This window comes from Streptococcus suis, from assembly GCF_046032115.1.
Taxonomy (GTDB): Bacteria; Bacillota; Bacilli; order Lactobacillales; family Streptococcaceae; genus Streptococcus; species Streptococcus suis_AJ.
Genome location: NZ_JARQOZ010000012.1, coordinates 1 through 57,671 on the forward strand (window position 1 = coordinate 1; position 57,671 = coordinate 57,671).

Consider the following 57,671-nt stretch of genomic DNA (forward strand, 5'->3'; position numbering starts at 1 on the left):
TTTTAGTCATGATTGGCTTTGCTTTAAGGAAAGCTAAGTCTGGGACAAGGACTCACCTTGCGAGCTGGGTAGTTTAACTGGTTCAAAAAAATCACCACACAAACAAGGGGTTATTGCGCCCTTTTTTGCGTTTAATTGGAAGAAAGGGCACCAGCGAATATTGTAGACCAATTGTGAGATAAGGAAAGTCGTCACTATCCTCTTTTGGACGGTAACAAATTGGATAAAATACGAACTACGGGAATGATTCAGGACTTTTTCTGATATGAAAAATATTCTCAATTATGATAAAATAAAGAGATTGAGAAAGTTGAGGATTTTATGGCAAAAACGAGTAAAAAAGGAAAGGCTACGAGGCGACCAACTAAGGCAGAATTAGCACAGCAAGAACGTGTTAAAAATATCACCCTTCGAGTATTGGGGCTTTTATTCATTGCCTTTGCAGCCAGTCGCCTAGGTGTGTTTGGAGTGACCAGCTACAATATTTTCCGGCTATTATTTGGTAGTCTGGCCTATCTATTATTGGCGGGTGCATTTATCTACCTTCTTATTCCCAAAGTCTTACGCGAAAGAGAAGGGACCATATCGGGCTTCTGGCTGATTGTTATCGGGTTATTGATTGAATTTCAGGCTTACTTAGACTGGACCTATCAAGGGAGTGACTTATTCGGTCATACTCTAAAATTGGCCTTGTCAGACCTAGCTAAGTTTCAGGTAACAGTATTTCTAGGCGGAGGGATGATTGGAAGTATCTTCTATCTGCCAGTCTCCTTCCTCTTTGCAAATGTCGGTTCCTTCTTCATCGGTCTTCTAGTGATAGCATTTGGTATCTTTTTTGTAAGCCCATGGTCTGTTTATGATGTTGCCGATGGCTTGGCGGTTGCCAAAGATAAGTTGGTGGAGACGCAGGTAAAAAGAGCAGAGCTTCGAACACAGAAGAAGGCTGAACGAGAAGAAAAACGTCAGCAAGAATTAGCTCGTCTAGAAGAGGAACGCCTTCGTCTAGAGGAAGAGTCAGCTCGGGCTTTGGCACTGGTAGATAGACAGGTCGATTTAGAAACGGGTGAAATCCTCGAAGAAGAGACTGTTCAAGTACCGATTATTTCAGAATATGACCACTTAGGCATAGAAGATGAATTTCCTATTATGTTGGCAGAAGATGACCAACCAGCACAATCAAACTCGGCAAGCCAGGCTTCTGAACCAAATGAGTTTGAAAAGGACGAGACAGATGTGGAGATTGATTTCAAGCCTAAGCAGAGACTAGCATACAAACTTCCGTCCATAGACTTATTTGCTCCTATAAAAGCTAAGAGTCAGTCCAATGAAAAACGGATTGTTCGTCAGAATATTAAAGTTTTAGAAGACACCTTTGCCAGTTTTGGAATCAAGGTAGTAGTTGAGCGTGCTGAGATTGGACCATCGGTAACCAAGTATGAAGTCAAACCAGCAGTCGGCGTTCGTGTCAATCGGATTTCTAACCTAGCTGATGATTTGGCTCTAGCCCTTGCGGCTAAAGATGTCCGTATTGAAGCTCCTATCCCGGGAAAATCACTGGTCGGTATTGAAGTTCCAAACTCCGAAGTGGCTACAGTACCTTTCCGTGAGCTCTGGGAACAATCTAAAACAGACCCAGACAAACTTCTGGAAATTCCTCTCGGTAAGGCTGTCAATGGTTCCGTCCGTTCCTTTAACCTAGCACGTATGCCCCATCTATTGGTGGCTGGTTCAACTGGTTCAGGGAAGTCTGTTGCTGTCAACGGTATCATCTCTTCAATTCTAATGAAAGCTGGTCCAGACCAAGTTAAGTTCATGATGATTGACCCCAAAATGGTCGAATTATCGGTCTATAATGATATTCCCCACCTATTGATTCCCGTTGTGACCAACCCACGCAAGGCTGCTCGAGCTCTTCAAAAAGTAGTGGATGAAATGGAGAAACGCTATGAGTTGTTTAGCCAGATTGGTGTCCGAAACTTGGAAGGTTATAATGCGAAGGTCGAAGAATTTAATAGCCGTTCAGAAGAAAAACAGATTCCACTTCCTCTCATTGTGGTAATCGTAGATGAGTTGGCAGACTTGATGATGGTAGCCAGCAAAGAAGTGGAAGATGCCATTATTCGCTTGGGACAGAAGGCTCGTGCAGCAGGTATCCACATGATTCTTGCTACCCAGCGACCATCTGTTGATGTTATTTCAGGTTTGATTAAAGCCAATGTACCATCTCGTATCGCCTTTGCCGTATCAAGCGGTACAGACAGTCGGACGATTCTAGATGAAAACGGTGCTGAAAAACTCTTGGGTCGCGGTGACATGCTCTTTAAACCGATTGATGAAAACCATCCAGTCCGCTTGCAAGGTTCCTTTATATCCGATGATGATGTAGAAGCAATAGTTGGCTTTATCAAGGATCAGGCAGATGCAGATTATGATGAATCCTTTGATCCAGGTGAAGTGGCAGAAGGTGATGGCGATGCAGGTTTTGGTGATGCTGGAGGAGATCCACTTTTCAACGAAGCACGTGCCTTGGTAGTTGAGACACAAAAAGCCAGCGCCTCTATGATTCAACGACGCTTGTCTGTTGGTTTTAACAGGGCAACACGCCTCATGGAAGAGCTAGAAGCAGCGGGTGTCATTGGTCCGGCTGAAGGAACAAAACCTAGAAAGGTATTGGAAACACAATAATGAAATTTGATGCAGTTCATCATATTGCAATTATCGGTAGTGACTATGACAAAACAAGAGAATTTTATGTTGAAAAACTAGGCTTTGAACAGGTGGATGAACATATTCGCCCAGAAAAAAATGATATTCTCTTCAATGTCAAAAAAGGCAATCTGACCTTGGAAATCTTCATCAAACCAGATGCACCAATGCGTCCGGCCATGCCCAATCCTGAACATACAGGTCTACGCCATCTAGCCTTCCAGGTTGCAGATGTGGAAGCCTGTCTGGAAGAGTTTGACCGATTGGGCATTCGCCATGAAGCCCTCCGTACAGACGATTTTGATGGGAAGAAGATGGCCTTCTTCTTTGCTCCAGATGGCCTCCCTCTAGAAATTCATGAATGAGTCCATCTTTTCATGCCCAGAGAGGCCTTTCAATATGACAACTAATTAATACTCTTAGAAAATCAAAATCATACGCTGTTGACTTGATTTGATGAACGTCAGTTCTATCTGCATCTACGTCTCCTTGTCTGATTTAGTATAAAAAGAATCCCCACTGCGCCTGCAATGGGGATTTATTATGCCATCTATTGAAAGGATGGATGATTTTAGGATTTTAAAGTGAAGACCGCAATAACCAAAGCTAGATACATCAAAAAGGTCAAGATAAAACTAGCTCGCCAGAAAACCTTGAAGAAACGGCGATATAAAAAATTCTTTTTCTTTAAAAGGAAGAAACCACAAAGACCAATCGCTAGTAGTGAGAGGGCTAGGACAAGCTGAGGCAGTAGACTGTTATAGTAGGCCTTGTCCGAAATCAGATAAAATTCAATTGCATAGAGAGGAAAGGCAATGTCTGCAAAGTTCCAGCCTCGGTTTTGCAACCTAAAAAACTTGACAGCAATTATCGAAATGGCCAAGGTTAGAAAGATAAATAGGAAGGCTACTATTTTTAAAAATATAATCGATTCAAACATACATTCATTCTATAAAAAATGTGAAAAAAAGTAAACCTAAAGCTTGCATTTCTTTGAAATTCGTGTATAATGAAAAGGTATGTGTAAAACACATATTTGTGGGAGGTAAAAATCTTTAATTACCGCCAAAACCACAATAGGAGGATTTTATATCATGGCTAAAAAAGTCGAAAAACTCGTAAAACTTCAAATTCCTGCAGGTAAAGCTACTCCAGCTCCACCAGTCGGACCAGCACTTGGTCAAGCAGGTATCAACATCATGGGATTCACAAAAGAGTTTAACGCTCGTACAGCTGACCAAGCTGGCATGATTATCCCAGTAGTTATCTCTGTGTATGAAGATAAATCATTCACTTTCATCACTAAAACACCACCAGCTGCTGTTCTTTTGAAAAAAGCCGCAGGTGTTGAAAAAGGTTCAGGTACACCAAACAAAACTAAAGTTGCAACAGTTACTCGTGCACAAGTACAAGAAATTGCTGAAACTAAAATGCCTGACTTGAACGCTGCATCTCTTGAAGCTGCAATGCGTATGATCGAAGGTACTGCTCGTTCTATGGGATTCACTGTTACTGACTAAGTAGCACCCAAGATTATCTGATTACAAGGAGACATATAAAATGGCTAAAAAAAGCAAAAACTTGCGTGCTGCTCTTGAAAAAATCGACAGCACAAAATTGTACAGCGTAGAAGAAGCTGTTGCTCTTGCAAAAGAAACTAACTTCGCTAAATTTGATGCGTCAGTTGAAGTTGCTTACAACTTGAACATCGACGTACGTAAAGCTGATCAACAAATCCGTGGTGCAATGGTATTGCCAAACGGTACTGGTAAAACTTCACGCGTTCTTGTTTTCGCACGTGGTGCTAAAGCAGAAGAAGCAAAAGCTGCTGGTGCAGACTTTGTTGGTGAAGATGACCTCGTTGCTAAAATCAACGGTGGTTGGTTGGACTTCGACGTTGTTATCGCAACTCCAGATATGATGGCAGTTGTTGGACGTCTTGGTCGTGTACTTGGTCCACGTAACTTGATGCCAAACCCTAAAACTGGTACAGTAACAATGGATGTTGCTAAAGCAGTTGAAGAGTCTAAAGGTGGTAAAATCACTTACCGTGCTGACAAAGCAGGTATCGTACAAGCTCTTATCGGTAAAGTATCATTTGACGCTGACAAACTCGTTGAAAACTTCAAAGCTTTCCACGATGTAATGGCTAAAGCTAAACCAGCTACAGCTAAAGGTACTTACATGACTTCAGTATCTATCACTACAACACAAGGTGTTGGTATCAAAGTTGATCCTAACTCACTTTAATCAATAGAAAGATTGTCTGCGGGCAATCTTTTTTAGTTGACATTCAATAGATTAAGCTATATAATATGTGTAAAAAGTGATTTAGGAGGCAACTATGAAGGCGACCCGTGAAGAATTTTATAGCCATCTTTCGGCGGTTTATCAGCTACCAGAAGATGCTATCACACCCGTATTGCGTGAAAAGGTTTTTGAAATAGCAAAAGAGCTTGATCAAGCTGACAATCTCTACATACTTGCTGAACATCTTAACCGCTATGTCAATGCAGAGCTGACAGCCTTGACCTGCCATGCACCAAAAGAGTTGGTTCAGCTTTCTCTTTACATTCAACAACTTCAAAATCATTACCGAATGGCAAGTTTTATCCCAGGAAAGGTAGAATAAAAACAGATGACAGAATATACAAAACCACTCGTTTGGAAGTGGGAAGATGAAAATGACAACCGATCTGGCAACCGTCCAACAGCGGGCAGTCGCTTTGAGCAAGACCTACCAAAGGGAGAGAAGCCTTTCCAAGTCTATTCATTGGGGACTCCGAATGGCATTAAGGTTGCTATTATGTTGGAGGAGTTGAAAGAGTTAGGTATTTCGGAAGCTGATTATGACCTCTTTCTCATCAATATCGGTCAAGGAGATCAATTTGGCTCCGATTTTGTTGCCATCAACCCCAACTCCAAAATACCAGCTATGGTAGATTATTCCGAGCAAGAACCGATTTCGGTCTTTGAATCAGCCAATATTCTCCTCTACTTGGCAGAAAAGTTTGAAGCCTTTTTGCCAAAATCATGGGCAGAGCGGACAGAGGTTCTTAATTGGCTCTTCTGGCAAACTGGCGCCGCTCCATTTGTTGGTGGAGGATTTGGACATTTCTTCCATTACGCTCCGACAACGCAAGAATATCCGATTAATCGCTATACAATGGAAACTAAGCGTCAGCTGGATCTCTTGGATCAGCTATTGGCGACTAGAGAATATGTAGCAGGTAACACTTATACTATTGCTGATATCGCTATTTGGTCTTGGTATGGTCGCTTGGTGCAAGGAGAACTATATCCAGGTTCGGCAGAATTTTTAGATGTTGATTCTTACAAGCATCTAAAGTCCTGGGTAGAGAAAATAGCCCAACGCCCAGCTGTACAACGAGGGTTGACAGTGAAATATCATTCAATTGATAATTAATTGACTTGCCCACCTTATGGGTGGGTTTTTCTTTTACTTTGGTATGATAAAAGTTTATAATGAAAGAGTTAGACTTTGTGAAAATCCAAAAACAGAAATTAATAATTGATACTCAATGAAAATCAGAATTAGACTAGGCGACGTAGATGCAGATAGAACTGAAGTTCATCAAATCAAGTCAACAACGTCTGATTTTGATTTTCGAAGAGTATGAGTTTTTCCTGTCTTATATTTACATAGAAAGTAATAGAAAAATGTCCGAAAAAGTTGAAATGCAGCAGTCCAAAGAACAGGCGACAATGGCCAGAGGCTTGGCTTGGTTAACTGCTGGAAATATTCTTAGTCGCCTGCTTGGTGTTGCCTATGTTATTCCCTGGTATATTTGGTTAGGGGAATATCGAGCTGAAGCCAATGCCCTCTTTAGTATGGGGTATCAAATCTATGCCAACTTCTTATTGATTTCAACAGCTGGTCTTCCGACAGCTATTGCCAAACAAGTAGCTAAATACAATGTCTTGGGTAAAGAAGAGGTGTCGCTTTACTTGGTCAGAGAATTCTTCAAGCTCATGTTGGTCTTTGGAGCTGTCTTTGCAGGGGTCATGTATCTAAGTGCTCCGTGGTTGGCAGACGCATCGGGGTCGAAGGAAAAGTTACTTCCAGTCATGTACAGTCTCGTTCCGCCTTTATTTATCTTTCCTGCTATGAGTATCTTACGTGGATTTTTCCAGGGCCGACACGATATGAAGCCTTATGCGATCAGCCAGCTTGCAGAGCAGCTGGTACGGGTTATCTGGATACTGGCAGCAACATTTATGATTATGAAGTTGGGTAGCGGAGACTATCTTGAAGCAGTTGTCCAATCTACCTTTGCAGCTTTTGTCGGGATGATTGCTAGTGTTGGGATTTTAGTTTATACTTTATGGAAGCAAGGTTACCTTGGTAAGTTGCTTCATGCTAAGAAACAAAAGATTTCTTTGGATACAGGTCAACTTATTAGGGAAACTGTTCGAGATGCGATTCCAATTATCATTTTAGGTCTAACGATTCAATTATTGCAGTTTATTGACCAAGTCACATTTATTCGTGTTATGGAAAGAATTACGAATTACAGTAATTCGGAACTTTTGGAACTTTATTCATATATGGCTGCCAATCCAAGTAAGATTACGATGATGATTATCGGGATTTCACTGAGTCTGGGAAGTGTTGCTATTCCATTGATTACAGAGAAATTTGTCAAGAAAGATTTGAAGGCGGCGTCTCATTTAGTGGCGGATAATCTACAATTACTCTTTATATTCACTATACCGGCAATTGTTGGAACAGTCCTGTTAGCTGGGCCACTCTATACGATTTTTTACGGACCGTCAGAGCCTATCGCCATTACTCTATTCATTTGGAACTTATTTTTAATTTTACCTCTGGGACTATATTCTGTCATTAGTGTAGTCATTCAAGCAATATTTGAAAGTAGAAGAGCAATTTATTATTTCTTGATTGGGATGCTAGTGAAAATCGTTTTACAAGTACCAATAATCTATGTCTTTAAGGTATATGGTAGCTTTATCTCAACGATATTTGGGTTGGGAATTATGCTGTATCTCTTCTATAGACGAATTGACAAGGTTCTGCATATTGATGAAAGACTAGTGATAAAAGATATTGCGACCATTAGTTGGATTTCTATCGTAATGGGACTCGTTGTATGGGGGATTGAATTTGTCCTGAATCTTATCCTTCCAGCAAATGGCTATGTATCTAGCTTTATCCACCTGGCTGTTGCAGGTGGAGCAGGTATGTTTGTTTTTGTCATCTTGACATTGAAGACTCGTCAGCTAGATCGTTTAATTGGAAGTCGGGCTCAGAGTTTACGGAGGAAATTGCGCCTAGGCTAGTTTGTTTTAAAAATCTCTATTTTCTACTATTGAAAAGCTGGGAAAAAGAGGCGTTTTAGAATGTGATAAGGAAAGTTCGTTGAGGATTTTCCTTTTTTCTTGGAGATTTCAGTATAAAAAAAACGTTTTTTGTGGTAGAATAGTAGGGATAAAAAAGAGGAGAGAGATGATGAAACCTAAATACGAACGTATTCTAATCAAACTATCTGGTGAGGCCTTGGCTGGTGAACGTGGTGTCGGTATTGATCTTAAAACTGTTCAGGAAATGGCAAAGGAAATTCAGGAAGTCGCAGAATCAGGTATTCAGATTGCCCTTGTTATTGGTGGTGGTAACCTTTGGCGTGGAGAACCTGCTGCTGAAGCGGGTATGGATCGAGTTCAAGCAGACTATACAGGCATGTTGGGGACTGTTATGAATGCTCTTGTAATGGCTGATTCCCTTAAACAGCTTGGTGTGGATACACGTGTGCAGACAGCGATTGCGATGCAGTCAGTTGCAGAGCCTTATATTCGCGGTCGTGCTCTTCGTCATCTTGAAAAAGGTCGCATTGTTATTTTTGGAGCTGGTATTGGTTCTCCGTACTTCTCAACGGATACGACAGCGGCTCTTCGTGCTGCAGAAATTGAAGCGGATGCGATTTTGATGGCTAAAAATGGTGTGGATGGCGTCTACAATGCTGATCCGAAGAAAGATGCTAATGCAGTTAAATTCAATGAATTGACCCACCGTGAAGTGATTAGTCGTGGTTTGAAAATCATGGATGCGACGGCATCAACTCTCTCAATGGACAATGATATTGATTTGGTCGTGTTCAATATGAATGAACCAGGAAATATTAAACGTGTTGTCTTCGGTGAGCCGATCGGTACTACCGTTTCAAATTCTTCAGAAGAAAAATAAATCATATCGTCATTTAGTTTTTCTTTTATGTACTTCGACGATCGAGGAAGTATTGTTTCCTTATTTCCAACTTCAAACGGGAGTGGGAAAGAACTCGACCAAGATAAAAAGAGTTCGTCAACAATTTTTCGTTTTAAGTTGTTGAGCTGAAACAGTCTATCCCCAGACTGTTTCACTCCCACCCCCGCATAGCTCCAAAGGTTCGGGGAACCTTTGGAGGTTGGAGATGAAGCGAACTTTGTTCGCAACAGTCGTAATGGCCAGATTTGGAGTGCAAAACACGAACAAATCTGCCAATCAACCACTGCGCTGAGATGTTGACACGAACTCTGAGTAGTGGTCCTGGGCTTTTTGCCCAGCCTCATTTGAACTCGCCTTGCCTAACTTCAGTTATGCCTGTGGCTCGTTGCCTAGTACTAAAAGTAAACTAAAAGACTGCAAAAAAATACAAAGAAGGAAGTCTTATGTCTAAAGAAATTATTGCTAAAGCGCAAGAGCGCATGAACCAATCTCATCAGAGTTTGGCACGTGAATTTAGCCACATTCGTGCTGGCCGTGCCAATGCTAGTTTGTTGGACCGTATTTCCGTTGAGTACTACGGTTCTCCAACACCATTGAACCAGTTGGCTGGTATTACAGTGCCAGAAGCGCGTGTTCTATTGATTACTCCATTTGATAAGTCAATCTTGAAGGATATTGAGCGTGCTTTGAACGCTTCAGATCTTGGTTTGACGCCACAATCTGACGGTACTGTTATCCGTTTGGTTATTCCTGCCCTTACAGAGGAAACTCGTAAGAACTTGGCGAAGGATGTGAAAAAAGTTGGCGAAAATTCAAAAGTTGCCATCCGTAATATCCGTCGTGATGCCATGGATGAAGCCAAAAAAGCTGAAAAAGCAAAAGAAATCACTGAAGATGAATTGAAGACACTTGAAAAAGATATTCAAAAAGTGACAGATGATGCCATTAAGACAATCGACAAGATGACTGCCGACAAGGAAAAAGAATTGTTGGAAGTCTAATCAACACGTTTTTAGGCTACAAAAACAGATCATCACCGGGCTGTCTAACTTCCAGTGGTGAACCAATAAGAAATCTAATGGAGGGGAGTTAGACAGGACTCCCCTCTTTTAGTCAGAAAGAAGAAAAATCATGAATGATTTATTAGCACACTATATGGTTGGTCTTGTGACCGATGAAAATGACCAGTTTTACTTTGTTCAAAAAGAGGGACTGACCTTTGCCCTTTCAAAAGAAGAGGGAGAGTTTAAACTGGGGCAATCTGTAAAGGGCTTTGCCTACTCAGATATGAAACAAAAACTCCGCTTGACGACCAAGGAAGTTGAGGCAACTCGGACCAGCTTTGGTTGGGGAACTGTAACAGAGGTGCGCAAGGACTTGGGTGTCTTTGTGGATACAGGTTTGCCTGATAAGCAGGTAGTGGTTTCCTTGGACATTCTGCCTGAAATCAAGGAACTCTGGCCTAAAAAAGGCGACCAGCTCTATGTCAAATTGGATGTGGATAAGAAAGACCGCATTTGGGCTCTGCTAGCCTTTCAGGAAGATTTTCAGAAAATGGCTGGACCTGCCTATGACAATATGCAGAACCAAAACTTACGAGCGATTGTCTATCGTTTGAAAATGAATGGGACTTTTGTTTACCTGCCAGACAACAATATGCTTGGATTTATTCACCCGAGCGAGCGTTTTACTGAGCCACGTTTGGGACAGGTTTTGGAAGCGCGTGTGATTGGCTATCGAGCTGTCGATCGGACCTTGAATTTGTCCCTTAAACCACGTTCGTTTGAGATGTTGGAAAATGATGCCCAGATGATTTTGACTTATCTGGAGAGCAATGGAGGCTTTATGACCTTGAACGACAAGTCTGCTCCGGAAGACATCAAGACCACCTTTGGTATTTCCAAGGGACAATTTAAGAAAGCTATGGGTGGCTTGATGAAGGCTGGTAAGGTCAAGCAAGATGAATTTGGAACGGAGTTGATCTAAAAATGAGAGTCTATATTGCTGGAAGTGGTGCCATGGGCTGCCGGTTTGGCTACCAGTTGTCTAAAACTAAGCACGAAGTGATTTTGTTGGATAACTGGGATGCTCACATTGAGGCCATTCGTGAAAATGGCTTAAAGGTGACGGGCGACTTTGATGAGAATGTTCATCTGCCTATTATGAAGCCAACTGAAGCAACTCAGGTTGCTGACTTGATCATCCTCTTGACCAAGGCGGATCAGTTGCCAAAGATGTTGCAGGACATTAAGGGGATAATTGGTCAAGAGACCAAGGTTCTCAGTCTGTTGAATGGTCTGGGACATGCGACCACCATGCGCCGTTATGTACCCGATGAGAGTATCATGGTTGGGGTGACCATTTGGTTGGCAGGTCTAAAGGGGCCAGGTCATGTGCATCTGGAAGGACCTGGTTCAATCTCCGTTCAGAATATGATTGGTGATGGTCAGTCTGTAGCTGCTATCATTGATATGTTTAATGAGGCTGGTTTGAATGCGGCCTACGATGATCATGTTATCAATGCCATTTGGCAAAAAGCCTGTGTCAATGGGACTATGAATCCGACTTGTACTATTTTGAATTGTACCATTGGAGAACTCTTCGGGACAGAGGGTGGTCTGAATTTGGTGCAAGGTATTTTCAAGGAATTTATCTCCGTAGCCAAGTCAGAGACAGATGGAATTGATGAGGCAGCAATTTGGAAATACATCATGGACACATCGAAAAAGGCTTCCAATCATTACCCATCCATGCATCAGGATTTGGTACAAAATGGTCGCAAGACAGAAATTGATTACTTGAATGGCGCTGTTGTTTTTAAAGGCAAGCGAGCAGGGATTCCAACACCATACTGTCAGATGATAACAGATATGATTCATGCCAAGGAAAGTATGCTGGGGTTGAGATAGGAGAAAGTCATGCTGATTGAAGTGGAAACGATTGAAGAATATATAGCTGTCTTGCCTGAAAATCGGAAGGAAGCGGTTGAACGGCTCCATCAAGTGATTGTGGAACAGTTACCAGCTGGTTTTGAAATAGGCATCTTGGGAGGTATGATTAACTATTATGTGCCGCTTACTGCCTACCCTGATGGTTATCATTGCACACCGGGAGAGCCCTTACCATTCCTTGCCTTGGCATCACAAAAGGCCCACATAGCCCTCTACCATATGGGGATTTATATGGACCAAGAGTTGAATGATTGGTTCGTTGCTACTTATCAAGCACAGGTGGCTACCAAACTGGATATGGGCAAGTCCTGTGTTCGTATGAAAAATCCCAAGAATATTCCTTATGAATTGATAGGGGAATTGGTTAGTAAGATATCTATGGAGCGCTATATAGAGCTCTACGAAAAAAATCATAGAAAGTAGATGTAGTGAGAAGAAGTTTTTATTCTTGGTTGATGACCCAGCGCAACCCGAAAAGTAATGAACCAGTAGCTATCTTGGCAGATTATGCCTTTGATGAGTCTGATTTTCCTAAGCAATCAGATAATTTCGATGAAGTCAGTCGTTTTTTGGAGGAATCGGCCAGTTTTGCCTTTTCCATGTCTGATTTTGATGCGATTTGGGAAGATTATTTGGGACATTGATGACAAAAGAAGATAAAGCAAATACATATTTGTATTTTGCTTTTTTTTATTTGTATGAATAGCGCCGATAAATGATGGAAGAATTGTTCGTTTTTTGATATAATGACAGGAGAAGGTAGCATTTGATGCAAGAGAAATGAAAGGAGATCATATGAACAAATTTTTTTATGAACAGAGGAAAGCGTTTTCTTTTAGAAAACTGACCATCGGTCTTGTTTCTCTGTGTGTAGGTACTAGCCTGCTTTTTGGCATCCAGGCTCAAGAAGTTTCAGCTGAGACTGTAAGTTCTAGTCAGATTCGTTTCGAATATGTTTTAGAGGTGGAGCTATCGGCAGAGGAGCGGCAGTTGATTCAGTCTAGCTTGCCAGCAGAATTGAGGGAAGAAGCGACCTATTTTGTGGTCTACCGTCCATCTAAGAAAGTTCTTCCTGCAACGGGTGAGCTAGTTGGTTCAGGTCTGGCTGTCCTAGGGCTAGGTTTCTTGGTTTTAGCCGTTTCTGCGACCAAGTCTAAGAAGGCGCGTGTCTTGACCATGCTTTATGTGACAACTAGTGGTCTGGCTCTGCCTGTTTTGGAAGTAGGAGCAGTTCAAAGTTTAGCACTAGCTGCTTACAATCAGACCTATGTTCTTAAACCTGGCGAGGCTTTGCCAGATGGTAGGTTGACGATTGCTGGCTATGACTTTGTAGGCTATTATGTTCAGGAGTCATCAGTCAAGACCAGTCTTCCTCCATCAGAAATGGAAAGAAATGATACCGCTAAGGGGACACAAGCTAGTTCAGCGCAATCAGAAGGTAAGAAATCTGAGTTAGAAGAACTTGCGAAACCAAGTGTTCTTCAGGAAAATTCTGAAAGCCAACTTTCCAACAGAGATGAGAGTCCACAATTACCTCTTACGGACTCATCGGTTGAAAAAACGGAGAATACAGACTCTTCAGAAGCAACAAATTCGCAAACAGGCGATAGTCTGGCTTCTCCATCAGATACATCAACTGTTGCTGATAAAATAGAGGATTCTCCAAATGCAGAAGAAAGTCAAAATAGCGGACTTGATTCTACTTTGCAGATTCCAGGTTTACTTATCTTAAATCGGAAGGATAGAACAGATGCAGTAACAGAAGTGGCACCTGTTGGTCAAGCATTACCTTTTGTGGCCTTTCGTAAGGAAAAAGAATCGTTTGCTTTGGAGATGGTTAAACAAGAGGAACCGTTGCTTGAAGTTGGCAAGTATCGCCTTGTTCCTGGTCAAGAGGGAGAGAAAGAGATTACCTATGCTGATTTTGTTCAAGGAGAGAAGATTCTTCGGAGTGAAAAGATTTCTGAACAGGTGACAAAGAGCGCAGTAGCACCTATAATGTATGTAGGTGCTAAGCAGGTAGAAGCACCAGTTCCGCCGCAGCTGGAATCAAACCCAGAAACAGACGTTCCAGTACCCCCGCAACCAGAAGTGGTTTCAGAAACAGATGTTCCAGTCCCACCTCAGCCTGAAACCAGTCCAGAAACTGAGGTCCCCGTATCTCCGCAGCCGGAATCAAACCCAGAAACAGACGTTCCAGTCCCCCCGCAGCCAGAAGTGGTTCCAGAAACCGAGTTCCCTGTATCTCCACAGCCGGAATCAAACCCAGAAACAGATGTTCCAGTCCCACCTCAGCCTGAAACCAGTCCAGAAACAGCAGTCCCAGTAGCCCCACAACCCGAATTAGTTCCAGAAACCGAGGTGTCCGTAGCGCCGCAGCCGGAATCAAACCCAGAAACAGATGTTCCAGTCCCACCTCAGCCTGAAACCAGTCCCGAAACAGCGGTTCCCGTAGCGCCGCAACCTGAAACCAGTCCAGAAACAGCAGTCCCCGTAGCGCCGCAACCTGAAACCAGTCCCGAAACAGCGGTTCCCGTAGCGCCGCAACCTGAAACCAGTCCAGAAACAGCGGTTCCCGTAGCGCCGCAACCTGAAACCAGTCCAGAAACAGACGTTCCAGTCCCCCCGCAGCCAGAAGTGGTTCCAGAAACCGAGTTCCCTGTATCTCCGCAGCCGGAATCAAACCCAGAAACAGACGTTCCAGTCCCCCCGCAACCAGAAGTGGTTCCCGAAACAGCGGTTCCCGTAGCGCCTCAGCCTGAAACCAGTCCCGAAACAGCGGTTCCCGTAGCGCCGCAACCAGAAGCGGTTCCAGAAACAGAGGTAGCAACAACTCCAAATACAGGTTCGACAGATGCCACTAGTGGTGCAAGTCAGCATGGTGAATCTACTGAGAATCCAACTTCGCAGGAGCTAACCGAGGCAGAAATTCATTGTATTCTGGACCCTTCGTCAACCTGCTGGCCTGAAACAGAGGAGAAAGTGGACCCTAAAGTCCAAGTTCAACAAATAGAGGAAGCAGTAACAAAACTCAGAGAAAAAATGGAAGAGCTTCAGACTTATAAGTCCCGCTTTAAAGGTAAAGAATGGACAGACTATATCAATACTGTCTATGAGGCTTCCAGAGCTATTTTGGAAGCAAGGGATTTAGCTGATATGCTCATTCAGACAAGTTTGATAGAGGATGATCTCCGTTTCCTTCTTGTTGAAACAGATGCCAATAGCGGAGCAAGCCATAAAAAAGAAGGGGAACTGATTTTCGAACTGCCAACATCAACCAGTGAGACAGTAACACCTCCGTCTCTATCGACTCCAACAGATTCAAAAAAAGAGGATTCAGTACAGTCAGACCCCGCAACTCCAAATAATGAAGCTGCAACTGAACCAGACGAAGAATTCTGTCCGCTAGATCCACAACCAGAGGATACATGTGGTCCAGAAACCTCTCCGACAGAAGAAGCACCATCAGGCGAAGGGGCGTCAACTAGCGGTTCTTCAGGAGAAACTAATTCTTCAGAAACTATCCCATCTACTCCAACTACCCCAGGTTCTTCTGGTGCAACGACTCCGAAACCATCGGATTCTACCACCGCCCCATCGCCAGAAATCGAAGAAGAGCTCTGTCCGCTAGATCCACAACCAGAGGATACATGTGGTCCAGAAACCTCTCCATCAGGCGAAGGGGCGTCGACTAGCGGTTCTTCAGGAGAAACTAATTCTTCAGAAACTAGCTCATCTACTCCGCCATCGCCAGACTCATCTGGTTCAACAACACCAACTACTCCAGCTGATTCAAAACCTGAAGAGAAAGAGTTGGAAGAAGATGCGGATACAGGTATTACTCCAATAGATGATATAAGTCTTTTACCGAAGCCTACTATGAATATTCGGGGAGTTGATCTTCAAAAGGATAGGCAAATTGCGGTAGTTCGGTATGTTCTAGATGATCCAGCTGAACGTTTTGAAGGAGCCATGGCCTACCTATATGCTAATGATAAGGTAGTTTCTAGTGTTGCTGTGAAAGAAAGTAATAATCAACTACAGGCTGTTTTTGAAAACTTAGATGTCAATGTTGATTATGTTGTACGAACAGAATTGACCTACAGTGGAACATCAGAAAGCTTGGTAGATAGTCTAGTGGATGAGGCTGCTATCGAAATAGAAGAACGCCAGCTACAGATTAAGAATATTGATCGCGTAGAACTCTGGAAATTAGAAAATAATAAGGCTAGCATCCAAAGAGAATTAGCTGAAAAACCAGAAAACCTTACAAACTATTTTGCCAAGGTGATTTCGAGCCAGCAAAAAGAGATTTTATTACCAATCAGTCAAGTTGATTTACAGTCAGAGGATGGAGAATCCTTCTACCTCATCAAAGCAAGTTTGGATAATTTAGTTGAAGACAACTTGAAGGATAATACTTATAGCTCAGGCTTGACCTTCCGAGTTGCTAAGCAGAAACCATCTGTGACTACAAATACCTATACTGATTTTACAAGCTTGGTTCAAGCTATTAAGGCCAGCCCTTGGGCTACTTTTACCCTTGGTGCAGATTTGACAGCCTCGACGATGGATGTAACTGGAAAAGATAGTTATATTACTGGGGAGTTTACGGGGACATTAAACGGTGCAGGCTATACCATCTATGACTTGCAAGCTCCTCTCTTCCACAAGACAGCTGGTCGAATTGAAAATCTAAATCTACAAGATGTGACGATCCATCAGGAGGATAAGAAAGAAGTCGGTGCTTTGGCTAAGGAAGCCAAAGGTGGTCGTATAGAAAATGTCAGAGTAGAAGGAAGTGTTACTGGAGGTAATCATGTCGGTGCTCTGGTAGGGATTGCTACGAACACTCAAATTGCTAATGTTGGTATCAAGGCTAGGGTATCTAGTCAATCAACAGAAACTACAGACAATTACGTTGGTGGTCTGGCTGGCTGGATTGGTCAAGGCGGACAAGCGCAACGTATACATACCGATGTGCTATTGACGAGCAATTCTGAACGAGCAAGAATTGGTGGTATCGTTGGTCAAATGGAAGGGGCAAATGCTTCTGTTCGCAAGGCTTATGCGAAAGGAATGATTTCAGCTCCGAAGACAATGAATAGTGAAATTGGTGGTATTGTTGGTACAATTGTTGGTTCAAATAATTCCATAATTGAGGATGTTATTTCAGCTGTCAATGTGCCAAATGGTCGTAAGGTGTATCATTATGTCACAGATGAAAAACTTCAAGTTGGTAAAAACTATGCTGTTATTGGAGAAGCATCTGGTCAGAATAATAGTAAACAGGAGCATTTAGAAGCAAGCCAAGTGGATGGGAAGTTAACAGAATATAGCATCCAGTCACGAGATACCTATGCTAGAAACCACTCATTTGTTTCAGCTAAAGTGTATACAGATTATAGCACTCATCCTCACTATCAAGAAAATAGGCAGTTGGCTTATGAAAACATGGAAAAACTGTTGCCATTCTTTACTAAAGATGTTATCATCCAACAGGCCAATCGTCTAAGTTTAAAAGATAAGCTTGTCACCAAGAAATTATTGGATGTTGTGGCGATTGATGGTCATAACAAGAATAGGCCAGTATTTGATACCCAAGGTCAAAAACAGTATATAAACAAGGTGATGTTCCATTTTGAAGATGGTTCTATTGACTATGATTGGTTAGTTAAGAAACAAGATTTAAATAGCGGAGCTATTACAGAGTACTACGTCGTTGATAGCGAAGTAACCTATACACCAGAAAGCATGGTTTCAGCTACTCATCTCGATCAGTTAGTTACTCGCCTATTGCCAGAATTTGAGTCGCTAACCTATGCTTCAAAAGAAGTCTTGGATGTCTTAGGATTGACAGATTCACCGAATGATTATGCTATAAAAGAATTGTTGTTCCTGAAAGAATCCTTTGGTAAGGTCAAAGCTAATATTCGTCAACATCTGCGAGACTTGTTGGTGTCAAATCATGCTATCAGTTTGACAAGTCAAGTGACGGAAGATTATACATTCAACTATATCAAGGACAATAAAGTACAGTTGTTGCTTGGTTTAGCCTACATGGATCGTTGGTACAATATCCAATTTGGAGAAACAAATGCCAAAGAGTGGATGACTAAGAAGGCTGACTTCTTTGGTAATTCTGCTAGCTCCTTGAAACAATTGATGACACTAGGTGATTTAGGTTCTGGAGCCTTGAAGCCAAATAATAACTTTGCTCTTGGTAGTCAGCTGATAGCAAAACCAGCTGTAAATGGAGATTTATTTGCATATTTAGAAGCTTACCGCAAACGGTTTGCTCCAGAGATGTCGGATAGTGACTGGTTCAAGTCTGCGACCAAGGCAAATATTATTGAAACCAATTCAACAGTTGACGAGGTAAGGGCTAAACAAGAAGATGCAAACAACAAGAAGTATTCTAATCGTTTCTATGATAAGTTGAAGAGCGATACCTGGTCCTTTAAAGAGATGGCTCTTATTCTTCTTACTATGCCAGAGCGGAATATCTTTGTCCTGACGGATATGGCCAATACTCTGATTGGTTCTTATGATAATCAATCAGGAAGCAGCGAGGAGATTGAGAAAGCCATTGCCAAAACTGCCAAGACATGGGCTGGACACGCAGATTATCTCTACAGGATTTTGCCGCAAGAACATAAGGAAAAGATGTTTAGACAGATTATCACTTGGGATAATAGAAGGTTGAAAGGTTCTTGGCGTCCAGTAGATTCTCTAAGTAGTAGGGATGTACCTTCTATGAAGGATTTCTACATGCCGTTAGGTTATAGTTTCCCATACGGAACAGGTGCTACAGCTCAGTCAGACTTGAAAGATATTTTCTATTCAAATGCGGATGCGATTGGTAATGAAGGTGCTCGGATTTATACCCATGAATTGACACACGTCGCCGACGATGACACCTTCTTGCTAGGCCATGGTCGTCGTAGCAGTATGGAATTCGAGGTGTATGCGCGTGGTTTGTTTGAAACCATCAATTGGTTTGATCAAGATATACTTGGTTTTAATACCATCTATGATTTTTCTGAATATGAGAAGAATTCCTATGGTCGTCGTTTGACCAACCTCAATCCTGAACGCTTCCAATCTACACAAGACCTTGAAAATTATATGAGAGGTTACTTGGATGTTGTCTATACTCTGGACTATTTGGAAGCTGAAGCTGTGTTTAATTTATCTGGAAATAATAGCTTGAACTCTGCTCGCAGAAATTGGTTCAATAAATTGGATACCAAAGAAGGTAATGCAGCTTGGATAGAAAAATTCCGCCGTGCAGCACAATTTAAGACTATTGATGAACTCATTGACAACGGTATGGTTTCTCGTCGCTCTTATGATCCAGATGGTCATAGCGACAATGAGCTCTTCCCAGGTAATTCTTATCTGACTGTCAATGCTCTCAACCCAATCTATGGAGCTATGAATAACAATGGCTCAAGTCGAAATGAGTATGAATTCCGTAAGATTGCCTTTGAGTTATTGGCAGAAAAAGGTTATGAGAACGGTTTTGTTCCTTATCTATCTAACCAATACAAGGCTGAACTTGGTCAGGCAGATCCTGCGGGCCGCATCTCAGATAATCAGTTGATTTCTAAGATTACTAACGGAATCTATGCAGACTCGAAAGCCTTCCGCAAGGAGATGTTTAAGCGTCGGAAAGATAGGTTGGAGCTCTTGAAACCGGTACAAGTTTTGGGTAAATCTGATGGAGAAGGTTACTTCTACGAAGGTAGTCAAACCTTGAACTCTGTTCAAGATATCCGGAAGTTAATGAAAGAAGCGGTGGAATACGATGCACATCGTACCTTATACGCTTCTCAAAAACCATATGCTTCTCAGGCAAATGGTTACAACAAAACGGATTCCCGTGTCTACAGCCTAAAAGCAGCACTTCTAAACGGATACCTCCGTGCAACTGATGACTTTAGACAGTCTATCTACAAGGATACTCCATAAAGAGTGGGTTATGCACAGATAGATGAGCAGTGGACAGATTGTTCACTGCTTTTCTTGCCTTTAAAATCCAGTTTGCCTGTAATTTTGGTATAATAATAGAAAAGCATCAAAGGAGAAGTTTCTTGCAAGAACATTCTATTGATATTCATTTAAAACACCCAGATGACCTATTTAGCCTCTTTGGGTCCAATGAACGCCATCTGCGCCTGATGGAACAAGAGCTTGGGGTGATTATCCATGCTCGAACGGAGAAAGTTCAAGTCATTGGACAGGAAGACCATGTTGAACAGGCACGTCTTGTTATCCAGTCTCTTCTTGTTTTGGTGAGTCGTGGTTTGGTCGTCAATACGCCAGATGTGGTCACAGCCATTTCCATGGTCAAAAATGATGAGATTGAAAAATTCGTTGCCCTCTACGAGGAAGAAATCATCAAGGACAACTACGGCAAACCCATTCGCGTAAAGACTCTTGGTCAAAAACTCTACGTGGACAGCGTAAAGCGTCATGACATCGTGTTTGGAATCGGTCCTGCTGGTACAGGCAAGACCTTCTTGGCGGTTACTTTAGCTGTAACTGCACTCAAGCGGGGACAGGTCAAGAGGATTGTCCTGACACGTCCTGCGGTAGAAGCAGGCGAAAGTTTAGGCTTTTTGCCGGGGGACTTAAAAGAAAAAGTAGACCCCTATTTGCGTCCTGTCTATGATGCCCTCTACCAGATTTTGGGCAAGGAGCAGACCACGCGCCTAATGGAGCGGGAAATCATCGAGATTGCACCGCTGGCCTATATGCGGGGTCGGACCTTGGAAGATGCCTTTGTCATCTTAGATGAGGCGCAGAATACCACCATTATGCAGATGAAGATGTTCCTGACCCGTCTGGGCTTTAATTCCAAGATGATTGTCAATGGGGACATTAGCCAGATTGACCTGCCGCGCAAGGTTAAGTCAGGTTTGATTGATGCGACGGAGAAACTAAGCAAAATACCGCAGATTGATTTCGTGCATTTTTCAGCTAAGGATGTGGTTCGTCACCCAGTCGTTGCCCAAATTATCAATGCCTACGAACAGGAGGCTCTGGCAGCTGATAGTCGAGCAAGTTTTGAAACGATTGGGGAGCTGAAGAAAGAGCAAGATGCGGAGGAGTAATTATTTTCTGCTTCTTTGCCTGTCGAAATAGTTTGTGGAAAACAAGTGAGGGAGTGACGCGTGATAAAACAAGGTCTACTTAGATTGGTTTTACTTGGTTTTGTCTGTCTCTTAGCTGCCTGTGGTGGTCAGAAAATAGGAGATGACCAAACACAAGTTGAAAAAGCAGAACCGACTATCCAAACTAATTTTTATCAAGCTATAAATAGGGATTGGTTAAATGGCAGCTGGTTATCAAGTGGCACACCATTCTACAATGAGTTTACAAGATTGCAAATGGAAGTCGATGAGCAATTAAAATCGGATTTTGACAAAATGGTAGCTGGTCAGCTGGAACCTCAGTCTGAGGATTTAGTAGAATTTATCAAGTTGTATCAGCAAGGTCTTGATTTTACCAAAAGGGAAGAAGATGGTGTCAGAGTAGCTAGAATGATACTGGATGAAATGATGGGAATTGATTCGTTTTCCGAGCTGAAATCGCTTAGCCAAGATTGGATTCGTAAGGACTACCCATTGCCCTATGGTCTTGATGTGATTGCCAATCCACGAAACACATCTGAAAGAATGCTAATTTTGCTACCACCTCAGACGATTCTACCTGATAAGCCCTACTATGAAGACAGGACTGTTCGTGAGAAACTCATGGATTCTTACCGTTTATCTGCGAGACATATTTTGGAAAAATGTGGCTACTCAGACGAGGAGGCTACTGCTTTGGTTGAAGGTGCCATTGCTTTTGACAATCGACTCGTTGACACTCTACCAGCTAGCGAGAATGTGCATAGTGATTGGGGGCCAGTGAACACAGAAGAACTTAAATCATTCTCAGAGGTCAAAAACTACTCTCCAGCTTTATCGATTGGAGAACAATTAGTAGGCCTGGTGGGCTTGGAATCGGAGGAAGTTTATGTTTCTAATCCAAGCTATTTTGAACAATTATCCCAATTTATCAAGGAAGAAAATTTCTCAGAATATCGATCATGGGCTTTGGTTAGCCAAGCAATGAAGTTAGCCCCCTATTTGACTGGGGAAATCATGCAGACAGCAGGGAGATTTCATGCAGAAGTCCAAGGACTTTCAGCCTCCTATCCAAATGATTACATGACTTATCTGGATGTGACTGGAATGTTCAAGGAAAGTTTGGGTGTTTATTATGGTCGTAACTATGCTGATGAAACGGACTTACTTGCCATTCAGGAGATGGCTAAGGCAATCTCTAGGACCTATCAGGAAAGGATTCTAGCCAATGATTGGCTTAGTCAAACCACCAAGCAAGCTGCAATAAAAAAATTAGAAAATATCACTTATCATATCGGCTATCCAAGGGAGTTGAGCGACTGGACCAAGTCATTAAAGGTTCGTGAAGACTTGTCTTATATTGAAAATGTTTTGGCTATTACGATTCAAGTTAGAACAGGTGTTTTCGAGCGTTATAGTCAGCCAATCGATAGACAAACTTGGGCTAGCAATGTATCGGCAAGTGAAGTAACAGCCGCCTACGCTCCTAGTCAGAATGCGATTTATATTCCGGCGGCTATTTTACAAGCTCCCTATTATGACAAAAATCAATCTGTAGCCGAGAATTATGGCGGGATTGGCAAAATTATTGCTCATGAGTTTGTTCATGCTTTTGATGCTACAGGAGCAAATTTTGATGAGACTGGTAGTCTTAAAGACTGGTGGACAGAGCAAGATAGACTAGCGTTTGAAGAAAAAAATAAAGCCCTAGTAGACTTGTTTGATGGTCTAGAAGTCTATGGTGGTAGAGTAGATGGTCACCTAACCTTGTCTGAAAATCTTGCGGATTTGGGAGGAATACAGATTGCTTTGGCTACGCTCAAAAAAGAAGAACCGTCAGCTAACCTAAAAGAATTTTTTGAGAATTATGCCCGTAGCCGTCGAGAAATGGTTGCAGTAGATTATGGCCGTTATCAACTTCAGGTAGATACACATTCTCCAGAGGAATTTCGGGTCAATATCCAGTTGCAGCAGATGGATGATTTTTATGAAGTCTACACTATTCAAAAGGGAGACCCCATGTATAGGGCACCCGAAGAGAGAATGGTTATGTGGTAAATTAAAAACTGCCTGGTTCAATCAGAACTGGGCAGTACTTATTTTTACAGTCTAAAAAATGGATTAAAATTTTTCTCGTGTCCAACGCTAGTATTTTGACCGTGACCTGGATGGACAGTATAGTGGTTTGGCAGGGTGAAAATGTGTTCTCTGATACCCGCAATCAAGTCGTCAAAATTGCTGGTTGGCAGGTCTGTACGTCCCACCGTTTCGCGGAAAAGTGCGTCTCCAGTGATGACACATTCATCCTCTGGGAAGATAAAGGAAACACCACCAATAGAGTGCCCTGGTGTTGGAACTACCTTGAAATGAAAACCGTCAAACTGGTAGTCTTCTTGGTATTGGAAGATTTTTTCAGCAGGTCGGCAGACTACATTTTCCATATCATCATGACGAGGTAGACCTGACAGATTCATCTCTGGTGTGTAGAGCCAGCTGGCCTCACTTTCAGCCACATAGACAGGTGGAAAATCGTAGCTTTCACGCAGGATGTCCAAGCTCATAATATGGTCATAGTGAGTGTGAGTCAGGAGAATAGCCGAAATTGGTTTTCCGATTTTTTCGATAGTTGCTTGAATTTTTGTCCAGTCACTTCCTGGGTCAATGATAATCAGATGGGTATCATTTTCAAGGTAGTAGGTATTTTGAAAAGCGACAGGATTGACAGATTTATGAATAAGCATTCTTTTTCCTTCTTCTAACAGTTACTGATGTTACTAGTCTAACAAAAAAATCCAGTGAATTCATGGATTTTGTTTGAGGCTTTTTCAGTGGGAGCGAATGTGCTATAATGAACAGTATGAAAGACACAAGAACAAGCAATCGGTATGCCGTTGTGGATTTGGAAGCAACTGGTACAGGTGCCGATGCAAAAATCATTCAAATCGGGATTGTTCTGGTTGAAAATGGAGAAATCATTGACAGTTATGCAACGGACATCAATCCCTATGAGCTACTGGATGACCATATCATAAATCTAACGGGTATCACAGACCAGCAATTGGAGCAGGCACCTGATTTTGGTCAGGTTGCAAGTAGGATTTACGACATGATTGGTGATGCTATTTTCGTAGCCCATAATGTCAAGTTTGATGCCAATCTCTTGGCGGAATCCCTCTTTTTTGAAGGTTATGAATTGTTAACGCCTCGTGTGGATACGGTGGAGTTATCTCAATTATTTTTTCCAACTTTTGAAAAATACAGTCTGGGTAATCTAGCAGAGCATTTGGACTTGGGCTTGGACCAGGCTCACACGGCTATTTCAGATGCAATGGCAACGGCTCGTCTCCTCATCAAAATTCAAGAGAAAATCAAGAGTTTGCCTCGAACTGTTGTTGATAAAATTCTTGATTTGGCAGATAATCTGCTCTTTGAATCCCGTCTGGTCATTGATGAAATGGTGCCTTATCTAGCTGAAACGATGTCGAGCAGTCTAGAAAGTATTCACGGCTTGGTTTTGAAAAAGCCAGTAAAAGACCAGCCAGCCTACCATTTATCAGAAGATTTTGTGACCAATCTTGCCCTGCTCGGTCTGCACGAACGCAAAAAACAAACAGCCTTCGCTCATGTGGTCGAAAAACGCTTGGCTGATGAAGAAAAAGTACATTTTATACAGGCACAGGCAGGCTTGGGCAAGACCTACGGTTATCTACTGCCCTTGCTTGCCAAGTCGGACCAGCCCCTCTTGGTGACGGTGCCGACCAAGCTCCTTCAAGAGCAAATTATGGACAAAGAGGGAAGCAAGCTACGAGAGATTTTCCATATTTCCATGGCTTCCCTCAAGTCGCCCAAGCATTTTATCAAATTGGATAGCTATTGGAAAACCCTGCAAAGACAGGATGATAATCGTTTGGTCAATCAATTTAAGATGCAGGTCCTGGTCTGGCTGACAGAAACTCAGACAGGCGATTTGGACGAACTCAAGCAGAAACAGCGTTATCAAGCCTACTTTGATGAGATTGCCCATGATGGCCATTTGGAGCCAGAAAGTCTTTTTTGGGGCTGGGATTTTTGGCAACGTTTGAACCAGCAAGTCTTATCCAGCAAGTTGCTCATCACCAACCACGCCTATTTCCTTAGTCATCTCAAGGACCAGGATCCACTGATGAACAATCGCTTGGTGGTCATCGACGAGGCCCAGAAATTTCTCTTGGCTGCTGAAAATCTTGCGTCTGATTTTCAAGATTTGACAGCTTTCTTACAGGTATTGCAGATTAAAAAAGATAGGGCGGATAAACTCCTAGACCAACGTCTCTACGAATCCTGCCAGTTTGAGCTTAACCACCTCTTGACCCGTTTTCGCCAGCATGGGCAGCGGGAAATTTCAAAAGAAGACCTTGACCAAGTCAAGCAGAATCTGGCTGAGTTACAGGATATTGACCTACAGGACCTGGACTATCTCCTTGATAGGTATGACCATTTTTGGCTGGAGGAGAAGTATCTGGAAGACAAGCGGATTGCTTATCTGCGTGGCTCCAAGGATAGCCTCCTGAATGTGACCAACTACCTGCCAGACACCAAGATTTTCTGCATCAGCGCTACTTTGACCATCAGTAAAAAGGTTAGCCTAGCAGATTTGCTGGGATTTGAGCGGGTCACCATGGACTTGCTTCCGACGCAGGCAGTGCCCAACCAGCAGCTACTCTTTCCGACCCAGCTCCCTGACATCCTCGCTTGTTCAAAAGAAGAGCATGCAGCCTATTTGGCTACTATTTTAGGAGAAATAGCAGAGCTTGGACGACCGATTTTGGTCTTGTTTACCTCTATTTCCCTGCTCTTGCAGGTTTCGGATTTCTTAGAAGACAGTAATATTCCTCACCTGGCCCAACACAAGCATGGACAAGAAATGACTCTCAAACGCAAATTTGAACGAGGGGAATGTCAGATTTTACTGGGCACAGGTGTCTTCTGGGAGGGAGTCGATTTTGCCAGTCAGCACCAATTGATTCAGGTCATTACAAGGCTGCCATTCGATAATCCCAAGGACCGTTTTGTCCAGAAAATCAATCACCATCTACGTGAGGAAGGGAAAAATCCATTTTACGATTACAGCCTGCCTATGATGATGATTAAGCTCAAACAAGCCATCGGTCGTACCAATCGACATGATAACCAAGATTCTCTAGTTTTGGTATTAGATCCTCGCATCCATACCAAACGCTATGGACAGCAAATTTTGTCCTTCTTTGGAAAAGAATATACTGTTTTGAAACCTAGAGAGGAAGAAATAGTAGAGGTAGTAGAAGAGTTTTTTGAATAAATAATGGGAAGCGGTAAGGCTTCCTTTTTTAAGAGTATTATTTCTAGGAATTTTCACTCATTCTCTGCTGAATAACATTGATTTTCTTTATACCTAAAATATGGTATAATTTTCCAAATATTAGTTTTTGTGAGAAGAGATTATGACAGAAAAAACAATCGTATTTAAGGTGGGTACCAGCTCCTTGACGCAAGAAAATGGAAGTTTGGATCGGATTAAGATTGCTCGGATTACCAATCAGCTAGCTCAGTTGCATCAGAAGGGCTACCAGATTGTGCTGGTGACTTCAGGTTCCATCGCTGCTGGTTTTCGGAGATTGGGATTTGACAAGCGACCGACCAAGATTGCGGAAAAGCAAGCTTCTGCGGCTGTTGGTCAGGGACTCTTGATTGAGGAATACACGCAGAATCTGATGAAGGATGGCATTGTGTCGGCTCAGATTTTGCTGACCCAGGATGATTTTGCGGATGCCAGACGTTATCAGAATGCTTCTCAGGCCTTGCAGGTCTTGCTCAAGCAACGGGCTATTCCTATTATCAATGAAAATGATACCATTGCTATTGAGGAGATTAAGGTGGGGGATAACGATACTTTATCTGCCCAGGTGGCTTCTCTCTTGAAAGCAGATCTCTTGGTGCTTTTGACGGATGTGGATGGACTTTACACGGCCAATCCTAACAGCGATCCCAACGCCAAACATTTGCCAGAGATTAAGGAAATTACGGAAGATTTATTCGCCATGGCAGCAGGAGCTGGCTCGTCCAACGGAACAGGTGGCATGACCACCAAATTGCAGGCGGCACAGATTGCGACCAAGTCAGGCGTGCCAGTCTTTATCTGCTCTTCAAAGGAGGATACCGCCCTCTTACAGGCAGTTACCCAAGCCAACCGTGGCACCCTCTTTTTAGCAGATGACCATGCCATGAACCAACGCAAGCAGTGGATGGCCTTCTACGCTCGGACAGATGCAGCGGTTGAAGTGGATGCTGGTGCGGTTGAGGCCATGTTGCACCAAGGCCGCAGTTTGTTAGCTGCCGGTGTCAAAGCCCTTGAAGGCGACTTTGAAGTGGGGCAGGTTGTAGAAGTTTACAGCCAGGCAGACCACCGTTTGATTGGTAAAGGGCGGGTCAAACTGTCCTCTAAAGACTTGCAGAACCAGTTGGCACATGGCAGAGCAGAAGGCGTGTTTATTCACCGCAACGATTGGGTGAGCTTATAGTTATTCAGTTTGTCTTGATTATGTTGACGAACGAGCAAACTGAAAGACTAAAAAGGAGAAATTTATGACAACAACTCAAGCATTATTAGATAGTTTATTGGCCCACAAGGCTTCTATCAACCTTGCAACAACCGAACAGAAAAACCAGGCCCTGTCAGCTATGGCAGATCAGTTGGTTGCTCAGACTGAGGAGATTTTAACAGGCAATGCCATCGATATGGAAAATGCCCAAGGCAAGATTAGCCAAGTCATGCAGGACAGATTGCTCCTGACAGCTGAACGGATTGAAGCCATGGCGGATGGCATTCGTGCCCTGATTGGCTTGCCAGATCCTGTTGGACTGGTCTTGGAAGAATCCACTCGGGCAGACGGCTTGAACATTTGCAAGAAATCCATTCCCTTTGGCTTGGTGGGAATGATTTACGAAAGTCGTCCAAATGTGACTTCAGACGCCGCTGCCCTTGCAATCAAGAGCGGAAACGCCGTCATCTTGCGTGGTGGCAAGGAAGCCTTTCATTCGGCTCAGGCCATTGTCACAGCCCTCAAGGCTGGTTTGGAACAGGCTGGTCTTTCGCCAAAGGTCATCGAGTTGGTTCAAGACACTAGCCGGACTTCTGCGACGGAGTTGATGACTGCCAAAGGTAAGATCGACTTGTTGGTACCACGTGGCGGTGCAGGTTTGATTCAAGCCGTTGTAGAACATGCGACTGTGCCAGTTATCGAAACAGGCACAGGCATCTGCCATGTCTATGTGGACAAGGATGCGGATTTGGATAAGGCCCTTCAAATTGTGGTCAACGCCAAAACCAGTCGTCCCTCAGTCTGCAATGCGGCGGAAGTCTTGCTAGTTCACGAAGCTATTGCCAGCCAATTCCTACCTCGCTTGGAAGAAGCTCTGGCTGGTCAGGTGGAATTACGTGCTGACAGTCAGGCGCAGGCTATTCTAAACCAAGCCAGACCAGCAGGCGACCAAGATTTTGACACGGAATTTTTAGACTATATCATGGCTGTCAAAGTCGTTTCAAACGTAGAAGAGGCTATCAGTCATATCGCTCAACACTCGACAGGGCATAGCGAGGCCATCGTGACGGAAAACAGCCAAAGTGCTGAACTTTTCACACTCCATGTGGACTCGGCAGCCGTCTATGTCAATGCATCGACCCGCTTCACAGACGGTGGCGAGTTCGGTCTGGGTTGCGAGTTGGGCATTTCCACCCAGAAGATGCATGCTCGTGGTCCTATGGGACTGCGTGAAATGACCACTTACAAGTACATCATTACAGGCGACGGCCACATTCGTTAGGAGGACAAGATGAAGATTGGATTTATCGGACTGGGCAATATGGGAGTGGCCCTGGCCCATGCAGTCAGCCAGCTGCCAGAAACCCAGCTCCTCCTCAGTAACCATAACCCAGCAAAAGCCCAGGCTCTACAAACTCAGCTGGGCGGTCAGCTTTTTTCTAATGGGGAAATAGCAGAGCAGGCCGAGGTCATTTTCCTGGGGGTCAAGCCTCACCTGATTGAGTCCGTTTTGTCAGGCTTGCAGGACCAGATTAGCCAGAATCCTTCAGCAATCTGGATTTCTATGGCAGCGGGAGTGACCATTGACAGCCTGGCAGCATTTGTATCGGCAGACAAACTCATCCGTATCATGCCCAATACACCTGTTGCTATCGGCCAAGGCATGACAACCTATAGCTTGGTCAATCAAGAGCTCGCTCCGCTATTGGAACAAATCCTTGAAAAATCAGGTAAGGTCCAGCAGGTGCCGGAGAAGCTGATTGATGCTGCGACGGCTATCGCTGGTTGTGGACCAGCCTTTGTCTATCAGATGATTGAGGCCCTGACCGATGCCGGTGTGCAAAACGGACTCACGGCTCAAGATGCCAAGGTCCTGGCGGCTCAGACCCTAGCTGGAACTGCTCAGATGGTATTAATCAGCGACAAGCACCCAGCCCAGCTGAGACAGGAAGTGACCTCGCCAGGTGGCTCAACCATCGCAGGCGTAGTAGCTCTTGAAAAAGAAGGTTTCCGTTACGCCATTATCAAGGCAGTCGCCGACGCTCTCAAAAAGACTAGAAAATTAGGCAAAAAATAAAAGACAGCAAAAAACGGGACTTTTAATCCCGTTTTGTTTTTTCTTTGATCCATTGACTGACGTTTGACAAGGTTTTGCTTTGTTCGGCTTTGCGTTTTTGTTCGTGGACAAATTCTGCAAAACTCTGCTTGACACCGTCTTTTTGGACCTTGTCCTGCAAATCATGCCATTTCTTTTTAAGGTTGCTCGAAGTCCGTTCATAGTATACCTCAAGGATTTCTTCCTTGGACTTGTAATTGCGGTAGAAGGCATTACGTGACACGCCAGCTTTTCGGACCAATTCAGAAACGGAAATCTGCTTGATGTCCTTTTTTTCTAGGAGAAATAGCAGAGCTGTTTCAATGGATTCCTTGGTCAGTTGATTGGCTTCCTTGTTTGATTGATAGAGGTTTTTCAAAGATTGGGGTGAAATTTTACGACCTGCCATAGTTTTCCTTTTCTGAGTGTCACATCTGAAAGAAAATGCTTTCAGATGGGGTAGTTTAATGATATAATTGTAAGTAAATAGAGATTTATTGTCAAATAAAACAGTAGAATAAACAAGTAGAAATGAGAATCCTATGCCAAAATGGAAAATTGTTGTTGACTCAGGTTGCGACTACCGTCAGTTGAAAAATCTTGCACCAGATACAGAGTTTATCAGTGTACCATTGACCATTCAAGTCGGTGACCAGGCCTTTGTGGATGATGCGAATTTGGACATTGACCACATGATGGAAGTCATGGAAGCGTCCAAATCAGCTACTGGTTCAGCCTGCCCAAGTCCGCAAGCCTATCAAGCAGCCTTTGAAGGTGCTGAAAATGTTATCGTGATGACCATTACCGGTGGTTTGTCTGGTAGTTTTAATGCAGCGCGAGTAGCCCGTGACATGTATGTCGAGGAACATCCAGAAGTCAATATCCATTTGATTGATAGCCTGTCAGCTGGTGGGGAGATGGACTTGATCGTGGATGAAATCAATCGCCTAATTACGACAGGCATGGAATTTGCGGAATTGGCACAAGCTATTACCACCTACCAAGAAAATAGCAAACTGCTCTTTGTTTTGGCAAAGGTTGATAATCTAGTCAAGAACGGTCGTCTTAGCAAGCTTGTTGGAACAGTTGTCGGTCTTCTCAACATTCGTATGGTTGGGGAAGCTAGCAGTGAGGGTAAGCTAGAATTGCTTCAGAAAGCGCGTGGCCATAAGAAATCCGTTGTGGCTGCTTTTGAAGAAATGAAAAAGGCAGGCTACAACGGAGGTCGTATCGTCATGGCCCACCGCAATAATGACAAATTTTTCCAACAGTTTTCAGAACTGGTTAAATCTACTTTCCCAAATGCAATTGTTGACCAGGTCGCACCATCAGGTCTATGCAGTTTTTATGCTGAAGAAGGCGGACTTTTGATGGGCTATGAAGTGAAAGCGTGATTCACAGAGTAATACTCAATGAAAATCAAAAGTAGCCTAGGAAACGAAGTCGAAGATAGAACTCTGTTACTATCTTATTTCAAGGTAACAGGCTGAAAACCTCCACTGGAGCTTTTCACTCATCAAGGCTCTTGACAACGGATAATTTTGATTTTCGAAGAGTATAACAATTTTGGGATGTAATTTCCACTATTAGAATAATCCTCCTCGTCTTTTAAGTTCGAGGGGGATTATTTGCATGAGGCTATTAGATTTCATTCATTCAAATATCTTACGAATTGCTCCAGCTTATCTGCAAAATCTTGTTCAAAGAAGATCTGTAAGAAATCAGCTTTCTGTCCGCTGAAATAATAACACTTTCCAAACATGTGTTGGATGCTAGGCGAAAGAATCCCCTTGCTTAGCTGAAAGGTCACGCTCCCTTTGGAAATTCGATACGGGATGTTCAAATTGTATTTCTCTAAACAATCTTTTATTTTATTCCACTGAGCGTGATAAATATGATGAAGATGCTGTGTGTTCCGTGCAAACATACCGTTGTCAATGTAGAGCGAGAGAGCTTTTTGCATGATAAGATTGGTATCGTAGTCGATTAGACTCTTATGTTTGATGAAGGAATCACGTAGCTGATTAGGAAGGCTGATTGCACCGATTCGGAGGGCTGGAAAGAGTGTCGGTGTAAAAGATTTTATGTAGATGACACGATTATCTGTATCAAAATAGTGTAAAGGTAGGCTATGACTAGAGTCGAAATCCGCCAAATAGTCGTCCTCAATGATGTAGACATCATATTGCTTTGCTAATTTTACGATGGCTGTTTTTGTTGCTATATCATAGGTTGAGCCGAGAGGGTTGTGCAAGCGAGGAATTGTGTAGAAAAACTTAATTTTTCCAGTTTGGAAGATGCTTTCCAATTCTTCTAGGTCAATTCCATCTAAATCCCGTTCAATTGTTTGATAGGGGATTCCTTGATGTCGAATGAGCTCGATCATTCGTGAGTAGGTAGGGTTCTCTATCAAGATTTCCGTTTTTCCAGCCAAGGTTTCCATTTGTGTGAGAATATATAGAGCTTGTTGACTACCAGCTGTGATAACCAGCTGGTCTTTTTTTGTATAGACATGATAGTCCATTAACAGACTTTGAACGGAGGAAATCAATTCTGCCAATCCCTCTTGCTGATGATAGTAGTTGAATAGGTAATTTTCCCGCCCAATAAGACTTTCGTTTAGACAAATCCGAAAATCTTCATAGGGTAATTCTTGAAAGTCTGCAGGATTGAGCTCTACAGTATGGTCTTGGAAATCTCTATCTTCTAAGATATAATAACCGCTTTTTTCGACAGCGTAGATCTTATTTTGGTACTTTAATTCCAACATAGCCTTTTGGACAGTGTCTTTGCTACAATGATATTGCTCGCTGAGTTGACGGATAGAAGGTAATTTCTCTCCGCGTTTGAATCGGTGTTCCTCTATTCCAGTCAAAATATCTTGGATGATAACTTGATATTTTTTCATCTAGGCCCCCTTTTTTATAGACTATGTTACTAGCTAGTATATAGGAAAAGTTGCAGAAATACAACATATGAATGATGGGGTTGAGGTTCAGGAATTAAGCTACTATATGGTATAATTAAGTGATGAAAATAATTATACCTAATGCAAAAGAAGTAAATACAAATCTAGAGAATGCCCCGTCTTATCCCCTGTCTGATCGAAGCAAGCCGGTGCTGGATGCCATAGGTCAATTTGATGTAAAAAAGATGGCTGCCTTTTATAAATTGAATGAAGAAAAGGCTGAGTTAGAAGCTGATCGTTGGCATCGAATCAGGACAGGTCAAGCAAAAACCTATCCAGCCTGGCAGTTATATGATGGTCTTATGTATCGTTATATGGATAGGCGAGGTATAGGTTCGAAAGAAGAAAATTACCTACGTGACCACGTTCGTGTTGCGACAGCCTTATACGGATTGATTCATCCTTTTGAATTCATTTCACCTCACCGCTTAGATTTTCAAGGGAGCTTAAAGATAGGCAATCAGTCTTTGAAACAGTACTGGCGACCGTATTATGACCAAGAAGTTGGTGATGATGAACTGATTCTCTCACTGGCTTCGTCAGAATTTGAGCAGGTGTTTTCTCCACAGATTCAGAAAAGATTAGTTAAAATTCTTTTCATGGAAGAAAAAGCAGGTCAGCTAAAAGTTCACTCGACTATATCAAAAAAAGGTAGAGGAAGATTGCTGTCCTGGTTGGCTAAGAACAATATTCAGAAATTATCGGACATTCAAGATTTTAAGGTGGATGGCTTTGAATATTGTGCTTCCGAATCAACGGCAAACCAACTTACCTTCATCCGATCCATCAAAATGTGAAAAAACGAACAAGATAACGTTTTCCAGCACTAAAGAAGGGTAAAATATTAATTTCTATGATATAATGGGTACGTTATAAGTAAAAGGAAGGTTGTTTATGAAAAAGAGAATCGGGCGAAGGAAGTCGTCCAAGCTCAAATTGGTAAATTTTGCCCTTTTGGGGCTTTACGCCATTACTCTATGTTTGTTTTTAATGACCATGTATCGCTATAACATCCTAGATTTCCGGTATTTAAACTATATTGTGACGCTTTTGCTAGTAGGAGTGGCAGTATTGACTGGATTATTGATGTGGCGTAAGAAAGCGCGCATATTTACAGCGCTCTTACTTGTTTTTTCACTAGTCATCACGTCTGTTGGAATCTATGGAATGCAAGAAGTTGTAAAATTTTCAACACGACTAAATTCAAATTCGACATTTTCAGAATATGAAATGAGCATCCTTGTCCCTGCAAATAGTGATATTACAGATGTTCGTCAGCTTACGAATGTTCTTGCTCCAGCTGAATACGACCAAGATAACATCACCGCTTTGTTGGATGACATATCCAAAATGGAATCTACTCAACTAGCAACTAGCCCCACAACCTCTTACCTGACAGCATATCAATCTATGTTGAATGGTGAGAGTCAAGCGATGGTCTTCAACGGAGTTTTTAGCAATATTTTAGAAAATGAAGACCCAGACTTTTCTTCAAAAGTGAAAAAAATATATAGTTTCAAAGTGACTCAGACTGTTGAAACAGCAGTCAAACAAGCGAGTGGGGACAGCTTCAATATCTATATCAGTGGTATTGATACCTACGGTCCAATTTCATCTGTTTCGCGTTCCGATGTCAATATCATTATGACTGTCAATCGTGCGACACATAAGATTTTATTGACAACTACTCCACGAGATTCATACGTTGCTATCGCAGATGGTGGACAAAATCAATATGATAAGTTGACACATGCGGGCATCTACGGAGTCAGTGCATCTGTGCATACCTTGGAAAATCTTTATGGTATTGATATTAGTAATTATATCCGACTCAACTTTACTTCCTTCTTACAGTTGATTGATTTGGTTGGTGGTATTGATGTTGAAAATACCCAAGAATTTACAAGCGGAGGGTATAATTTCCCGGTTGGGACAGTGCATCTAGATGCAGAGCAAGCGCTAATCTTTGTTCGTGAGCGGTATTCGTTGGCTAATGGTGATAATGATCGCGGTCAAAATCAAGAAAAAGTCATTGCAGCCCTCATAAAAAAATTGAGTTCACCAGATAATCTAGCGAATTATCAAGCTATTCTAACTGGTTTGGAAGGATCTATCCAAACAGATTTGAGCTTAGAAACGATTATGGGCTTGGTAAATACCCAATTAGAATCAGGAACCCAGTTTACAGTTGAGTCTCAGGCCTTGACAGGTTCAGGTCGTATGGATTTACCTTCTTATGCGATGCCTGGATCACAACTTTATATGATGGAAATTAACCAAGAAAGTCTGGAGCAAGCAAAGGCAGCGATTCAGTCAGTATTGGATGGAAATTAAAAAATAGGAGAAAACATGAATAATCAAGAATCAAATACAATCGAAATTGATGTATTATACTTATTAAAAACATTGTGGAGAAAGAAGTTTCTTATTATCCTAACATCCTTTTTGGGTGCAGGGATTGCTTTTGTCTATAGTAGTTTTTTAGTAACCCCTCAATTTGACTCCACTACACGGATTTATGTAGTCAGTCAAAATGTTGAGGCAGGAGCTGGTTTGACAAACCAAGAACTTCAGGCTGGGACCTACCTCGTTAAAGACTATAAAGAAATCATTCTATCACAAGATGTGTTATCACGAGTAAAAACAGAGCTAGGATTGACAGAGGACATATCAAATAAAATATCTGTCAGCATCCCCGTTGATACTCGTATCGTTTCTATCTCCGTGCGTGATGCGGATCCAAATGAAGCGGCACGTATTGCAAATAGCCTTCGCACCTTTGCAGCGCAAAAGATTGTTGAGGTCACCAAGGTAAGCGATGTGACGACACTTGAAGAAGCAGTCCCAGCGGAAGAACCAACCACTCCGAATATAAAACGCAATATCTTGCTTGGTTTATTAGCTGGAGGTATCTTGGCAACGGGAATTATCTTGGCTATGGAAGTTTTGGATGACCGTGTCAAACGCCCTCAGGATATTGAAGAGGTAATGGGCTTGACCTTGCTTGGTGTAGTACCAGATTCGAAGAAATTGAAATAGGAGAACAATATGGCAACGTTAGAAATTGCGCGTACAAAAAGAGAGATAGTAAATAAAACCGAGGAGTATTTCAATGCCATCCGTACCAACATTCAGCTTAGCGGAGCGGATATTAAGGTTGTTGGCATTACCTCTGTTCAATCAAATGAAGGTAAGAGTACAACTGCGGCTAGTCTCGCTATTGCCTATGCTCGTTCAGGTTATAAGACCGTTTTGGTGGATGCAGATATCCGAAATTCAGTCATGCCTGGTTTCTTCAAGCCAATTACAAAGATTACAGGCTTGACGGATTACCTAGCAGGGACAACAGACTTGTCTCAAGGATTATGCGATACAGATATTCCAAACTTGACCGTCATTGAGTCAGGAAAGGTTTCACCTAACCCTACTGCCCTGTTACAAAGTAAGAATTTCGAGAATTTAATAGCTACACTTCGTCGCTATTATGATTATGTTATCGTTGACTGTCCACCATTAGGACTGGTAATTGATGCAGCTATCATTGCACAAAAATGTGATGCGATGGTTGCAGTAGTAGAAGCAGGCAGTGTTAAGCGCTCATCTTTGAAAAAAGTAAAAGAGCAGTTGGATCAAACAGGCACACCGTTCTTAGGCGTTATCTTGAACAAATATGATATTGTCGCTGAGAAGTATAGTGAATACGGAAACTACGGAAATTACGGCCAAAAAGCCTAATTTCTCAGATAATATAAGTTTGATAAGTAGGTATTAGTATGATTGATATTCATTCGCATATCATTTTTGGTGTGGATGACGGCCCCAAAACTATTGAAGAAAGCCTGAGTTTGATAGGCGAAGCTTATCGTCAAGGTGTTCGCTATATCGTAGCGACATCTCATAGACGAAAAGGGATGTTTGAAACACCAGAAAAAGTTATCATGACTAACTTTCTTCAACTTAAAGCAGCAGTAGCAGAAGTTTATCCTGAAATACGATTGTGCTATGGTGCTGAATTGTATTATAGTAAAGATATCTTAAGCAAACTTGAAAAAAAGAAAGTACCAACGCTTAATGGCTCACGCTATATTCTCTTGGAGTTCAGTATGAATACTCCTTGGAAAGAGATTCAAGAAGCAGTGAACGAAGTGACGCTACTTGGGCTAACTCCTGTACTTGCCCATATAGAACGATATGATGCACTAGCGTTTCATGCAGAGAGAGTAGAAGAGCTAATTGACAAGGGATGCTACACTCAGGTAAATAGTAACCATGTGCTGAAGCCCGCTTTAATTGGCGATCGAGCAAAAGAATTTAAAAAACGCACTCGGTATTTTTTAGAGCAGGATTTAGTACATTGTGTTGCTAGTGATATGCATAATTTATCTAGTAGACCTCCGTTTATGAGGGAGGCTTATAAGTTAATAACAGAGGAATTTGGCAAAGATAAAGCGAAAGCGTTGCTAAAAAAGAATCCTCTTATGCTATTAAAAAACCAGGCGATTTAAACTGGTTACTCTAGATTGTGGAGAAAAAATGGATTTAGGAACTGTTACTGACAAACTGTTAGAGCGCAACAGTAAACGATTGATACTCATGTGCATGGATACGTGTCTTCTTATAGTTTCCATGATTTTGAGCAGGCTGTTTTTGGATGTTATTATTGACATTCCAGATGAACGCTTCATTATTGCAGTTTTATTTGTTTTAATATTCTATCTGATTATCTCAGTTAGACTAAAGGTTTTTTCGCTAATTACCAGGTATACTGGGTATCAAAGTTATGTGAAAATAGGACTGAGTTTGATATCCGCTTATTCATTATTTTTAATCATTTCAATGATTCTATGGCAGACCTTTAGTTATCGTTTCATCTTAGTATCCGTATTTTTGTCGTATGTAATGCTCATTACTCCGAGGATTATTTGGAAAGTCTTACATGAGACGAGAAAAAATGCCATTCGAAAGAAGGATAGCCCACTAAGAATCTTAGTCGTAGGTGCTGGAGATGGTGGGAATATGTTTATCAATACCGTCGAAGATCGAAAATTGAATTTTGAAATTGTCGGTATTGTTGATCGTGATCCAAATAAACTTGGATCATTTATTCGTACCGCTAAAGTTTTAGGAAACCGTAATGATATTCCACGATTGGTAGAGGAATTAGCTGTTGACCAAGTGACGATTGCCATCCCTTCTTTAAATGGTAAGGAGCGAGAGAAGATTGTTGAAATCTGTAACACTATAGGAGTGACTGTCAATAATATGCCGAGCATTGAAGACATTATGGCGGGGAACATGTCTGTCAGTGCCTTTCAGGAAATTGACGTAGCAGACCTTCTTGGTCGACCAGAGGTTGTTTTGGATCAGGATGGATTGAGTCAGTTTTTCAAAGGGAAAACAATCCTTGTCACAGGAGCAGGTGGCTCTATCGGTTCAGAGCTATGTCGTCAAATTGCTAAGTTTACGCCTAAACGCTTGTTGTTGCTTGGCCATGGAGAAAATTCAATCTATCTCATTCATCGAGAGTTACTGGAAAAGTACCAAGGTAAGATTGAGTTGGTCCCTCTCATTGCAGATATTCAAGATAGAGAATTGATTTTTAGCATAATGGCTGAATATCAACCCGATGTTGTTTATCATGCTGCAGCACATAAGCATGTTCCTTTGATGGAATATAACCCTCATGAAGCAGTAAAGAATAATATTTTTGGGACAAAGAATGTGGCTGAGGCGGCTAAAACTGCAAAGGTTGCCAAATTTGTTATGGTTTCAACAGATAAAGCTGTTAATCCGCCAAATGTCATGGGAGCGACTAAACGTGTTGCAGAAATGATTGTTACTGGCTTAAATGAAACAGGACAAACACAATTTGCTGCAGTACGGTTCGGAAATGTTTTAGGTAGTCGTGGAAGTGTTGTTCCGCTATTCAAAGAGCAAATTAGAAAAGGTGGACCTGTTACGGTTACCGACTTTAGGATGACTCGTTATTTCATGACGATTCCTGAGGCAAGTCGTTTGGTTATCCAAGCTGGACATTTGGCAAAAGGTGGAGAAATTTTTGTCTTAGACATGGGTGAACCAGTACAGATACTAGAGTTAGCTCGAAAAGTTATCTTATTAAGTGGTTATACAGAAGATGAAATTGGAATTGTGGAATCTGGAATTCGTCCTGGAGAGAAACTCTACGAAGAGTTACTATCCACTGAAGAACGTGTTAGCGAACAAATTTATGAAAAAATATTTGTAGGTCGCGTTACAAATAAGCAATCGGACATTGTCAATTCATTTATCAATGGATTACTCCAAAAAGATAGAAATGAATTAAAAGATATGTTGATTGAATTTGCAAAACAAGAATAAGAAAGTAAAAGCTATTTTTACTTTCCTAGAGTCTAAATAGGATTTAGATTCTAGGAAGGTTGAAATACTTTCCTGAGGTAAAATATGCTAGGTCATAGGTTATTAAGAGAGAAAGAAAACAGAACGAAAGGTGGTCTCTATCATAAGGTTCAGATCGAGCTGGCTTTCAACTCAAACCACATTGAAGGCAGTCAATTAACCCATGACCAGACACGGTATATTTATGAGACTAATACCATTGGTTTCGAGGAAAGTCCAACTATAAGGGTGGATGATATTATCGAAACGACCAATCATTTTACTGCTTTCGATTTTCTCTTGGATAGCTTTCAAGATGATTTGAATGAAACTTGGATAAAGGAGATTCATGCTATCTTGAAGAGAGGGACTTCTGATTCGCGGAAGTCATGGTTTAAAGTAGGAGACTATAAGTCATATCCAAACGAAGTCGGAGGTCGTGAAACGACTTTGCCAGAAAAAGTAGAATCCGATATGCAAGAATTGCTGAACAGCTATCACCGCTTGCCTGAGACTTCCTTTGAGGATATTCTTGACTTTCATGTTCAATTTGAACGCATCCATCCCTTCCAAGATGGTAACGGGCGAGTAGGTCGATTGATTTTGTTTAAGGAATGTCTCAAACATGGACATGTTCCCTTTATCATTGGAGATGACATGAAGTATTTTTACTATCGTGGCTTAGCCGAGTGGGGAGAACAGAATGGTTTCTTATTAGATACTTGCTTAGCCGCACAAGATCGATTTAAGGACTATTTAGAGTATTTTAGGATTGAGGATTAGTGACAAAACCAGCTAACCTTGCAAATAGGAGAATGAATGTATAGCAGAAGAACTATAACAAAAGAATATCTAAAAGCGAATGAAATAACAGCCCAATATTTTGAAAAAATTGGGTCAAGAAAGTTAGAATTATTTTTTAAATATACTACGGATAAGTTACTAGCACTAATCCTATTAGTATTATTATCGCCAGCCATCATCGGTCTATCTATTTGGATAAAACTAGATAGCAAAGGACCAATTTTTTATCGTCAAGAACGTGTTACAAGATATGGTCGAATTTTTAGAATATTTAAGTTTAGAACGATGATTTCTGATGCGGATAAAGTCGGAAGTCTTGTCACAGTCGGTCAAGATAATCGTATTACAAAAGTCGGTCATATTATCAGAAAATATAGGCTGGATGAAGTGCCTCAACTCTTTAATGTTTTGACAGGGGATATGAGTTTTGTTGGCGTAAGACCAGAAGTACAAAAATATGTTGACCATTACACTGATGAAATGCTTGCGACTTTGCTATTGCCAGCAGGAATTACTTCACCAGCAAGTATTGCATATAAGGATGAAGATGCTGTTTTAGAAGAATATTGTTCTCAAGGCTACAGTCCTGATGAAGCATATGTTCAAAAAGTGTTACCAGAAAAAATGAAATACAATTTGGAATATATCAGAAACTTTGGAATTGTTTCTGATTTTAAGGTAATGATAGATACAGTAATTAATGTAATAAAATAGGAGATTGAAATGACAAAAAGACAAAATATTCCATTTTCACCACCAGATATTACCCAAGCTGAAATTGATGAAGTTATTGACACACTAAAATCTGGTTGGATTACAACAGGACCAAAGACAAAAGAGCTAGAACGTAGGTTATCAGTATTTACAGGAACCAATAAAACTGTGTGTTTAAATTCTGCTACTGCAGGATTAGAACTAGTCTTGCGAGTTCTTGGAGTTGGACCTGGAGACGAAGTGATTGTTCCAGCTATGACCTATACTGCCTCATGTAGTGTCATTACTCATGTAGGAGCAACTCCTGTGATGGTTGATATTCAAAAAAATAGCTTTGAGATGGAATATGATGCTTTGGAAAAAGCGATTACTCCGAAAACAAAGGTTATCATCCCAGTTGATCTAGCTGGTATTCCTTGTGATTATGATAAGATTTATACCATCGTAGAAAACAAACGCTCTTTGTATGCTGCTTCTGATAATAAATGGCAGAAACTTTTCGACAGAGTTATTATTCTATCGGATAGTGCACATTCTCTAGGAGCTAGTTATAAGGGGAAACCAGCGGGTTCCCTAGCAGATTTTACCTCATTTTCTTTCCATGCAGTTAAGAATTTTACAACTGCTGAAGGAGGTAGTGTGACATGGAGACCACATCCTGGTTTGGATGATGAAGAGATGTATAAAGAGTTTCAGATTTACTCTCTTCATGGTCAGACAAAGGATGCATTAGCTAAGACACAATTAGGGTCATGGGAATATGACATTGTTATTCCTGGTTACAAGTGTAATATGACAGATATTATGGCTGGTATCGGTTTGGTACAGTTGGAACGTTACCCATCTCTGTTGGAACGTCGAAAAGAAATTGTCGAAAAATACAATGCAGGCTTTGAAGGAACATTGATTAAGCCGTTGGTACATCAGACCGAAGATAGACAATCATCTATGCACTTGTATATCACTCATCTGGAAGGCTTTACTTTGGAACAACGAAATGAAGTGATTCAAAAAATGGCTGAAGCAGGGATTGCTTGTAATGTTCACTACAAGCCACTGCCTCTTCTTACAGCCTATAAAAATATTGGTTTTGATATGAAAGATTTTCCGAATGCCTATCAGTATTTTGAAAATGAAATTACACTTCCTCTTCATACCAACTTGAGTGATGAAGATGTGGAGTATGTGATAGAAACGATTAAACGCATTGTTTATATAAAAAAATGAGGTAATTCTCGTGAAATATAGTGTTTTAATGACTGTGTATAAAAATGATAATGCTGATTATTTTTATATTGCATTGAATAGTATGGTTCAACAAACAATAAAACCTGATGAAATCGTTATTGTAAAGGACGGTCCGATTCCTAATTTATTAGAACAGGTTATTGTTAATGTACAAAACAGTTGTGACATTTACTTTAATGAAATTCAATTGCCAAATAATGTTGGGCTTGGAGAGGCATTAAATGCGGGTCTAAAAGAATGTCGAAATGACCTTATTGCAAGGATGGATGCGGATGATTATTCTCTTCCTCAAAGATGTGAGTTACAACTAAGAGAATTCGAAAAAGACAGTACTCTAGATATTATTGGTTCGTCGGTAGAGGAGTTTATTTCTGAGTTGGATAATATAGTCGGACGTAGAATAGTACCAACCACTCATGATGAAATCTATAAGTTTGCTAAAAAAAGGGATCCGTTTAATCATCCGACAGTGATGTATCGTAAATCGTTTTTAGATAAAATTGGTGGATATTCAGACTATCGTAAAAATCAGGATACCGATCTCTGGATAAGAATGCTAGAATCTGGTGCAAAAACTAAGAATCTTGATGAAATTGTATTCAAATTCAGATTTGAACAAAATACTTTTGAAAAACGAAAAAACTGGTTTAACACCAAAACGCTTATTCACATTCGATACAATGCTTGGAAACGAGGATTTAATAGTTTGGGCGAGTTTTTAGAGATAACAGCTGCCCAAATTGCTGTCTACATCTTGCCTCAAAGTTTCCAACGATTTTTATATAAACATTTTTTGAGAGGGTAGAAAATGATAGGTAGGGCTGTGGTTAAGATTGAATCAATCATACATTATCTTTTTAATTTTTCGTTGTATTTTCCAAAGAGAGTACAAATATACGGAAAACCTAGGATTTTATTTGGGAAAAAAATGAATTTTCTGAAAATGTAAGGATCAATGACAAGGTGTTTTTACACGCTGTAAATGGAATTGCTATTGGAAAAAATTCAACATTGTCTTATGGGGCAACTTTAATTACAGAGTCCTATGATGTTACAAATAGAGAAAACTATATGAAACGGCTACATAAAGGTGCTAGAATTGAAATAGGGGATAATGTTTGGATTGGTGCAAATGTCATAATTCTACCAGGAGTGAATATTGCTGACGGTGTAATCGTAGGCGCTGGGTCAGTCGTCACAAAATGTTTGACTAAAAAAAATTCCCTATATGCAGGAAATCCTGCTAAATTTATCAAGGAGTATCAAGAATGAAATTGTTACATGTTACAGCTACCCATTTAAAACCTACTGGAAGTATACCTGTTGTTTTAAGTGAGTTGGTTTCTCATCAGAATGTATTAACAGGATTTGAAGCACGAGTTTTGTCTATAAAATCACCAGTGAAAGATATCAATTCTGCATACTTTGACTTTTTGGGTGATAGATTATTTGAAGATTATATAAAGTTTTTTTCACCGGATATAGTTATTTTTCATAGTTTCTATTTTTGGGAATACATAAAGCTATACAAAATTTTAAAAAAAAATAATATTCCATATTTTATTCAACCTCATGGTTCGTTTATGATTGAGTCAATGAAGAAATCAAAAATAAAGAAAACTGTTGCAAGAGCTTTATTTTTTGATAAATTTGTAAGAAACTCTGAGGGGATAATTTATTTAAATCAATCTGAAAAAAAAAATTCACTGTACAAATGCGAAACTAATCTGATTATTCCCAATGGAATTGCAATTGAAGATTCTTTGAGAAAGAATGGCTATAAATATAAGAGTAGCTCTAGTGTTGAGTTTTATTATTTAGGTAGATTTGATATAAAACCTAAAGGATTAGATATATTAATAGATGCTTTAGAGGTGTTGGATAATTTAAGCGAGGATCGGATGATTACATTTTCTTTCTATGGTATTGGAAATCATAGTCAAGTCAAGTATATTGAAAATAGGATTCATCGGTTAAGGAATATAAATGTATTTTATAGAGGGCCATTACTTGGAAAAGAGAAGGTTGAACATTTGTGTGGAAAGATTATGGTCTTAACTTCACGCCATGAGGGCTTTCCAATGACCGTTTTAGAAGCTCTTTCTTATGGTAATCCATGTATTGTCACAAAAGAAACAAATGTTCTTGATGAAGTGGTTCTGAACAATTTAGGATGGGCTTGTTCTTTAGACTCACAATCAATTGCTTCTGCTATGCTAAAAGCATATGATGACTACCTAACCAGCCAGGAAGAGTATTTTGCAAATTGTGTCAATCATGTTAGTTCTGAATATTCTTGGAAAAGGATTGCTCAGATTTCATATGAGGAATTGAAGAAATTTGAAAGGGGATAGAATGAAAAAAATAATGATTTTAGGGTGTTTAACACAATCCAAAACAGGCAATAAAAGTTTTGGAGGGGCGGAACGGAATATGGCCATGTTAGCCAATTCTCTAGCTGAGCGAGGTTATGATATCTGTCTGTGCTCTGTTGAAGGAAGTCATTTACCCTATCAATTAAATAGTGATGTTGAATTGCTGACTAGTGAGGTAAGTTACCAAAATAAGTTCAAAACGCACGGTGATATATTTGTCAATACTATAAAAAGTATCCGTAACGTACAACCTGACGTAATTATTTCTTTTTGGCCTCATCCGACTTTTTATGCACTACTATTTACAAAAATAAAAAGAATAAAAATGATTTATTCTGAGAGGAATGATCCTAGCAGAGAATATACAGGTATTGCTCGACTCATTCATACTGTAATATCTTATTTTTGTAACGGATATGTTTTTCAAAATCTAGGTGCTCAACGATATTTTCCCAAGCAATCAATAAAAAATAGCACAGTAATTCATAATCCACTATCATTTACCAAAAAGGATACCCCAAATAAAAAGCGTGTTGTAAGAAATTTTAAGAGGATTATTTCGGTAGGAAGATTAACAGAACAAAAAAATCACAGCATGTTGATTGGAGCGTTTTCAAAATATAATGAGACGCACCCTGATTCTATCTTAGAAATATTCGGGGAAGGTGCACTATATCAAGATTTAAAGAAACAGATTAAGATGTTGAATATGGAAAATAAAATTATCCTTAGAGGAACAACTTCTCAAATTTTAGAAGAGATTGCCAGTTCGGATATGTTTGTTCTTACTTCAAAATATGAAGGAATGCCGAATGTATTGATGGAGGCGTTGGCATTAGGGGTTCCAGTAGTTTCAACAGATTTTTCCCCAGGAACAGTAAGAGAATTGCTTACTCATGGCGTAAATGGCTTAATCTGTGATATCACCGAGTCTGATTTGATAGACAAAATGACAATGTATGATGATGAGTCCTTAGTAGAGCAGGTTTCTAGGAACTCTATCAAGATATTTGAAACACACAGTATAGAGGAGATAACAGATCAATGGGAAAGATTCTTGATAGAAACGATGAACGGACATTAAGTTACCATTTTGCAGCGTTGTTTACGGTGGGAGCATTCTTTATAGAATTGTTTTTTAACGGTAAGTATCTTGTCTGTACCCCCGTTCTTTTTTTAGGTTATTTATTTTATTATAATCCGAAGTTTAAAGGCCAGATTTCCAAATATTTATCAATTATTTTGATATGGTTAATATTTATTTTTTTACAAATTCTAATCTTAGGAATGATTCGGACAGGCAATGAAGATTTTTTTTCCTTTTATTATAATTTAGTATTGTTTGCAAATATCACCATGATTTTCTTTATGATCGGGCTCACGAGACTTGTGAATTATCTTTTAAAGTATCTTGATTTAGTTGTTCAATACGGAGTTTTACTCTGTACACCGGTTATTTTTTTAAAAGAAATCGATATTATCCAATCTCGATGGAGAGATTTTTTAAATGCCCATTCTGGCTATAGACTGGGAGTTTCAAGTAATATAAACCCCAACAGTATTGCATGGCTCTATGGTTTTTTTGCGATGTTGACCCTATATTTTCTGTTAAAATCTAAAAAAATAAGGTATGTCTTCTTATTTGCAGTAGAACTAGTTTGTATATTATTTACAGGTTCTAAAACAGGTTTGTTGACTGCTTTTATCCCCGTAATATTTGCTTTCTTTAAGAGTTTACGAAAGGCAAAAATTTCTAATGTAATTGTTATTCTGTTGGTGGGTTTTATTTTTTGGTATGAAGTTCAAAATAATCCCGTATTATATACGTTGATTGGTAAACGATTAAATAGTTTTTTAGGGTTATTTGGAATTGGCACAGTACCAGTTGATGCCGGCTCGACTTTGAAGAGAATTCATATGATAGAATTTGCCGAAAATATGATATGGGAAAAACCAATATTGGGCTGGGGGATTGGGGCATTTGCTCAGATATCTGGCTTTGGAGTTTATTCTCATAATAATTTTATAGAAAGCCTAGTATCAGGAGGGATTGTATTTAGCACTGCATATTATTTTATCTACGTATTGTTGTCTTTGCAGTTGTTTTCATTGCCCAAATGTGAGGAAAAGGAAGTTGCAATTCTTTTGATAGTATCAAATCTTTTAATTGATTTTTCAACAGTTACGTTTTATGGTCAGCTATTACCTTATTTTAAAATAATCATCATTGCAATGCTGTTATATTATATTCAGTTTATTAAAGAAAGAGTAGAAAAATGAGATTTTTAAATCTTTTTGAAAAATTGATAAAGAGATTTTCATCCCAATCATTATATCAAGATTATCTAAGAAAACAAGGAATCGTGATTGGAAACAACTGTGAAATATATAAGAGTGCTTCATTTGGAAGTGAACCTTATTTGGTGACTATTGGTGACAATGTTAGAATTTCGGCGGATGTAAAAATTACTACACATGATGGCGGAGTTTGGGTCGCTCGTCATTTAGTGGGAAATCAGGAAATTGACCTGTTTGATAGAGTTGAAATTGGTTCTAATGTTCATATCGGTGTCAATGCTATCATACTGCCAGGAGTAACCATAGGAAATAATTGCATTATTGCGGCTGGGGCGGTTGTTACGCACTCGGTTCCGTGTAATGAAATTTGGGGAGGGGTACCAGCTAGATTTATTAGTACAATAGATGATTATATTTTAAAGCATAGAGGAGAATTTGAAATGACTAAGACGATGTCCTCCGATGAAAAAATGAAGTTTCTATTGAAGAAGTATCCAGAGGTAATTAATGACTAATAATAAGCAACTTTCTTTGAATATTTTAATTTCAATTTTAAACCAATTGGTCATTATCGTTTGTGGTTTTATTTTACCAAGGGTACTTTTAGAATCCTTTGGTTCAACGGTAAATGGTTTAGTGACCTCAATTCGGCAATTTTTAAATTTTATAACATTTTTAGAAATGGGAATTGGAGTTGTAATTTCAAGCTCCTTATATGAACCGCTCTTTAAACAAGATACTGAAAAAGTGAGTGCAATAATTGTTTCGTCCAAGAGATTTTTTAATAAATTAGTTTTATACTTTACCTTTTTTTTAGTAGTGTTGGTTTTTACTTATCCATTATTTGTTGTAGAATTTAATTTTGTTTACGTAAGTATCCTTATGGTGATACTCTCATTAAATTTGTATAGTCAGTACTATTTTGGAATTGTTAATCAACTTTTACTAACAGCAGATCAGAAGAATTATATTCCTCAGGGGCTATCAATGGTGACTGTTATACTTAATACTCTTGCTACAGCAGTGATAGTTAATTATTCAAAAAACGTTCATATTGTTTTTCTTTCAACATCATTTATTTATTTAGCGCGGCCTTTAGCTATGGATATTTATGTAAGGAAGTGTTATAATATCGATTATAATATTAGATATACTGAGGAACCAATAAAACAAAAGTTTAATGGTTTTTATCATCATCTTTCAAGTATTGTTCTTGGAAATACCGATATTATTGTCTTAACTCTTTTATCAAGTTTGAAAAATATCTCAATATATTCCGTCTATGCTCTGATTTTTTCTGGGATAAGGGGAATCATTTATGCACTTGTTACAAGTTTAACTCCTTATTTTGGTAGGGTAGTTTCAAAAGAGTCAACTCAAGGAGTTTTAAAAAAATTTAGGTATTTAGAATGGGGTCTCAATACGCTCATTACGTTAATATTTTCAGTTGTTGCAGCTTCAATTATTCCGTTTATTACGTTGTATACTCAAAATATAACCGATGCAGATTATATTTTGTATGGATTTGCATTATTTATGTGCTTATCACAGTACATGTTTTGTATGAGATATAGTTATAATATCTATGTGCAATCTGTTGGTCATTACAAAGAAACTCAGATGAGTGCTATTATTGAGGCAATTTTAAATATTGCATCTACCTTTATTTTTACAGCTCTTTTTGGAATGATTGGATTAGCGATAGGCACATTAATTGCAATGCTATATAGACTTCTATATTTACTTAATTATTCAAAGAAAGTTCAACTTGGGGCTAGTATTATTGGCTCTATTTTATATATTTTTACAGGGAGTTGTAATGTTGTAGCAATGTTTTATCTGGGAAGTTATTTAGCTCCTAAAATTACCACTTTTATGCATTTGGTTTATTATACAATGGGTTATGTCCTTTTATCTGTTCTATCTCTTTTGTTAAGTAATTTAATATTTAACAGGAGATTACTTTTGGGATTCTTTAAGTCATTAATTTTAAAGGATGAATTATAATATGAAAAAAAGTATTGAACGAGATTCAAAATTAGAGTTAATTAGAATTTTTAGCATGTTATTTATTGTATCTAGTCACTATGTTTTGCATGGCGGGATAGTGAACGAAGTAACAGGTTTTGATTTTAATGGATTAACGTCAGACTTTTTATATATTGGTGGTAAAATTGGGGCTAATCTTTTTATTATGTTGAGTGGTTATCTGTTATGTGACTGTATTTATAAAACCGAAAGACTATTAAAAACAGCTTTGATAACTTTATTTTATTCAACTATAGGTTTATTACTTGGATTGATAGTTTTTAATGATATATCTGTAATAGATATAATAAAGTCCTTTTTTCCTATTATCACTGATAGATACTGGTTTGTTACTACATATTTTCTGATTCTAGTGTTTATGCCTTATTTAAACTATGCAATTACTATCTTGAATAAAAAACAATTGGAGTTCTTACTTTTATTGGGGTTTGTTTTATGGTGCTTTATTCCAACTTTTTTTAATCAGGACTTAAATTTTTCTAATTTTGTTTGGTTTATTTTTTTGTATATTTTAGGATCTGGAATAAAAAAATATAAATTTTTATATGTTGATACAGCTAAGTCGTTTATAATATCTTTAGTTTTTTATTTGTTAATTTTTATTTCTATACAGCTATTAAAATTATGTTCTTTACAAAGTGAATTTTTTGAAACTAAAATTTATTTTTTTACTAATTCACATAGTATTTTGACATTCTTTTTTACAGTTTTCTTTTTCAATGGGATGCTGTCACTCAAAAGTTTTACAAATTATTGGGTAAATAAAGTAGCGAAAGCAACATTTGCAATATATTTAATTCATGATAATGATTTTATTAGAGAGTGGTTATGGAAAGATTTATTGAAAGTAAGCAACTATAGACATAGTAGTATTTTTATTTGGCATTATATTTTTAGTATATTGTTGATATTTTTCATTGGTGTTATTCTAGAGAATTTACGAGAGGTAGTCTTTGAGATGCTGTTAGAAGACAAGATTAAGAAGATTTCAACAAATTGTAATTTAATTTTTCGTAAGTTTTTTCCAGAATAATATAATTAGGGAGGATGGTTTATCATGAAAAAAATATTAATAACAGGTTCAGCTGGTTTCATTGGCAGCAACCTAGTATTAGAACTATTAAGGAGTGGCGAAGCATATCATATTATCGGTCTTGATAATATGAACGATTATTACGAAGTATCGCTCAAGCAGTATCGTCTTGAACAGATTGAGCAACAGTTGCTCCATAGTAAAAGCAAGTGGACTTTCATAGAGGGAGACTTGGCAGACAAGGATTTGGTCACTTCAATTTTTGAAGATTATCGTCCGAGTATTGTTGTTAATTTAGCCGCTCAGGCTGGTGTTCGCTACTCGATTACCAATCCAGATGTTTATATAGAGAGCAATATTATTGGTTTTCAGAATATCTTGGAAGCCTGTCGTCACTACCCAGTTGAGCATTTAGTATATGCTTCATCATCTTCGGTTTATGGTGGAAATGAGAAAGTACCGTTTTCTACAGATGATAAGGTAGATAATCCAGTATCACTTTATGCAGCAACTAAAAAGTCAAATGAACTGTTTGCACATGCCTACAGTAAGCTCTATGATATTCCAACAACGGGACTACGTTTCTTTACGGTCTACGGTCCAGCAGGTCGTCCAGATATGGCTTATTTTGGATTCACAAATAAACTGATAAAAGGTGAAACGATTGAAATTTTCAACTATGGAAATTGTAAACGTGATTTTACCTATGTCGATGATATTGTGGAAGGTGTCAAGCGTGTCATGTTTGGCGCACCGCAGAAGAGAAGTGGAAGTGATGGTCTCCCTATTCCGCCGTATGCAATCTACAATATTGGCAATAGCAATCCTGAAAACTTATTGGATTTTGTTCACATATTGAGTGAGGAACTAGTTTTGGCAGGAGTATTGCCAGAAGATTTTGATATTGAAGCACATAAAAAACTTGTGCCTATGCAAGCTGGAGATGTACCAGTAACCTACGCTGATACTTCTGATTTGGAGAGAGATTTTGGTTTTAGTCCCTCTACCACTCTCAGAGAAGGTTTGCGTCGATTTGCTCAATGGTATAAGGAGTATTATAAATAGGCATTGTTTTCTAGACTAGTATGCTCATAGTTTGCATAGATGGGTAATATATTAAAGTATCCAAAGATAAGAGGGGCGATTTATATCTTGTTCTCTTATAGCACTTGATTAAAACTATGTTGTCGATGATATTTTTTGATTTTTTTAGTAACAAATGGTATACTTTGTATATCATTTTTTTGACGAGGTGAAATTATGAGTAACAAAGAATTTTCTCAAGAATTTCTTAAAACTATTATTTTTTCTAAAAGAAAAGAGTTAGGCTATTCTCAGCAGGAACTTTCTGATTTGACAGGGATAAATCGAGCTATGATTAGCAAGTTGGAGCAAGGGGAGTATCTTCCTTCGATTCCTCAGTTACTGGCTTTGAGCAATGTGCTTGAGTTTGAAATTAACAGTTTATTTGTTTCTGATTTTCCGAAATCAATCGGCACTCTTCCGGCAAAAAAAATCGCTGTCGCAGGAACCGGCTATGTCGGTCTTTCTATCGCTGTCTTATTAGCACAGCATCATCAAGTTACCGCTGTAGATATTATCCAAGAAAAAGTTGATTTAATTAACGCTAAGAAGTCTCCGATTCAGGATGATTATATTGAAAAATATCTAGCTGAAAAAGACTTAAATCTAGTTGCAACATTGGATGCAGAAAAAGCCTACAAAGAGGCAGAAATTGTTGTGATTGCTGCTCCAACGAACTATGATAGTGCTAAGAATTACTTTGACACTAGTCATGTGGAATCAGTTATACAAACAGTATTATCAATCAATCCTCAGGCCTTGATGGTTATCAAATCAACGATTCCTGTTGGCTTTACTCAATCTATGCGTGAAAAATTTGGCACGGAAAATATTATCTTTAGTCCTGAATTTCTCAGAGAGTCAAAAGCACTTTATGACAATCTCTATCCATCACGGATTATTGTATCCTGTGAAGATGGTGCACCAGATTTGGTAGTAGAAGGTTCAAAGTTATTTGCTTCTCTTCTACAAGAGGGGGCTTTGAAGAGAGATGTAGAAGTGTTGCACATGGGTTCTACAGAAGCTGAAGCAGTTAAGCTTTTTGCCAATACTTATTTAGCCTTGCGTGTTTCTTATTTCAATGAATTGGATACCTATGCGGAGTTGAAAGGGCTGGATACCGAATCGATTATCAAGGGTGTTGGTTTAGATCCACGTATTGGTGACCACTACAATAACCCTTCTTTTGGCTATGGTGGTTACTGTCTTCCGAAAGATACCAAGCAGTTATTGGCTAATTACAATGATGTTCCGCAGAATATGATGACGGCCATTGTTGAAGCCAATAAAACAAGGAAAGATTTTATTGCCGATCAGGTGCTGAAAATGGCTGGTTATTATGATTACTCTGAACATGATAGCTACTCTCACCAACAAGAAAAAGAAATTACTGTTGGTGTTTACCGTTTAACGATGAAGAGCAACTCGGATAACTTTAGACAGAGTTCTATTCAAGGTGTCATGAAACGATTGAAAGCCAAAGGTGCAAAAGTTATTATTTTTGAACCAACTCTAGAGGACGACTCAACCTTCTTTGGTTCTAAAATTATCAATGATTTGAAGAAGTTCAAGTCTCAATGTCAAGCCATTGTAGCCAATCGTTATGATAGTTCTTTGGACGATGTGCGAGATAAGGTATATACACGAGATATTTTTAGAAGAGATTAAAGAATGTATCGATGTTTTAAATATATATACTTATTCTAAAAGGAGTAACTATGAAGATTAGTTTAAGAGGAAATTTACAGGGCTTGTTATCAGGAATGTTTTGGGGATTGGATACATCCTTGAATAGTTTGATATTGTTAATGGTTCCTTTCGTTGTTGGGGATAGCAAGCTATTATCCTCTACGTTACTATTAGCATTTTTTCACGATTTCTTTTCTGCTATTTTTTTAACAATTGACTTATCTATTAGAGGTCGGTTTAAAAATACGATACAAATTTTGAAAACTAGAAGTGCTTATTTTGTAATGATAGCAGCAGTATTCGCAGGACCTTTAGGAATGAGAGCCTATCTATTTGCAGTGGAGAAGTTGGGGGCAGGCTTGACAGCGACAATATCCGCTATCTACCCTGCAGTCGCAGCTTTATTAGGTATGATTTTTTTAAAAGATTATTTGACAAGAAAGGGATGATTTGGGCTCGCTTTAACTATCTTGGCAGTTATTTTTCTTGGATATAGTGGTTTTTCTCAAATAGAAGAATTATTCATTGGTTCTTTAGTGGCATTGCTATGTGTAATTGGCTGGGCTTCAGAGAGTGTTATTACCGCTTATGGCATGAAAGAAGATATTTTACCTAAACAAGCTTTATTTATCAGGCAATGGACTTCAAGCTTAGTCTATCTGTTGTTTATGATAATAGAGGGGGATGTTGTTTACAGTTTAGCAACTGTTTTTAGTTCACAGTCTATTCTTTTTATCATTTGTCTTTCCGTTATAGGAACGCTTTCCTATTTATTTTATTATTCTGCTATTGATACTATAGGTCCAGTAAGAGCGACAGGTTTAAATGTCACTTATTCTATTTGGACAGTCATCTTCTCGCTGTTTCTTTTCGGTGGACAATTAGATATAAAGTTAATCTTCAGTAGTATAGTTATTGTTATTGGTACACTATTTGTCTTGAAAAATTAAGGGGGAGAATTGATGAGAGCGATTATTTTAGCAGCAGGAATGGGAACTAGATTAAGACCATTGACATTAACAACTCCTAAATCTTTAATTGAAGTTGGAGGTCAAACTTTAATAGAGAGACAAATTTTGTTTTTAAATGAAATAGGTATTTCGGAAATTATTATTGTGACAGGTTATTTATCAGAAAAGTTTGACTTTTTAGAGAGTAAATATGGGGTAAGGTTAATTCACAATGATAAATATGATACCTATAATAACTTTTATAGCATGTATCTTGTGAGGGATTTTTTAAGTGATGCTTATGTGATTGATGCGGACAATTATTTGCACACGAACTTCTTAGATTCTGATGTAACCATTTCTACATATTTTTCGGCATATAAAGATAATTTTGAGGATGAGTGGCTTTTAAAATGTGATGATAATGGTCTAGTGAAAGAAATTGTGATAGATAGTGGCGAGGGCTCTATTCTATCTGGGGTATCATATTGGGATGCAAAATCTGGTCAGGTTCTAAACAAACTTATTGAAGAAGTGTTAGAATCAAACGATTTTTGTAATTTGTATTGGGATAATCTTGTAAAAGATAACTTGGATAAGTTGACAGTGTATAAGCGAGATATTCCTTCGAACGTTATATTTGAGATTGATAATCTTGATGATTTAGGACAGTTACAAGAATTTTTAAATTCACATAGCTAATCATAGGATTGCTGCATTTCCGGAATTAACGAACGTATTGTTGATGTAGCTACCGATCAGGTACTGAAGATGACTGGCTACTATGCTTACTCAGAACATGATTCCTATTCGCAACAGCAAGAAAAGGATATCACGATAGGAATTTATCGTCTGACCATGAAGAGTAATTCTGATAACTTCCGTCAAAGTTCTATCCAGGGAGTTATGAAGCGTTTGAAGGCTAAGGGAGCAAGGGTGATAATTTATGAGCCGACCTTAGAGAACGGAACGACATTCTTTGGCTCCAAAGTCGTCAACAATCTTAAGAAATTTAAAGAAATGAGTCAAGCCATTGTAGCCAATCGATACGACTTGAGTTTGGATGATGTTCTTGACAAGGTCTATACACGGGATATTTTTAGGAGGGATTAAATATAGGGTATTTGAACTTGCATTTGGATAGAACGAATTTTCATTTTTTCTTCAGATAAAGTAGAAAACGTTCCGTAGTCAACATGGCTTTGGGACGCTTTTTAGTAGTTGCTGTAATAGGAAAGTGACTTGAAAATTTTAGATACCGTGCTATAATATAACTATAAACTTTTCCGAATAAATAGATAGGGAGTATTTCTCGATTACTTTATTTGGAGGATAGAGATGACAAAACGCCGACAGGCAGTCAGTCCAATGGCTGATATTATTGCAAAAAAGATTTTCAATGACCACGAAATCACCATTGATTTCATCAATACTTTTCTAGTTTTTCGCCCCAAGTCTGTTCAGATTTTGAATGGAACTATTGCGGATGTAAAAAAGGAAAGGACTAGCCACTTTAGTACTACGGTGGATATTTTGGCTCGTATGGATGATGGAACACAAGTCATCATCGAGATACAGGTTGCCTATCAAAACAGTTTTATCAAACGCTTATGGACCTATTCCTGCCAACATTTGGTTAAGGATTTGCCCAATGTTCGTGACAAGGTCACACAGACACACGATATGTATGATAAAATCTCACCGATTTATTCGATTGCCTTAGTAGCTAGTAAGTATTTTGATGATGACCAGCCGATTCACAGTTTTGTACTGACTGAAAAAGATGGGGGTCAAGTCTTGGAATTGCCATTTGGCGAACACGAAGAATTGAGAAAACCATTTGAAATGGTCATTATTGAACTGAAAAAATTCCGCAAGGGTCAGCTAGAGAAAAATCAGCGCCAATGGATAGAATTTTTCGCCAATCGAGCATTTAGTCAATCTACATCAGATGTTATTGAAAAAGCAGAACACCTGTTGGATAGAAACACATGGACAGAGGAGGAAATCGAAATGGTAGATCAATGGTTACGTAATGCTTCCAACCACTTTGGTGAATTGGAAAGCTCCTATATACGTGGCAGACGGCGAGGAGGAAGGCAGAGCAGAAGGTTTGGAGAAAGGTCGTATAGAGGTCGCCTATCAGATGTTGCGTGAAGGTTTTTCGTATGAACTGATTGAAAAATTGACCGGTCTATCTTCAGATCAAATCAATCAACTGTCACAAAAACATCAGGTTTAAGAGGAAATCGAAATGGTAGATCAATGGTTACGTAATGCTTCCAACCACTTTGGAGAATTGGCAAGTTCCTACATACGTGGCAGACGGCGAGGTAAGGAAGAAGGAAGAGCCGAAGGTCTAGGGAAAGGTCTAGAAGAAGGAAGCCTACAAAAAAGTTTAGATGTTGCACAAAAATTATTAGCTAGAGGTCTTGACATAGAGGATATGTTAGAAATAACAGGACTAACTTTGGAACAGTTGACTCGATCCTCGCAAGAACATCAGTTCTAGGAGGAAAATACAAAATATATGAAAAAATACGATTATCTAGTTGTCGGAGCGGGTCTGTTCGGAGCGGTCTTTGCTCATGAGGCAGCTAAAAAGGGTAAAAAAATAAAGGTTATCGAAAAACGAGACCACATTGCAGGTAACATCTATACAAAAGAAGTAGAAGGTATTCAAGTCCATGAATATGGCGCACATATTTTCCATACTTCTGAAAAAGAAATTTGGGATTATGTGAATCAGTTTGCGGAGTTCAACCGCTATACAAATACACCAGTCGCCAACTACAAAGGTGAAATCTACAATCTTCCATTCAACATGAATACTTTCAATAAACTGTGGGGCGTGGTGACCCCTGCTGAAGCAGAAGCGAAGATTGCAGAGCAACGAGCTGTTTTGGGAGGAAAAACCCCTGAGAACTTGGAAGAACAAGCCATCTCACTAGTTGGTACAGACATCTATGAAAAATTGATCAAGTCATACACCGAGAAACAATGGGAAAAACCATGTACGGAGTTACCTGCCTTTATCATCCGTCGTTTACCCGTGCGTTTAACTTATGATAATAACTATTTCAACGACACATATCAAGGTATTCCAATCGGCGGTTACACGCAGATTGTTGAAAAAATGTTGAATCATGAGAATATTGATGTTGAGACAAATGTTGATTTCTTTGCCAATAAGGAAGGCTATTTAGCTACCTATCCGAAGATTGTCTTTACAGGAATGATTGACGAGTTCTTTGAGTACCAACTTGGTGAATTGGAATATCGTAGCCTTCGATTTGAGACAGAAGTATTGGATATGGAAAACTATCAAGGGAATGCAGTTGTCAACTACACAGATAGTGAAACGCCATTTACTCGTATTATCGAACACAAACATTTCGAATTTGGTACACAACCGAAAACCATTATTACACGTGAGTATTCGAAGACCTGGAAACGAGGCGATGAGCCGTATTATCCAGTGAACAATGATCGTAACAACAAACTTTATACTGCTTATAAGCGCCTCGCAGAACAACAAGAGAACGTTATATTTGGTGGACGTCTTGGTCATTATCGTTACTATGATATGCATCAAGTCATCGGAGCTGCTTTGCAGTGTGTGAGAAGTGAAGTTGGGGAATGATTTTGAGAAGTCATCAAAGTAGTAATTGATTCTTGTCAGAAGTCGGAATGCTCTTAAAATGTTAATCAAAAAAACCAGAAATTCTGGTTTTTTTTGATTATTGAATTGCTGCCAACAGGTCAGCTGTAACCGCCCAATAACAAAGTGTATTGAAAAGGTTCCAAAGTCCTGTCGACTCTGGAACCTTTTTCTATTTGCACTTTTCTTGAATATTTTCAGCCCATAGTAAATAAGCCTCCAGAACTTCTTTTTTTGCGAGCGTCTCCTCATTAGGTAAGTGTTCTAGAAGATAAGTCATATATTTCTCTGCATCAAGGCCGTGTCGTTTAGCAGTTTCCAAAAGACTCAGAATGACAGCTGTCGACTTGGCCCCCTCAAAGCTCTGAGAGAACAGCCAATTTTTTCTGCCCATCACCAAGGTCTTCATAGCCCTCTCAGCCATATTGTTGGATAGGACTAGGTCACCGTCCAAGAGAACGTTTCGGAAGGTGGTTTCGTATTTGAGGCTATACTCTATTGCAGTGCCTAATTTGGAGCTTGGCAAGACAGCCTGATTGCGACACCAATCAAAGAACTCGTCCATCAAGGGAGTTAACTCTGTCTGCCGTTTATGTCGCCGTTCCTCAGTAGACAAATCTGCCCAGTCATTCTCTAAGGCAAATAGGCGGTCGCAATAGGCTAAACCCTTAGCACCTAAAGAAGTCTTGTCTGTATTCTTAGGAGTCGCCTCAAAGAACTTCCGTCTAACG

General features: G+C 39.7%; 50 protein-coding genes and 2 pseudogenes (1 of these 52 running past the window's edge). 47 read left to right on the forward strand and 5 right to left on the reverse strand.

Annotated elements, in window-relative coordinates; translation table 11 throughout:
- The first annotated feature begins 321 nt into the window (after nt 1–321).
- Nucleotides 322–2,685 carry an FtsK/SpoIIIE family DNA translocase gene (locus tag P7J36_RS05235; protein ID WP_408551457.1) on the forward strand — a complete coding sequence of 788 codons (2,364 nt, stop codon included), beginning with the start codon at nt 322–324 and terminating at the stop codon, nt 2,683–2,685.
- Nucleotides 2,685–3,071 (forward strand): SMU1112c/YaeR family gloxylase I-like metalloprotein, encoded by a 387-nt coding sequence (gene gloA2 / locus P7J36_RS05240; RefSeq protein ID WP_408551458.1) that lies wholly within the window; start codon nt 2,685–2,687, stop codon nt 3,069–3,071. Before P7J36_RS05235 ends, gloA2 begins: the two co-directional genes overlap by 1 nt.
- A gap of 206 nt (nt 3,072–3,277) precedes the next feature.
- Here gloA2 and P7J36_RS05245 read toward each other — a convergent pair whose 3' ends face one another.
- Nucleotides 3,278–3,646, reverse strand: a complete 369-nt coding sequence (locus tag P7J36_RS05245) for a DUF3397 domain-containing protein (protein ID WP_004194874.1) — start codon at nt 3,644–3,646, stop codon at nt 3,278–3,280.
- Between the two features lie 154 nt (nt 3,647–3,800).
- Between P7J36_RS05245 and rplK the strand changes: the two genes are divergently transcribed.
- The 14 genes from rplK (at nt 3,801) to P7J36_RS05315 (ending at nt 23,096) form a co-directional block, all read left to right on the forward strand.
- Nucleotides 3,801–4,226: a 50S ribosomal protein L11 gene (gene rplK, locus P7J36_RS05250; RefSeq protein WP_002935890.1), complete on the forward strand. Its 426-nt coding sequence runs from the start codon at nt 3,801–3,803 to the stop codon at nt 4,224–4,226.
- A 40-nt stretch (nt 4,227–4,266) separates the two neighbouring features.
- Complete coding sequence (rplA, locus tag P7J36_RS05255; protein WP_004194879.1) at nt 4,267–4,956, forward strand: 50S ribosomal protein L1; 690 nt, start codon at nt 4,267–4,269, stop codon at nt 4,954–4,956.
- Nucleotides 4,957–5,050: 94 nt separating this feature from the next.
- Nucleotides 5,051–5,338 (forward strand): hypothetical protein, encoded by a 288-nt coding sequence (locus P7J36_RS05260; protein WP_398582276.1) that lies wholly within the window; start codon nt 5,051–5,053, stop codon nt 5,336–5,338.
- A 6-nt stretch (nt 5,339–5,344) separates the two neighbouring features.
- The gene (gene yghU, locus P7J36_RS05265; protein WP_408551459.1) at nt 5,345–6,133 is read left to right on the forward strand and encodes a glutathione-dependent disulfide-bond oxidoreductase; all 789 of its coding nucleotides are present in this window, start codon (nt 5,345–5,347) and stop codon (nt 6,131–6,133) included.
- Between the two features lie 254 nt (nt 6,134–6,387).
- On the forward strand, nt 6,388–8,028 hold the full coding sequence (locus P7J36_RS05270) for a putative polysaccharide biosynthesis protein (protein ID WP_408551494.1): 1,641 nt from the start codon (nt 6,388–6,390) through the stop codon (nt 8,026–8,028).
- Nucleotides 8,029–8,194: 166 nt separating this feature from the next.
- Nucleotides 8,195–8,929 (forward strand): UMP kinase, encoded by a 735-nt coding sequence (gene pyrH / locus P7J36_RS05275; protein WP_015445263.1) that lies wholly within the window; start codon nt 8,195–8,197, stop codon nt 8,927–8,929.
- 464 nt (nt 8,930–9,393) lie between these two features.
- Nucleotides 9,394–9,951 carry a ribosome recycling factor gene (gene frr / locus P7J36_RS05280; protein WP_009910199.1) on the forward strand — a complete coding sequence of 186 codons (558 nt, stop codon included), beginning with the start codon at nt 9,394–9,396 and terminating at the stop codon, nt 9,949–9,951.
- Between the two features lie 130 nt (nt 9,952–10,081).
- Nucleotides 10,082–10,936, forward strand: coding sequence for an RNA-binding virulence regulatory protein CvfB (cvfB, locus tag P7J36_RS05285; protein ID WP_408551460.1), 855 nt, complete (start codon nt 10,082–10,084; stop codon nt 10,934–10,936).
- 2 nt (nt 10,937–10,938) lie between these two features.
- Complete coding sequence (locus P7J36_RS05290; RefSeq protein WP_408551461.1) at nt 10,939–11,859, forward strand: 2-dehydropantoate 2-reductase; 921 nt, start codon at nt 10,939–10,941, stop codon at nt 11,857–11,859.
- Nucleotides 11,860–11,868: 9 nt separating this feature from the next.
- Nucleotides 11,869–12,324 carry a DUF1801 domain-containing protein gene (locus P7J36_RS05295; RefSeq protein WP_408551462.1) on the forward strand — a complete coding sequence of 152 codons (456 nt, stop codon included), beginning with the start codon at nt 11,869–11,871 and terminating at the stop codon, nt 12,322–12,324.
- Nucleotides 12,325–12,329: 5 nt separating this feature from the next.
- Complete coding sequence (locus tag P7J36_RS05300) at nt 12,330–12,545, forward strand: YozE family protein (protein WP_009910192.1); 216 nt, start codon at nt 12,330–12,332, stop codon at nt 12,543–12,545.
- Nucleotides 12,546–12,696: 151 nt separating this feature from the next.
- Nucleotides 12,697–19,875 carry a ZmpA/ZmpB/ZmpC family metallo-endopeptidase gene (locus tag P7J36_RS05305; RefSeq protein ID WP_408551463.1) on the forward strand — a complete coding sequence of 2,393 codons (7,179 nt, stop codon included), beginning with the start codon at nt 12,697–12,699 and terminating at the stop codon, nt 19,873–19,875.
- A 122-nt stretch (nt 19,876–19,997) separates the two neighbouring features.
- A complete protein-coding gene (locus P7J36_RS05310) occupies nt 19,998–21,020 on the forward strand; it encodes a PhoH family protein (protein ID WP_408551464.1) in 1,023 nt (340 codons plus the stop codon).
- 60 nt (nt 21,021–21,080) lie between these two features.
- Entirely contained in the window at nt 21,081–23,096 is a 2,016-nt protein-coding gene (locus P7J36_RS05315) for a M13 family metallopeptidase (RefSeq protein ID WP_408551465.1), read from the forward strand.
- Between the two features lie 44 nt (nt 23,097–23,140).
- Here the strand turns inward: P7J36_RS05315 and P7J36_RS05320 are convergent, their stop codons facing one another.
- Complete coding sequence (locus P7J36_RS05320; protein ID WP_408551466.1) at nt 23,141–23,779, reverse strand: MBL fold metallo-hydrolase; 639 nt, start codon at nt 23,777–23,779, stop codon at nt 23,141–23,143.
- Nucleotides 23,780–23,886: 107 nt separating this feature from the next.
- On the opposite strand from P7J36_RS05320, the gene P7J36_RS05325 reads away from it, so the two are divergent.
- The 4 genes from P7J36_RS05325 to proC all read left to right on the forward strand — a co-directional run bounded on the left by P7J36_RS05325 (nt 23,887) and on the right by proC (nt 29,672).
- Nucleotides 23,887–26,355 (forward strand): bifunctional DnaQ family exonuclease/ATP-dependent helicase, encoded by a 2,469-nt coding sequence (locus P7J36_RS05325; protein ID WP_408551467.1) that lies wholly within the window; start codon nt 23,887–23,889, stop codon nt 26,353–26,355.
- A gap of 142 nt (nt 26,356–26,497) precedes the next feature.
- Nucleotides 26,498–27,574: a glutamate 5-kinase gene (proB, locus tag P7J36_RS05330; protein WP_408551468.1), complete on the forward strand. Its 1,077-nt coding sequence runs from the start codon at nt 26,498–26,500 to the stop codon at nt 27,572–27,574.
- A 64-nt stretch (nt 27,575–27,638) separates the two neighbouring features.
- Nucleotides 27,639–28,877, forward strand: coding sequence for a glutamate-5-semialdehyde dehydrogenase (locus tag P7J36_RS05335; RefSeq protein ID WP_408551469.1), 1,239 nt, complete (start codon nt 27,639–27,641; stop codon nt 28,875–28,877).
- A gap of 9 nt (nt 28,878–28,886) precedes the next feature.
- A complete protein-coding gene (proC, locus tag P7J36_RS05340) occupies nt 28,887–29,672 on the forward strand; it encodes a pyrroline-5-carboxylate reductase (protein ID WP_408551470.1) in 786 nt (261 codons plus the stop codon).
- Nucleotides 29,673–29,694: 22 nt separating this feature from the next.
- Here the strand turns inward: proC and P7J36_RS05345 are convergent, their stop codons facing one another.
- Nucleotides 29,695–30,099 carry a TetR/AcrR family transcriptional regulator gene (locus P7J36_RS05345; RefSeq protein ID WP_408551471.1) on the reverse strand — a complete coding sequence of 135 codons (405 nt, stop codon included), beginning with the start codon at nt 30,097–30,099 and terminating at the stop codon, nt 29,695–29,697.
- A gap of 133 nt (nt 30,100–30,232) precedes the next feature.
- Here P7J36_RS05345 and P7J36_RS05350 point away from each other — a divergent pair, with 133 nt between their 5' ends.
- On the forward strand, nt 30,233–31,084 hold the full coding sequence (locus tag P7J36_RS05350; protein WP_408551472.1) for a DegV family protein: 852 nt from the start codon (nt 30,233–30,235) through the stop codon (nt 31,082–31,084).
- 254 nt (nt 31,085–31,338) lie between these two features.
- Here the strand turns inward: P7J36_RS05350 and P7J36_RS05355 are convergent, their stop codons facing one another.
- A complete protein-coding gene (locus P7J36_RS05355; RefSeq protein ID WP_408551473.1) occupies nt 31,339–32,598 on the reverse strand; it encodes an aminotransferase-like domain-containing protein in 1,260 nt (419 codons plus the stop codon).
- Nucleotides 32,599–32,720: 122 nt separating this feature from the next.
- Between P7J36_RS05355 and yaaA the strand changes: the two genes are divergently transcribed.
- The 26 genes and pseudogenes from yaaA to glf all read left to right on the forward strand — a co-directional run bounded on the left by yaaA (nt 32,721) and on the right by glf (nt 56,922).
- Nucleotides 32,721–33,455 (forward strand): peroxide stress protein YaaA, encoded by a 735-nt coding sequence (gene yaaA, locus P7J36_RS05360; protein ID WP_408551474.1) that lies wholly within the window; start codon nt 32,721–32,723, stop codon nt 33,453–33,455.
- A gap of 97 nt (nt 33,456–33,552) precedes the next feature.
- Complete coding sequence (gene cpsA, locus P7J36_RS05365; RefSeq protein ID WP_408551475.1) at nt 33,553–34,992, forward strand: LCP family glycopolymer transferase CpsA; 1,440 nt, start codon at nt 33,553–33,555, stop codon at nt 34,990–34,992.
- A 15-nt stretch (nt 34,993–35,007) separates the two neighbouring features.
- Nucleotides 35,008–35,697, forward strand: a complete 690-nt coding sequence (locus tag P7J36_RS05370) for a Wzz/FepE/Etk N-terminal domain-containing protein (protein ID WP_408551476.1) — start codon at nt 35,008–35,010, stop codon at nt 35,695–35,697.
- A gap of 9 nt (nt 35,698–35,706) precedes the next feature.
- On the forward strand, nt 35,707–36,393 hold the full coding sequence (locus tag P7J36_RS05375; RefSeq protein WP_408551477.1) for a tyrosine-protein kinase: 687 nt from the start codon (nt 35,707–35,709) through the stop codon (nt 36,391–36,393).
- A 38-nt stretch (nt 36,394–36,431) separates the two neighbouring features.
- Nucleotides 36,432–37,163: a capsular polysaccharide biosynthesis protein Cps4B gene (cps4B, locus tag P7J36_RS05380; RefSeq protein ID WP_029998672.1), complete on the forward strand. Its 732-nt coding sequence runs from the start codon at nt 36,432–36,434 to the stop codon at nt 37,161–37,163.
- A 28-nt stretch (nt 37,164–37,191) separates the two neighbouring features.
- Nucleotides 37,192–39,018, forward strand: coding sequence for a polysaccharide biosynthesis protein (locus tag P7J36_RS05385; protein WP_408551478.1), 1,827 nt, complete (start codon nt 37,192–37,194; stop codon nt 39,016–39,018).
- Nucleotides 39,019–39,102: 84 nt separating this feature from the next.
- Entirely contained in the window at nt 39,103–39,819 is a 717-nt protein-coding gene (locus tag P7J36_RS05390; protein WP_408551479.1) for a Fic family protein, read from the forward strand.
- A gap of 36 nt (nt 39,820–39,855) precedes the next feature.
- On the forward strand, nt 39,856–40,554 hold the full coding sequence (locus P7J36_RS05395; protein WP_408539653.1) for a sugar transferase: 699 nt from the start codon (nt 39,856–39,858) through the stop codon (nt 40,552–40,554).
- A 9-nt stretch (nt 40,555–40,563) separates the two neighbouring features.
- Complete coding sequence (locus P7J36_RS05400) at nt 40,564–41,781, forward strand: DegT/DnrJ/EryC1/StrS family aminotransferase (protein WP_408551480.1); 1,218 nt, start codon at nt 40,564–40,566, stop codon at nt 41,779–41,781.
- A 10-nt stretch (nt 41,782–41,791) separates the two neighbouring features.
- The gene (locus P7J36_RS05405) at nt 41,792–42,607 is read left to right on the forward strand and encodes a glycosyltransferase (protein WP_408551481.1); all 816 of its coding nucleotides are present in this window, start codon (nt 41,792–41,794) and stop codon (nt 42,605–42,607) included.
- A 158-nt stretch (nt 42,608–42,765) separates the two neighbouring features.
- Nucleotides 42,766–43,074: an acyltransferase gene (locus tag P7J36_RS05410; protein ID WP_306542389.1), complete on the forward strand. Its 309-nt coding sequence runs from the start codon at nt 42,766–42,768 to the stop codon at nt 43,072–43,074.
- Nucleotides 43,071–44,156, forward strand: a complete 1,086-nt coding sequence (locus tag P7J36_RS05415; protein WP_408551482.1) for a glycosyltransferase — start codon at nt 43,071–43,073, stop codon at nt 44,154–44,156. Before P7J36_RS05410 ends, P7J36_RS05415 begins: the two co-directional genes overlap by 4 nt.
- A gap of 1 nt (nt 44,157) precedes the next feature.
- A complete protein-coding gene (locus tag P7J36_RS05420; protein WP_408551483.1) occupies nt 44,158–45,261 on the forward strand; it encodes a glycosyltransferase in 1,104 nt (367 codons plus the stop codon).
- Nucleotides 45,222–46,457: an O-antigen ligase family protein gene (locus P7J36_RS05425; protein ID WP_408551484.1), complete on the forward strand. Its 1,236-nt coding sequence runs from the start codon at nt 45,222–45,224 to the stop codon at nt 46,455–46,457. Before P7J36_RS05420 ends, P7J36_RS05425 begins: the two co-directional genes overlap by 40 nt.
- Complete coding sequence (locus tag P7J36_RS05430; protein WP_105157667.1) at nt 46,454–46,990, forward strand: acyltransferase; 537 nt, start codon at nt 46,454–46,456, stop codon at nt 46,988–46,990. The genes P7J36_RS05425 and P7J36_RS05430 overlap by 4 nt, the downstream gene beginning before the upstream one ends.
- A complete protein-coding gene (locus P7J36_RS05435; protein ID WP_408551485.1) occupies nt 46,983–48,482 on the forward strand; it encodes a lipopolysaccharide biosynthesis protein in 1,500 nt (499 codons plus the stop codon). The genes P7J36_RS05430 and P7J36_RS05435 overlap by 8 nt, the downstream gene beginning before the upstream one ends.
- Before the next feature lies 1 nt (nt 48,483).
- Nucleotides 48,484–49,557: an acyltransferase family protein gene (locus P7J36_RS05440; RefSeq protein WP_222329920.1), complete on the forward strand. Its 1,074-nt coding sequence runs from the start codon at nt 48,484–48,486 to the stop codon at nt 49,555–49,557.
- A 24-nt stretch (nt 49,558–49,581) separates the two neighbouring features.
- A complete protein-coding gene (locus tag P7J36_RS05445) occupies nt 49,582–50,622 on the forward strand; it encodes an NAD-dependent epimerase/dehydratase family protein (RefSeq protein ID WP_408551486.1) in 1,041 nt (346 codons plus the stop codon).
- Between the two features lie 195 nt (nt 50,623–50,817).
- On the forward strand, nt 50,818–52,308 hold the full coding sequence (locus tag P7J36_RS05450) for a nucleotide sugar dehydrogenase (RefSeq protein WP_408551487.1): 1,491 nt from the start codon (nt 50,818–50,820) through the stop codon (nt 52,306–52,308).
- Between the two features lie 50 nt (nt 52,309–52,358).
- The gene (locus P7J36_RS05455) at nt 52,359–52,778 is read left to right on the forward strand and encodes an EamA family transporter (protein WP_408551488.1); all 420 of its coding nucleotides are present in this window, start codon (nt 52,359–52,361) and stop codon (nt 52,776–52,778) included.
- A gap of 21 nt (nt 52,779–52,799) precedes the next feature.
- A complete protein-coding gene (locus tag P7J36_RS05460) occupies nt 52,800–53,279 on the forward strand; it encodes an EamA family transporter (protein ID WP_408551489.1) in 480 nt (159 codons plus the stop codon).
- A 12-nt stretch (nt 53,280–53,291) separates the two neighbouring features.
- Nucleotides 53,292–53,981, forward strand: coding sequence for a sugar phosphate nucleotidyltransferase (locus tag P7J36_RS05465; protein WP_277947885.1), 690 nt, complete (start codon nt 53,292–53,294; stop codon nt 53,979–53,981).
- 42 nt (nt 53,982–54,023) lie between these two features.
- Nucleotides 54,024–54,392: pseudogene (locus P7J36_RS05470) on the forward strand (UDP binding domain-containing protein); the annotation flags it as partial.
- Between the two features lie 225 nt (nt 54,393–54,617).
- Nucleotides 54,618–55,436 (forward strand): Rpn family recombination-promoting nuclease/putative transposase, encoded by an 819-nt coding sequence (locus P7J36_RS05475; protein ID WP_408551490.1) that lies wholly within the window; start codon nt 54,618–54,620, stop codon nt 55,434–55,436.
- 97 nt (nt 55,437–55,533) lie between these two features.
- Nucleotides 55,534–55,791, forward strand: a complete 258-nt coding sequence (locus P7J36_RS05480) for a hypothetical protein (RefSeq protein ID WP_408551491.1) — start codon at nt 55,534–55,536, stop codon at nt 55,789–55,791.
- Between the two features lie 18 nt (nt 55,792–55,809).
- Nucleotides 55,810–56,922 (forward strand): UDP-galactopyranose mutase, encoded by a 1,113-nt coding sequence (glf, locus tag P7J36_RS05485; RefSeq protein WP_408551492.1) that lies wholly within the window; start codon nt 55,810–55,812, stop codon nt 56,920–56,922.
- A gap of 190 nt (nt 56,923–57,112) precedes the next feature.
- Here the strand turns inward: glf and P7J36_RS05490 are convergent.
- Nucleotides 57,113–57,671: pseudogene (locus tag P7J36_RS05490) on the reverse strand (IS66 family transposase); it runs 896 nt beyond the window's last position.

Coding starts and splice junctions, on each gene's coding strand:
- P7J36_RS05295 (WP_408551462.1), top strand. CDS start 11,869: ATGCTGATTGAAGTGGAAACGATTGAAGAATATATAGCTGTCTTGCCT.
- P7J36_RS05385 (WP_408551478.1), top strand. CDS start 37,192: ATGGATTTAGGAACTGTTACTGACAAACTGTTAGAGCGCAACAGTAAA.
- P7J36_RS05345 (WP_408551471.1), bottom strand. CDS start 30,099: ATGGCAGGTCGTAAAATTTCACCCCAATCTTTGAAAAACCTCTATCAA.
- proC (WP_408551470.1), top strand. CDS start 28,887: ATGAAGATTGGATTTATCGGACTGGGCAATATGGGAGTGGCCCTGGCC.
- glf (WP_408551492.1), top strand. CDS start 55,810: ATGAAAAAATACGATTATCTAGTTGTCGGAGCGGGTCTGTTCGGAGCG.
- P7J36_RS05415 (WP_408551482.1), top strand. CDS start 43,071: ATGAAATTGTTACATGTTACAGCTACCCATTTAAAACCTACTGGAAGT.
- P7J36_RS05480 (WP_408551491.1), top strand. CDS start 55,534: ATGGTAGATCAATGGTTACGTAATGCTTCCAACCACTTTGGAGAATTG.
- P7J36_RS05445 (WP_408551486.1), top strand. CDS start 49,582: ATGAAAAAAATATTAATAACAGGTTCAGCTGGTTTCATTGGCAGCAAC.
- P7J36_RS05440 (WP_222329920.1), top strand. CDS start 48,484: ATGAAAAAAAGTATTGAACGAGATTCAAAATTAGAGTTAATTAGAATT.
- P7J36_RS05430 (WP_105157667.1), top strand. CDS start 46,454: ATGAGATTTTTAAATCTTTTTGAAAAATTGATAAAGAGATTTTCATCC.
- P7J36_RS05350 (WP_408551472.1), top strand. CDS start 30,233: ATGCCAAAATGGAAAATTGTTGTTGACTCAGGTTGCGACTACCGTCAG.
- P7J36_RS05425 (WP_408551484.1), top strand. CDS start 45,222: ATGGGAAAGATTCTTGATAGAAACGATGAACGGACATTAAGTTACCAT.
- rplK (WP_002935890.1), top strand. CDS start 3,801: ATGGCTAAAAAAGTCGAAAAACTCGTAAAACTTCAAATTCCTGCAGGT.
- P7J36_RS05290 (WP_408551461.1), top strand. CDS start 10,939: ATGAGAGTCTATATTGCTGGAAGTGGTGCCATGGGCTGCCGGTTTGGC.
- P7J36_RS05475 (WP_408551490.1), top strand. CDS start 54,618: ATGACAAAACGCCGACAGGCAGTCAGTCCAATGGCTGATATTATTGCA.
- P7J36_RS05435 (WP_408551485.1), top strand. CDS start 46,983: ATGACTAATAATAAGCAACTTTCTTTGAATATTTTAATTTCAATTTTA.
- P7J36_RS05400 (WP_408551480.1), top strand. CDS start 40,564: ATGACAAAAAGACAAAATATTCCATTTTCACCACCAGATATTACCCAA.
- P7J36_RS05320 (WP_408551466.1), bottom strand. CDS start 23,779: ATGCTTATTCATAAATCTGTCAATCCTGTCGCTTTTCAAAATACCTAC.
- frr (WP_009910199.1), top strand. CDS start 9,394: ATGTCTAAAGAAATTATTGCTAAAGCGCAAGAGCGCATGAACCAATCT.
- yaaA (WP_408551474.1), top strand. CDS start 32,721: ATGAAAATAATTATACCTAATGCAAAAGAAGTAAATACAAATCTAGAG.
- rplA (WP_004194879.1), top strand. CDS start 4,267: ATGGCTAAAAAAAGCAAAAACTTGCGTGCTGCTCTTGAAAAAATCGAC.
- P7J36_RS05450 (WP_408551487.1), top strand. CDS start 50,818: ATGAGTAACAAAGAATTTTCTCAAGAATTTCTTAAAACTATTATTTTT.
- P7J36_RS05355 (WP_408551473.1), bottom strand. CDS start 32,598: ATGAAAAAATATCAAGTTATCATCCAAGATATTTTGACTGGAATAGAG.
- cpsA (WP_408551475.1), top strand. CDS start 33,553: ATGAAAAAGAGAATCGGGCGAAGGAAGTCGTCCAAGCTCAAATTGGTA.
- P7J36_RS05335 (WP_408551469.1), top strand. CDS start 27,639: ATGACAACAACTCAAGCATTATTAGATAGTTTATTGGCCCACAAGGCT.
- yghU (WP_408551459.1), top strand. CDS start 5,345: ATGACAGAATATACAAAACCACTCGTTTGGAAGTGGGAAGATGAAAAT.
- P7J36_RS05390 (WP_408551479.1), top strand. CDS start 39,103: ATGCTAGGTCATAGGTTATTAAGAGAGAAAGAAAACAGAACGAAAGGT.
- P7J36_RS05270 (WP_408551494.1), top strand. CDS start 6,388: ATGTCCGAAAAAGTTGAAATGCAGCAGTCCAAAGAACAGGCGACAATG.
- P7J36_RS05260 (WP_398582276.1), top strand. CDS start 5,051: ATGAAGGCGACCCGTGAAGAATTTTATAGCCATCTTTCGGCGGTTTAT.
- P7J36_RS05375 (WP_408551477.1), top strand. CDS start 35,707: ATGGCAACGTTAGAAATTGCGCGTACAAAAAGAGAGATAGTAAATAAA.
- P7J36_RS05325 (WP_408551467.1), top strand. CDS start 23,887: ATGAACAGTATGAAAGACACAAGAACAAGCAATCGGTATGCCGTTGTG.
- P7J36_RS05455 (WP_408551488.1), top strand. CDS start 52,359: ATGAAGATTAGTTTAAGAGGAAATTTACAGGGCTTGTTATCAGGAATG.
- P7J36_RS05465 (WP_277947885.1), top strand. CDS start 53,292: ATGAGAGCGATTATTTTAGCAGCAGGAATGGGAACTAGATTAAGACCA.
- P7J36_RS05370 (WP_408551476.1), top strand. CDS start 35,008: ATGAATAATCAAGAATCAAATACAATCGAAATTGATGTATTATACTTA.
- proB (WP_408551468.1), top strand. CDS start 26,498: ATGACAGAAAAAACAATCGTATTTAAGGTGGGTACCAGCTCCTTGACG.
- P7J36_RS05420 (WP_408551483.1), top strand. CDS start 44,158: ATGAAAAAAATAATGATTTTAGGGTGTTTAACACAATCCAAAACAGGC.
- P7J36_RS05245 (WP_004194874.1), bottom strand. CDS start 3,646: ATGTTTGAATCGATTATATTTTTAAAAATAGTAGCCTTCCTATTTATC.
- cps4B (WP_029998672.1), top strand. CDS start 36,432: ATGATTGATATTCATTCGCATATCATTTTTGGTGTGGATGACGGCCCC.
- P7J36_RS05235 (WP_408551457.1), top strand. CDS start 322: ATGGCAAAAACGAGTAAAAAAGGAAAGGCTACGAGGCGACCAACTAAG.
- P7J36_RS05305 (WP_408551463.1), top strand. CDS start 12,697: ATGAACAAATTTTTTTATGAACAGAGGAAAGCGTTTTCTTTTAGAAAA.
- P7J36_RS05395 (WP_408539653.1), top strand. CDS start 39,856: ATGTATAGCAGAAGAACTATAACAAAAGAATATCTAAAAGCGAATGAA.
- pyrH (WP_015445263.1), top strand. CDS start 8,195: ATGATGAAACCTAAATACGAACGTATTCTAATCAAACTATCTGGTGAG.
- cvfB (WP_408551460.1), top strand. CDS start 10,082: ATGAATGATTTATTAGCACACTATATGGTTGGTCTTGTGACCGATGAA.
- gloA2 (WP_408551458.1), top strand. CDS start 2,685: ATGAAATTTGATGCAGTTCATCATATTGCAATTATCGGTAGTGACTAT.